The organism is Bacillus sp. CR71, from assembly GCF_003429245.1.
In the GTDB taxonomy this organism is placed as follows: Bacteria; Bacillota; Bacilli; order Bacillales; family Bacillaceae_G; genus Bacillus_A; species Bacillus_A thuringiensis_S.
Genome location: NZ_CP031748.1, coordinates 4,448,988 through 4,505,727, shown reverse-complemented (window position 1 = coordinate 4,505,727; position 56,740 = coordinate 4,448,988). Strand labels below are relative to the sequence as shown.

Here is a 56,740-nt window from a genome sequence, read left to right as displayed (position 1 = left end):
CTATACAACTAAAAAATACTGTAATTTAAAGGAGATAAATTATCATGGAAAAAATCTTTAAAGTAACTAGCGACTCAGGAATTCATGCTCGTCCAGCAACTCTACTTGTAAACACTGCAAGCAAATTCGGTTCTGACATTAACTTAGAGTATAACGGAAAGAATGTTAACTTAAAATCAATCATGGGCGTAATGTCTTTAGGTATTCAACAAAACGCAGAAATTAAAATCACTGCAAATGGTGATGATGCAGCTCAAGCACTAGCAGCTATCGAAGAAACTATGAAAAACGAAGGATTAGGAGAATAATGACTCTTAACATTCAAGGGATCGCTGCATCAAGTGGGATTGCTATTGCAAAGGCTTTCAGACTTGAAAATCCTGAATTTAACATCGAAAAGAAATCAATTACAAACGAAGCTGCAGAAATTGCACGCTTAGACGCTGCGCTTGAGAAAGCAAAAACTGAATTAGAAGCTATTAAAGACCACGCATTTGCTGAGCTAGGTGCTGACAAAGCTGCGATCTTTGAAGCACATTTATTAGTGTTAAATGATCCAGAACTAGTAAACCCAGTAAAAGATAAAGTGAATAGCGAAAAAGTAAATGCTGAATTTGCAATGGATGAAGTTGCATCAATGTTTATTTCTATGTTTGAAAACATGGATAACGAATATATGAAAGAACGTGCTGCAGACATTCGTGACGTAACAAAACGCGTTCTTGCACATTTACTAGGAATTAACTTCTCAAATCCTGGTACAATTTCTGAAGAGGTAATCATCATTGCTGAAGATTTAACACCATCTGATACAGCTCAGTTAAACCGTAAGTATGCAAAAGGTTTCACTACTGATATCGGTGGACGTACATCTCACTCTGCAATTATGGCTCGTTCTATGGAAATTCCAGCTGTTGTTGGTACAAAAGTTGTTATGGAGAAAATCCAAAACGGCGATATCGTTATCATTGACGGTTTAGATGGAGAAGTAATTGTAAACCCATCAGAAGAAACTCTTCGTTCGTTTGAAGAAAAGAAAGCGAAATTTGAAGAGCAAAAAAATGAATGGGCAAAATTAAAAGACCAAGCTACTGTAACAAGTGATGGACATCACGTTGAGCTTGTTGCAAATATCGGAACACCAAATGATGTACAAGGTATTATCGATAATGGTGGAGAAGGCGTTGGTTTATACCGTACAGAATTCTTATACATGGGCCGTGACAATCTTCCAACAGAAGAAGAGCAGTTCGAAGCGTATAAAGCAGTTCTTGAAGGTGTAAAAGAAGGTCAACCGGTCGTTGTTCGTACACTTGACATCGGTGGAGATAAAGAGCTTCCATACTTACATTTACCAAAAGAAATGAACCCATTCTTAGGATACCGTGCAATTCGCTTATGTCTTGATGAGCAAGATGTGTTCCGTACACAACTTCGTGCATTACTTCGTGCTAGCGTATACGGCAACTTAAAAATTATGTTCCCAATGATTGCAACTCTTGATGAGTTCCGTCAAGCGAAAGCGATTTTATTAGAAGAGAAAGCGAAACTTGTAGAAGCGGGTACAACTGTTTCTGATTCTATTGAAGTTGGTATGATGGTTGAAATCCCAGCTTCAGCAGTATTAGCAGATCAATTCGCGAAAGAAGTTGATTTCTTCTCTATCGGAACGAATGATTTAATCCAATACACAATGGCTGCAGACCGTATGAACGAACAAGTATCATACTTATACCAACCATATAACCCATCTATTTTACGTCTTGTAAAAATGGTTATCGATGCTGCTCATAAAGAAGGCAAATGGGCTGGCATGTGTGGTGAGATGGCGGGAGATTCACTTGCTATCCCATTATTATTAGGATTAGGTTTAGATGAGTTCAGTATGAGTGCAACATCTATTCTTCCTGCAAGAACACAACTAAGCAAGTTGTCAAAAGCAGAAATGGAAACATTAGCAGAAAAAGCATTAATGATGTCAACTGCTGAAGAAGTTGTTGAACTAGTTAAAAGCATATAATTAATAAAAAAACCTGAGTCGATTTGAAATCGGTCTCAGGTTTTTTCTATGAGAAAAGTAAATCTTGTTTTCTTACTATAGAGGATAAGACACAGAACTAGATAGCGATAGCAACGATATCAGTTGGGCATACACGTAAAATACCATTAAAAGTATTACGTTGACGGTTCTTATCATCTTTGTTGTCGTCTTTATTATCTTTATCATTATTGTTACGAGCTAAAGCGGAGAAAAGAGCAACACCGTTAGCGAAACCTTCAAAAATTACATCGTTGAAAGATCCGATACCTTTAATGCTTAAAAGAGAAAGCTCTGTTCCAACTGAAATGCTAGCAAGTACGTTACATACAGCTGGTTGTTGTGGTTTTACCTCTCTCTCTTTCTCGCGATGGTCACGATGGTCGCACTCTCTTTCACGATGATGACAGTCTCTAAAGTTATCACAGCATCCAAATGATCCAAACATAATCCTCATCACCCCCTTCACACTTATAATCTATGTAAGTTCGGTAGTTAGTGACTGGACAGAGAGTGGAATTTTTTCTAGGGGATTTTCTCATTTTAAATGACTAGCTGGGTGTTTAGTATGGAATGATGTTTAAAATAGGGGTAATATAACAAAAAAATGTAAAAACCACCAAAATAAACGAAATGGGTAGCCTTTACACTTTTTTACTTTTATATAAAACGACGATATATACAGGAAGAGCTAGGAGTAGTGGTACGATGGATCGTGCAGTATGTTTTTCTGATTCTAATTGAAATGCTTCTTCTTTTGGGAATTGTAAAATGGAGATGTTTGCGGCATCACCAATAAAATATAGAAGCAGTACAGTTACTATGTAACATAAAAGTGCGATCAAGCTTCCGTATGAACTCAATGAAAATCCCTCTCTTGTTATCTATTTGTTATCATTGTATCACAATTGTAATAAAAACACACGGGTATATTTCAATACCTTAACAAAATTCGACACAAAACGTCACGTTTATTTATGATAAAGGAATAGAATATACTTTTCTATAAGTATAAATGTCGAATGATTTGTAGTAATATTACAAAAGTATGACAGGAAATAAAAAACGAAGGTAATGTAGTTACCTTCGTTTTTTATTATTTTGCCCACTCACTCACTTGCTCTACGCTCATACGTGGTGCAGGGTGACCTTTTAAAGTTGATTCACCAATTGTAATAAGCATAATTGGAACGTAACGAGATGAAACGTTAAATTCGTCTGTCAGTGCTTGTGGATTGAAGCCACCAATAGCACAAGTATCCCAACCAGTTGCTTTAGCTGCAAGCATAAGTTGCATTGCTGCTAAAGATGCATTTGAAAAGGCAGCATCTCTCGGGAATTGTTCACGAGCATATGCAGATTCAATATTTTTAGCTAAGCGTTCTTTTGCTTCTTCTTTCATAAATCCTTGTTCTACAATTGGACCATATACTGGCTCAACATTTTTATAAGCTTCTAAATCACCTAAAATAGCGACTACTGCAGAAGCATCAAGAATTTGTTGTTGGTTATAAGCTATTGGGTGTAATCGTTTTTGTACATCTTCACCTTGAAAAACAAGGAATTTCCAGTGTTGTAAGTTCCAAGCGGAAGGTGCTTGTGCTGCGGCTTTTAAAATCTCATGCAATTCTGTAGATGAGATTTCTTTATTTGGGTTGAATGCACGTGTAGATGTGCGTTCATATAAAACGTTAAAAAAGTTGTCGTTTGTCATTATATATCCTCCAAATTGTATATAAAATTATCAAGAAAACGCAATGTATATTACTTACATTTTGTAAGTTGTCGAATTTAAGAATATAATATCTTTATTTTAATTGTCAAGTTTTAAGAAATAAGCTAGGGCATTCATACAAACGATATAATTCCTATAATCATACACTAAAAAAGGAATTTATAGAGTGAAAAGGGAAGATAACATTCTCAATTAGCTTGTTAATATGTATCTCTCGCAAATTAAAGTTTATTAGAGAACAGTCTTTTAAAAATGTTTGTGAGGAATTCAGTAGAACAAGATATATGAAGTGAGTGAAGACTAGTGATGAACATACTACATTTTTTATTAGAGAATACGGTTTTCCAAAATGTGTTACAAGATTTGCAGTTAAATGTCCTTTATATAGAAAATGGATGTAAGCATCAACAAACGATAGAAAATATCCATCCAAAATGTATGTTTATAGCAAATAATTTTGAAGAGGGCGAACTATTATTTCAAAGAACGAAACCGCACATTATAATTATGTATGTAACAGATTATTCTCAAATCAAATATATAAAGAATATGTATACCCCGCAAAGTACATTCATTGTCATTTGGGATCAACAAATAACAAAAGAATTTACAGATGTACTTGCATTAGGAATACGTAATATTGTAATAGCCCCTGTAACTCCACAAGCAGTATTAGAAGAAGTGAATAAGAGTTTGTATCAACTTTCTTTAGTAAGGCAAGTTAGTTTGCAACAGGAACTGCTTCAAACGATGTTTGATTTTCAAAATGATTTATTATTTATAGTAGAAGATGATGAAATTGTTGATTGTAATACAAATTTTTTAACTTTTTTCGGATATGAAAATTTGTTTGCCTATCGTGAGCAACATTTAGTATTTGCTGAACATTTTATTAGAGAAAATGGATACTACTCGACGACGCATGATATAACATGGCTAGACGATACTTTATCAAGTGGTAGAAGAATTAAGATGTCAAATTATGAAGGGGAAGTATCTACTTTTCTATTACGTGCGACACCATTGCCAGAAGATTTATCAAGATTTATTGTAAAATGTACGGAAATTACAGAATTAGATGAAATCTATCAAGAACAAGAAAGACTTGCTATGGTAGATTCATTGACAGAGATTTATAATCGTTTAAAGTTTCAACAAATACTAGAGGTAGAGTGGGAAAAGGTAATACGTAGTGATGAGAAAATAGCAATCATTTTATTTGATATAGATAATTTTAAAACAGTTAATGACACATATGGTCATGATTTTGGTGATTTGGCATTAATACAACTTGCAGAGCTTATGAAATCTAAAGTGGAGCAGCAACACGTATTTGCAAGATGGGGAGGAGAAGAATTCATTATATTAGTGACAAATACAGTAGAAAAGGAAGCATTTCAAGTTGCGGAGTCATTACGATTCTTCATTGAAACAAAGCAATTCACTGGAATTTCGAAGCTAACAGCTAGCTTTGGAGTTGCGTTATATGAACAAGGAACTACAAGAGAAGAATTAATGCAACGAGCGGACATTGCTTTATATGAAGCGAAAAAAAATGGAAAGAATCAAGTATGTGTGTACAGAAAAGAAAAAATGTAATTTTTCGCAACAAATTGTTGCGATTTTTTTTTATTGTTTGATAATAGAATAGGGGGACAATTTTTAGCGAAGGAATTATGGAGGATCGACATGATAAAAAAAGTAATGATAATGGCTTCACTGTCTGCTATAGTTGGCGGCGGAGTATACTATTTTCTTGTTAGCCCCAATATAAAGGAAAACACAGTATTAACAACTAAGGTGAATCCTACTATTGAACCAGAAGTGCAAGGGAATATAGAAGAAAAAGAAGAGCAACAAATTGATTATGCTAGCATATCTCAAAAATTAGATCAATATTTAGTCGGAAAGCAATTTAATGGAACAGTTTTGGTAACAGATAAAGAGCATGTTATATTGAATAAAGGATATGGCTATGCTGATGTTCAAAATAAAATTGAAAATACGCCTCAAACAAAATATCGTATCGGTTCTATTACGAAAACAGTTGTTGCCACATCTATTTTACAGCTGCAAGAACAAGGGAAATTGAATATTCAAGATAATGTAAATAAATATATTCCTTCATTTCCGGAGAATAAAAATATTACGCTATATCATTTATTAACACATACCTCTGGTTTACCTGAACACGCAAAAGGCAATGTTAATGCTGCTTCCCGTTTACAGTTAATTAATTGGATCGGACGTCAAAATTTAGAATTTCCTGCAGGAACAGGTTGGAGATATACAGATTATAATTATATGGTGCTTGCTTATATAATAGAACATATATCGAAAAAACCTTTAGGAGATTACATAAAAGAAAACATATTTGTAAAAGCAGATATGCATGAATCCGGTATGGGAAATATGGTACCTGGCGATAAAAATTTTACAAAGGGTTATGTGAAAAAAGATCAAGAGCTTGTACCAGCGCAGAAGTTAGGCATGGATTGGCTATATGGTTGTGGTGAGATGTATACGACAGTTGGAGATATGAAGAAGTTAGACGAAGCAATTATAAATGGAAAACTTCTTTCTGAACAAAGTATACAAGCAATGTTTTCACCTTCAGCAGAACGGAAATATGCATTTAGTTTTTATATATATGCAGATTATTTTCATAATCATGGTGTATTATCTGGTTGGAACACTTTTAATAATTTTAATAAAGAAAAAGGAACTTTTGTTATGTTATTTTCAAATGTGAAAAATAGTATGGATGATGACTTTAATAAAGAGTTCCGAAAGATGGTAAATGATTTATTAGAACAAAGGGGATGAGAAAATGGAACATAAAACTTTATCAATAGGTTTCATTGGTATTGGCGTAATGGGAAAAAGTATGGTTTATCACTTAATGCAAGATGGTCATAAAGTATATGTATATAATAGAACGAAAGCAAAAACAGATTCTTTAGTGCAAGATGGTGCACATTGGTGTGATACGCCAAAAGAGTTAGTGAAGCAAGTTGATATTGTAATGACAATGGTTGGATATCCACATGATGTAGAAGAAGTGTATTTTGGTATAGAAGGAATTATAGAACATGCAAAAGAAGGTACGATAGCAATTGACTTTACGACATCTACACCTACTTTAGCAAAACGCATTAATGAAGTTGCAAAAAGCAAAAATATATATACGTTAGATGCACCTGTCTCAGGAGGAGATGTTGGTGCGAAAGAAGCAAAACTCGCAATTATGGTAGGTGGAGAGAAAGAAATATATGATAGATGCTTACCTTTACTTGAAAAGTTAGGAACAAACATTCAATTACAAGGACCAGCTGGGAGTGGACAACATACAAAAATGTGCAATCAAATTGCGATTGCTTCCAATATGATTGGAGTATGTGAGGCTGTTGCTTACGCGAAGAAGGCTGGACTGAATCCAGATAAAGTGTTAGAGAGCATTTCAACAGGGGCAGCAGGTAGCTGGTCATTAAGTAATTTAGCTCCTCGAATGTTAAAAGGAGACTTTGAGCCGGGATTTTATGTAAAGCATTTTATGAAAGATATTAAAATTGCTTTAGAGGAAGCAGAAAAATTACAATTATCAGCCCCGGGCTTAAGTATGGCGAAAGAATTGTATGAAGAGTTAATTAAGGATGGAGAAGAAAATAGTGGAACACAAGTATTATATAAAAAATATATAAGGGGGTAAACGAGGTGGACCTTCAAAAGTTTGATGAGATGATTGATACTGTACAGCGAGCTACTTGTATAAAAATTAATGAAAAACAAAAAGAAGCTTTTAAACAAAAGTATGATTTTGAACCAGAATTTGAATATGGAAGAGATGAGAAGGGGCATTATGTAATTCGAACCTCAAAAAAGATGTTAGAAGAAATGGAGTTTTATTTGGCATTGAAATATGATCGTGATGGAGTGGATCTTTATATGCAAGCTGAGATTGACGGTATATTTCATGTATCTGTTAGCTATGGTGAAGATGCCCTACATCTACAAGAATTGTTTCAATTTCTAGAAGAAAATAAATAAAAGTCCTCATTTGAGGACTTTTATTTATTTAGTCATCTTTAATTTTTATAATTATAAGTTAGAAGCGCGGCGGCATCGTTCAACCGGGAATGGGATAATTTGTGCGATGTGATTAGGACCCAATTGTTTTGTACGAGCATGGCGTATTATATAAAAAGCACACAGAATTGAAACAGGAATAGCGCCGAATAAACCAAACAATAAAGCGCTTACACAAGATGCGACAAATCCTAAAACACCAATTTCTAACTCTTCCATAATAGCTCCTAAAATAACTGGAAATGCTCCACATGTAACCCCAAGTATAAGTGCGATAAGTAAGCTCATGATTATCCCCCTCTGTTTGCGATATTATTTTCCTTCTTAATTAATTGTAGTATATCATATACAAAACAGAATTTTCAGAAAAAATTCAATAAATATTCAAAAAATGTTCAAAAAATATACTTGAAAAATCAAGGTGTTAAATTTGTGATGAAGTGGTACTTTTGAGTAAATAAAAAATCAGGCTTATTTCAAAAATGAAATAAGCCTGTTCCATAGGAGGATGTATATATGTAGAGTGAATAAAAGTTTGGAAAAGGGGGTCCAAGTCCTTTTATTCAACTAACTACCTTAATAGATTGGAACCCAGCCTTCAGTTGTCACAAAAATACGAATAGCTACAACTTGACGATCATCTTGCAAGGTAAAATAATGTCTTGCATTTTCAGGAACAGATATGAGATCGCCTGGCTCAAGTTCAACATCAAAGAATTTCCCATCTTTGCCTTCAATAGCGAAAATGCCATGACCACTGACGATAAAGCGAACTTCGTCATCTGTATGATGATGTTCTTTTTGGAAATTAATTAATAATTCGTCAAGGTTAGGTGTGCTATTTGAAAGTGAAATTACATCATGTGCTTTATAACCTCGACTTGCTGAAACATCAGCGATTTCTTTTGAAAAAACAGCTAATATTTCAGCTTTGTTTTCATCTGTTAACGAATAATTTTCATTTAAATGAGTAGGAAGTTTAGAAATGTTCCATTTCTCATATAAAACGCCTTCCTCTTGTAGAAATTTAGATACTTCCACTTCATTTTCAATGCGAGTATTTACTTCATGAATACGAATTTGCGCCATTAGAAACGCCTCCTTGAATTGATAATAGTTTTATATGAAATTGGAATAAAAACTCATAAGCTTCTAATCTTTTCTTTGCATCAAAGCTATCTCGGCCCCATACGGTAATACCGTGGTTACGGATTAATACTGCTCCTGAATCACCTTTTATATGCTTTCGGAAGTTTTCTCCAAGCGTTGGGATATGGGCATGGTTTTCGATAATAGGAATGTGAATTGTTGCACCTTCTTCCCAAATATCGAGAGCTTTAATAATTTCTTGATTTTGAAGGGTGACTGCATCATTATATAAATTTGTGATGACATTGTTATCAGTTGTATGAACATGAAGTACGCACCCGGCATTTGTATTGTTATAAATATGTGTATGCAATACTGTTTCTGCTGAAGGGCGTAATTCAGTCTCTAAAACAGGAACTCCTACATGATCTACTAATAGAAAATCATCTGGAGTGGTTTTTGTTTTATCTTTACCGCTTGCTGTAATGAGAAAAGTAAGTGGCTCATGACTAACTTTTATAGAAATATTACCACTTGTTGCTGGGAACCAATTTCGAGTTGTTAATTCTTTTTTTATCTCGCTTAAGTCATACCATTGACGAAAAAGTTGTTTCATGATTTCACCTCCAACAAATGTTTTAATTCATTTTGAATATCATGGAATGTTTCAAACGGTGTATAAGCAATATAATTCTCTGCACACTTTGTAATAAGGAAGTCACGAGCAAATACTTTATCTGCTTGTTTCGCAGCTTGTAAATCAGTAATTGAATCTCCAATCACAATATGGAAGTCATTCGTATCACTCAATTTACGGATGAGAGATGATTTACATAATCCGCAATGATTTTGACAATGATGATCACAAGGATGAGGCCAATTCACCGTAATGTATTCATTTGAAAAATCTGTTTCATTACAGTAAATTTGCTCTTTTGGAATGAGTCCTTGTAAGAGTGGATAGACGAAGAAATCCATTCCACCTGATATAACGTAAAAAGAAATGTTATTTTCATTTACAAATTGTATAAATTCATGAAAACCATTACGAAGTTCAGCAGTTTCTATTAAAAATTGAATAATTTCATCGTGCAGATGAGTAGGTATTAATCGAAATAATTGAGAAACACCTTCTTGAATAGATAGCTCTTGTGATAAAATTCTATTCTTTACTTCTTCAGCTTCTGGTGGTGCGAATTTTTCCATAATGGACATAATGTTATCATTATTTGTAATCGTGCCATCGAAATCACAAAATACTTGAATACTCATAATTTCACCTCATGAGAGGGATTTCCCCATATTTGTAGTGCACTATGCAAATTTATGTCATCTACTTCATGGAGTGGTTTATTTTGCAAAGTAGCCTCAATTGCAGTACGGAATGCTTTACCACCGCCTTGCGCTCCATTTGGATGTCCATGTATCCCGCCGCCAGCATTAATAACAACATCTTTACCGAAATCTCGTACAATAAAGGGAACGAAACCAGGGTGAATACCAGCAGATGGAACAGAAAAGCTCTTCTTGAAAAATGCATCGTCTTCAGTTAAATATTTTGAGATAGCAAGAGCTTCCTCTTTTTCTAGCGCAACACTTCCGTATGGAGATGGGAATAATGAAAAGTCAGCCCCAGCATAGCGTAGTAGCTTTCCGAGTAATAATGGAGATGAAATTCCATATAACTTAGATGCTGAATAAGCACCACTTACAGCAGGGTGTGCCATAATAGGAACTGGGATTTCATCATCTTCTGCAAGTGATTGCAGTACATCTAGTCCGTAAGCAAATACGTTAAATAATAGAATATCAGCTCCAGCTTGCACTGCACGTTTCGCACTTTCTTTTAAATCAAAAGTTCGTCCTGTTAAATTTACGGCATATAACGTTTTATGTCCGTATGTTTCATATACGGATTGTAAAACTTCTTTTCCAGATACAATGCGTTTCGTAAGTGGTGTTAATGCATTTTCAAATAATATTTCATCATCTTTTACTATATCTACACCACCAATTGCTTGATCGCGTAATTGCGTTTTTAAATACCCAATATTTCGTCCAATCATTCCTTTAAAAATACTCATTAAAAGGGGACGATCATGCACTTGTAAAAGATTTCGAATACCATCTATCCCGAATTTTGGCCCAGGAAAATGTTTTTTTAACTCGTCTGAAAAAGTTAAGTCAATTAATTTTACTTCGCCATCAAGGGATAGCTTTCCAAATGTAGTCGTTAAAATTGCTGGTAAATCTGGACTGAAGTTTAATAACGGATATTCGATTTTAATAATTCCGCGTTTTACTTTTTTACGTAAATACGAATTTGTATGTTGATGTTCAGCTAATTCCACAATATGAATGACGTTGCCTTTATGTTGCTTTAATTGTTCTTGCAATAATTGTGGCAAATGAGTCCAAGAGCCAATTGTTAAACCAAGTGCAATTTGCTCAGCCTTTTTTTCTAAGTTATGTGAATCATCATGGATTAAATACGTCGCTATAATTCCGCTCATTGTTATAACCTCCTAGTTAAATAAAAAAACCTCTCAGCTAAGGAGAGGTTTTTTTACAACCAGCTCCTTATCTGTCAGCGTAATGCTGCGAGAATTAGCACCGTGTCTACAATTGTAGATCGGTTGCCGGGTTTCATCGGGCTCGTCCCTCCACCTGCTCTTGATAAGAAGTATTTAGAAATGTTTAAATTTTTAAGATAACTGAATTTTGTCAGATATTTTTCATGTTGTCAATTACTTTTTGAAAAAATTTAATTTATCAATTCGATTAATGGCTTCCCGTAATCTATCTTCTGTATGCAAGAGACCAACACGGATATACCCTTCGCCATGTTCACCAAATCCAACACCAGGAGCAACTGCAACATGTGCTTTTTCTAGTAAAATATCAGCAAATTGCTCAGAGGTATATCCTTTTGGAACAGGAAGCCATGCAAAGAATGACCCTGTTGGAATGTCTACATTCCAACCAATTGATTGACAAGCCGAAATAAGAGCGTTTCGTCGAGATTCGTAACTATTTACAAGGTCTATTACGCAAGACTGTGAACTTAATAGTGCTTCGCGGGCAGCATCTTGAACTGCACCAAAAATACTAACATACATATGATCTTGTAATAAGTTAATGGTTTCAATGACACTTTCATTCCCTACTGCAAAAGCAATACGCCATCCAGCCATATTGAAAGTTTTCGATAGAGTGTAAATTTCAATACCTGTATTTTTAGCACCGTCTGCTTGCAAGAAACTAACAGGTTTTTGACCATCGAATCCAATCGCACCGTAAGCAAAATCATGAACCACTAGTATATTATGTTTATTAGCAAAATGAATAGTTGCATCAAAAAAATCTTTTGATGCAGTAGCACCTGTAGGATTATTTGGATAGTTTAAAAACATTAATTTTGCACGCTCGGCAATAGAGTTATTAATTTTTGTGTAATCTGGTAAAAAGTTATTTTCTGCAATAAGCGGCATTGTTTCAAATTGTGCTTTTGCTAAAGCAACTCCTGATAAATAATCTGGATAGCCTGGATCTGGAACGAGAATCGAATCACCAGGGTTTGTAAAACAAACTGGTAATTCTACTAATCCAGCCTTTCCACCAAACAATATAGCAACTTCAGTTTTCGGATTTACTACTACATCATATTCACGTTGATAGAATGTTGCCACGGCTTCTTTTAAACTTTCATGTCCGCGAAATGGCGGATATTTATGATGAATGGTCTTTTCGGCAGCATCTTGTAAAGCTTTTACGATATGCTGCGGTGTTGGTTGATCTGGATTACCTTGACCTAGATTAATAACATCGTGACCAGCTGCAACGACTTTGTTAACTTTTGCAACAAGTGAAGCGAAAAATTGTGTTGGCAATGATGTTACTATCTCAGAAGGTTGAAATAATTTCATACTTTCCACCTCTTTTGAAAGTTGTTACAATTCTAGTGACAAATGATATAATCTTTCCAGTATTTTGTAAAGAGAAAAATAAGAATGGGGCTGAAAAAATGAAAGTCGCATGTATTCAAATGGATATTGTTTTTGGAGATGTAGAAAAAAATATTGAGAATGCTAAAAATAAAATAAGCGAAGCTATGAAGGAAAGGCCAGATGTTATCGTCTTACCAGAGTTATGGACAACAGGATATGATTTAACGAGACTTTCTGAAATTGCAGATAGGGATGGAGTGGAAACGAAAGAAAAGTTAATAGAATGGGCGAAGCAATATGATGTACATATTGTTGGTGGGTCCATAGCAAAGCAAACGGAGCAAGGCGTTACAAATACGATGTATGTTGTAAATAATGAAGGACAGCTAGTCAACGAATATAGTAAAGTACACTTATTTCAGCTTATGGATGAACATAAATATTTAATAGCTGGTAATAGTACGGGCGAATTTAAGCTAGATGATGTTGAATGTGCTGGAACAATTTGTTATGATATTCGTTTTCCAGAGTGGATGCGTGTCCATACTGCTAAAGGGGCAAAAGTATTATTTGTTGTAGCAGAATGGCCATTAGTTCGTTTAGCACATTGGCGTTTGCTATTGCAAGCAAGAGCGGTTGAAAATCAGTGTTATGTTGTTGCGTGTAATAGAGCAGGAAAGGATCCAAATAATGTATTTGCGGGTCATTCTTTAATTGTGGACCCTTGGGGTGAAGTTGTAGTAGAGGCGAATGAAGAGGAATCAATTTTATTTGGAGAGCTTGAATTCGAGAAAATTAAAGAAGTACGTAAAGGAATTCCAGTTTTTGCGGATCGCCGTCCAGAATTATACAAATAAAATGTTGACAAGTGATTTTTATTCTTGGTATAGTCTTCAACATAAAGTTAAAAATTCAAAAAATTATACAACTCTTATCAAGAGCAGGTGGAGGGATTTGGCCCGATGAAGCCCAGCAACCGACCGTAATACCATTGTGAAATGGGGCGTTTATTACGCCAAAAGGCACGGTGCTAATTCCAGCAGAAAGTAAAACTTTCTGGCAGATAAGAGGGGAGAAGATAAACTTCAAACCTCTTTCTTAGTGGAAAGAGGTTTTTCTATGTTAGAAAAGCCTCTGAATTTAAAAAGGGGGAGAAGACGATGGGATATTATTCATTAACAGAAATAACAGCTGTACAATATGCGAAAGATCATGGCTATTTTGAAGCGAAGGCAAATGTCGTTTGTCATGAAATTGGAGACGGAAACTTAAATTACGTGTTCAAATTAGATGATGGAGAGAAATCAATTATAATAAAACAAGCACTGCCCTATGCGAAAGTAGTTGGTGAAAGCTGGCCATTGTCTATAAAAAGAGCAACGATTGAAAGTAAGGCCTTACAAATTTTTGCGCAGTATGTACCGGATTATGTGCCAGCAGTGTACAGTCATGATGAAGAGTTAGCGATAACGATAATAGAAGACTTATCAAGACTAACAATTACAAGAAAAGGATTAATAGGCGGAGAAGAATATCCGCTTTTATCCCAGCATATCGGCCGTTTTCTAGCACATGTTTTATTTTACACTTCAGATTTTGGTTTACAATCAGAAGAGAAGAGGGTACTAGAAGGTACCTTTGTAAATCCGGATCTTTGTAAAATTACAGAGGATTTAGTGTTTACAGATCCGTTTGGACATTATGATACAAATGATTATGAGCCAGATTTACAGCTCGTGGTTGATGAACTTTGGAGTGATAAAACTTTAAAACTAAAAGTAGCACAATATAAATATAAGTTCTTAACAAGAAAAGAAACTCTTATTCATGGTGATTTACATACTGGTAGTATTTTTTCGTCACCTTCTGAAACGAAAGTGATTGATCCAGAATTTGCGACCTATGGCCCATTTGGATTTGACATAGGTCAATTTATTGCAAATCTATTATTAAATGCTTTATCTAGAGAAGAAGAAAAAAGAAGTGTACTATTTTTCCATATAGAAAAGACGTGGAGTTATTTTGTAGAGACTTTTACAAAGTTATGGATTGGAGAAGGTGTAGAAGCATATACGAAAGAAAAACAATGGTTACCAATTATTTTGCAAAATATCTTTACTGATGCTGTTGGATTTGCAGGATGTGAACTGATTCGTAGAACAATTGGTTTAGCTCATGTAGCAGATTTAGATGAAATAGAAAATAAAGAAACAAGAATTCAAGCTAAGAAACAAGCGCTATCCTTAGGTAAAGAACTAATAAAATATGAATCTAAAAGTGCGGATATTCAACTGTTTCGAACATTATTTCAACAGACAGTTTCAGGGGGCGTAAAAGCGTGAGTACAATTGTTACTGTTCCGAGATCTGTAAGTTGGAAAGGTGATGCAATTGCGGTATTAAATCAAACGAAATTGCCGCATAGCACAGAATATAAAACATTGACGACTATTGAAGAGGTTTGGAAAAGCATCGTAATGTTAGAAGTACGAGGAGCGCCTGCAATTGGAATTGTAGCTGCATTTGGCTTGGCGCTTGCATCAAAAAAATATAACACTGTACATATTGAAGAATTTCAAAAGAAGTTTAATAGAGATTGTAATTATTTGGGGACGTCACGCCCGACAGCGGTCAATTTATTTTGGGCAATTGATCGTATGAGAGAATCTATTCGAGGGATTACTACAATAAAAGGAGCACAAAAAACATTAGAAGAAGAAGCGCTTCGCATTCAGCAGGAAGATGAAGAGGTGTGCCGAAATATTGGGGAATATGCGTTAACATGTTTTAAAGATGGCGATAATATTTTAACAATCTGTAACGCTGGAAGTATCGCAACTGCCAGATATGGAACTGCATTAGCTCCCTTTTATATTGGAAAAGAGAAAGGTGTGCGTTTACATGCATATGCGTGTGAAACGAGACCAGTTTTACAAGGTGGTCGCTTAACGACGTGGGAATTGAAGCAAGCAAATATTAATGTGACCCTTATTACAGATAATACTGCAGCTCATGCTATTCAAACGAAAGAAATAGATGCAATTATTGTAGGGGCGGATCGAATTGTCGCAAATGGAGATACGGCAAATAAAATAGGGACAATGAATTTAGCTATTTTAGCAAAGTACTTTGATATCCCATTTTATGTTGCTGCGCCACTGTCAACATTTGATGTTACGAAAGAAACTGGCGCCGAAATAATTATTGAAGAAAGAGATGAAACAGAAGTTACGAAAATCTTTGGAAAACAAGTAGCACCAATCGGAACGAATGTTTATAACCCTGCATTTGACGTAACACCGAACGAATTAATTACAGGAATTATTACTGAGAAAGGTATTATAAGCGGGGATTATAAACGAGAAATTGCATCATTATTTGAAAAACAGGCTAATACATAATAGCTTGTTTTTTTATGCCTAAATGCATTGTTTTCTCTTACTTATATAATGAAAGGAGGGGAAGAGGATGGAAGAGTGGATCAAGATGATAGGTAATGTAGGGTTTCCAATTGTTGTAACATTATATTTACTCCACCGTATTGAAAGTAAATTAGAGGGGGTAATTGTTGCAATTGAGAAGCTCCCGCGGCAATTACTAAAGTACGAAGATCCTCGCGATAAAAAATAAAGTTTGCTCTTCTTGAGCAAACTTTATTTTTTATTGAGCAGTATAGCCACCATCGATAACGACAGCTTGACCAGTTATACCTTTCGCTTTTTCACTCGCTAAAAACATAGCATAATCAGCGATTTCTTGTACTTGTAGCAAACGCTTCTGTGGTACAAGTGGATAAATGACATCTTCTAAAACATTTTCAAGTGGTACATTTCGTGTAGTAGCTAAGTCTTGTAGTTGATTACGTACAAGAGGGGTATCGACATAACCAGGGCAAAGGGCATTAACAGTAATACCATGCGTAGCACCTTCTAAAGCGGCAACTTTTGTTAATCCAATTACGCCATGTTTTGCACTATTATAGGCAGCTTTTCCAGCAAACCCGACCAGGCCGTTAATAGAAGCGACATTAATAATACGACCATATTTTTGTTGTTTCATAATCGGAAAGGCATGCTTAATTGCGATAAACGGAGCAATTTGCATAATTTGAATTAGCAGCTCGAACTTTTCAGTTGGAAAGTCTTCAATGGGTGAAACGTGTTGCATTCCTGCGTTGTTAATTAATATATCTAATGAACCGAAATGATCAACTGTTTGAGAAATTGCTGCTGTAATTTCCTCTTCAGATGTAACGTCACATTTTAAACCGATAGCTTGAAAACCTTCATTTTGTAATTGTTCAGCAGCTTCTTTCGCACGTTCTTCAAGACGATCAGTAATCACAACTTTTGCACCTTCTTTTGCAAAAGTACTTCCCACTTCATATCCAATACCACTCGCAGCACCTGTTAAAAAGACAACTCGATTTGTAACCATGATGAAAAACATCCCTTCATAATAAAGTTTTCATAGTGCTCTATTTAGAGAGGTTATAATGAAATTCCTGCAAACATTTGGAAAAAATATCGTTAGCTATCTTGTTTTGCAAAATAGTCTTTGCTATACTATTTTGTAAAGCAAGATACTTACGCTTATCTATCTTGTAAAACAAGATAGTAGGAGGATTTGAATTATGTCGACAAGTCAAATGCTGAAAGGGATCTTAGAAGGATGCTTACTTGCTATTATTTCTGAAGGCGAAATATACGGTTATGAAATGAGTGAGAAGCTAGCAAAGTATGGTTTTACAATGGCGAGTGAGGGAAGTATTTATCCGTTATTAATACGAATGCAAAAAGAAGGATTAATAACAAGCGTAATGAAGGAATCTCCATCTGGTCCAAAGAGAAAATATTACACATTAACAGAAAAAGGCGAGGAAGCACTTGATGAATTTATGGATCGCTGGGAAGCGATGCAAAGTAGTGTAGAACGTTTACTTGAAGGGAAGGGAAGGAGAAAATAATGTTATCAAGTGAAGCACAAAAGTTTTTGTTAGATATGAGATTATTTTTGACGGCAAAGAGTGTGAAAGAAAGTGATATTGAAAACTTTTTAGAAGACGCAGAACTTCATTTAATAGAAGGTGAGAGTGAGGGGAAGAGTGTGGAAGATATTTTCGGAAGCTCACCGAAAGAATATGCAAATGAACTTGTAAAAGTGATGGAAAGAGATAGACAGGAAACGTGGAAGCAAATTGGTTTTACAGTAATGAATATCGTATCTTTTTGGATTATTGCTTCTATCTTAATAGTGAGTAATGGAATGTTACAGATTTCACTTATTCAGTGTATCGGTTACAGTTTTTCATTGATTATAGTTGTTATGGGTCCTAATTTTCTACTTCGCAAAATGACCTTCGTCACAAGCTTTACAAAAACATGGTTTTCTATGTGGTCTTTAGTTATGATTGCTCCATTGTTTTTATTAGGAGCTGTTACGATATTAGATGTGATATATCCTACAAAAATTCTCACATTCACCGAAGTCCAAAGTTATATATTAGCTGGTGGGATTTTTATCATCACAGTAGCTATAAATATATATTTTGAAGGGTGGTTTAAAAACTTATATTTAATCATTCCGCTTTCTATTATGTTAATGTTTAAAACATTTACATCTGAAGATCTTATGCCAATGTTATTTCAAATTATATGTTTATACGGAAGTTTGTTTATTTTAATTTTCCTTGAAATTATGATGAAGACGAATAGAAGAGAAATGGTTAAATAAAGGGGGATTATCATGAAGATTTCTAAAGAAGGTGAAAAGTTTTTAATCGATACGAAAGTATATTTAATAACAAATGGGATTAAAGAAGAAGATGTGGACGCTTTTCTTGCAGATGCAGAACTTCATTTAATAGAAGGCGAGAAAGAGGGAAAGACAGTAAGTGACATATTTGGTGACTCACCAAAAGAGTATGCGGAAGAATTAGCGAAAGAGATGGAGAAGGATAAAAGCGGGAGTATAAAAAGTATTTTAGGGATGATTATTGGTATTGGTGGATATTGGTTACTTACTAATATATTATTTGAAAATCCTAATCATAAATTTACGTTAACGAATGTACAATTGATTGGATACCCAATTGTTTTAATGATTACTATTGTAAGTATAATATTTGCTTTTAAAATGTCATCATTTAAGAGTAAAATAAAAGAATTTAGCATTATTTATGTAGCAGCTTTGTTACCAATTTTATTACTAGTATTATTAATGTTTATGAATAAGTGGTATGGGACACCTGTATTGCAATTAACTACTATACAAAGTTATATACTAGTTGGAATTGTCTTATTAGTATTGTTAATTGGGGAAGCGTACATACTTGGATGGATTGGAATGTTAGTTGTTATCATACCACTATTAATTATGTTTGTATTTAAAGAATTAGGAAAGCAAAACCCATATTGGGGAATACTAGAGCCTTTACTTCTGTACGGAAGTTTATATGTATTAATGAGATGGTCTTTAAAAAATGAAGAGCAAAAAACTGTAAACTAGTTTGTTACTAATATTGAGCGAACGGAATATTTTATTGAGAGGAGAACAAATATGCAAAGTATATTTCTAGGTATATTGTCTATTGTATTTTTAGGTTTAACGATTTTCGGGCTATATACTACCTTTTCGAAAAAGGTACATGATGACTATTTCGATACTTTACTAGATTACACATCAGGATATATTCTGTTTTTCGGTTTAATAGGAAAGCGGCTGCTCTGGATATGCAAAAAATTATTTCCAAAGAAATATTATATAGGGATTTTTAGAGGGATTACATTTACATTTAGTTGTCTATTTTTATTTCTAGCAGCCGGGATTTGGTTTGTTGATTGGAACAAGTTGTTTTAAACAGTAACATGAGGGTTACTGTTTTTTTCTTTGTAGTAAAGAGCTTTGTAAAGAGAGCGCTTTTTGTTCTGTTGTTAATAAGGAATGAATATGAACGTTTTCTGGACGAGGGACTATCGGATACATAAGATTTGTTGGAGAAGGGTGATGCTCCGAGCCGGTTGGAGAATGAGGATCTGCATGAGTAAGTTTTCCATGAATACGTCTTGTAAATAAAATATGACCGATTTCGTGAGCGAGCGTATATATATTTTTCATAGGGGCAGCCGAATTTGTTAAAACGATATAGCCAGTAAGTTGCTGTTGTTTTGCTAAAGAATAAGCGCAGGCAATTACTGCTGTTTCTTTGAAATAATCACTGCCAATATAACAAATATAAAGGTCGCATTCAGGAGCTTCATTTACACATGTTTGGAAAAAGGATGCCAACTTTTCTTGACTTTGAATGGGATTTTTATAACTGATTTCACGGTCAAAAAAACGGAAAAGTTCATTTAATACAATTACTTCTTGAATTTGAAATGTAATGGGGTGCCAAATTGATTCTGCAACAGCTAAATCTTTTGCGATGCGGTCATCAGAAATATCGGCGCCGGGAGTAATGCAAATACATATATTGACGTATGGATCCATAAGGAACACCTCAAATGAAAAAAGTTCTTCCTATAATATATGTGGGAAAAAGATGTCATGTATGGATAAACGCCTTCTTTATTGAATATATAGATGACAAGTCGAAAAAATTTCATAGTTCTATAACATGGTATGGTCGTCTTTTTGATATAGTAAAGGAAAGGGGGAGAATATATGTATACATTAAAAATCGTTTCAGACAGAGAAGCACTTTATCAATTTGCGAGTTATGTAAGAGTTGTACAAGGGGTTGAAGATGTATATGTAGAGGTGGGAGAACCTTTATATGAACATCCTTTAATGAAGTTTTATGTACATATTAAGCTGAAAGAAACATATGAGCAGCATAAAGCGTTACAGGAAATAGCAAGATTAGTAGAATTGGGTCGTTTTACATATGTCCATTATCGTAATGATGAAATTGAGGAAGCTTTTGAAGCTGTAAAATATGAAAGTTTTAAGAAATAAAGATGAAAAAACGGAGGCGAAAGCTTCCTTTTTTTCTTTAAAATTACATGAACAAAAAGAGAGAAATTTTGTTATGATAAGGGAGGTTAGGGAAAGGGGAATTTACATATGGGGTATATTGAAGAGTTACGAAAAGTCGTTGGTACAAGACCGCTTATTCTCGTAGGATCAGCAATCATTATATTAAATGATAAACAAGAAGTATTGCTTCAATATCGTTCAGATACATATGATTGGGGTGTACCTGGCGGGGCGATGGAACTGGGTGAAACGACAGAAGAAACGGCACGTAGAGAGTTATTTGAGGAAACGGGGTTAACTGCAAAAATAATGCAATTTCTTGGTGTTCTATCAGGAAAAGAAGTATATTTCCGTTATCCGAATGGCGATGAAATTTTCAATGTCATTCATCTGTATCAGGCACATCATGTGAGCGGGGAATTAAAGCTCGATCATGAAGGGTTGAAACTTCAATATTTTCCAGTAGATAAGTTGCCAAAATTGAATGAAACGACAGAGAAAATTTTGCAAAAGTTTTTATATGCACTGACAGAATAGAAGGTTAATTCCTTCTATTTTTATTATATGAAATATTTTGATTTTTTAGTATGTTTATAGTATGATAGTTATAGATATACATCTTATGGAATTTCACCTAAAAACTTACTAGGGTACATAAGAGAGGGGCAAGTACAAAATGCATAATGTTGTTATTACAGCTGCAGTTCGTTCGCCAATTGGAACTTTTGGAGGAGCGCTAAAAAATGTAACGCCAGTAGAATTAGCTGTTCCTGTACTTCAGGAAGCTGTAAAACGAGGCGGGGTAGAACCAAATGAAGTTGATGAAGTAATTTTAGGTCATTGTATTCAAAGAACTGATGAAGCAAATACGGCGAGAACAGCTGCATTAGCGGCAGGATTTCCTGACACAGTTACGGGATATACAATCCAACGTCAATGTTCTTCAGGTATGCAAGCAATTATGTCAGCTGCAATGCAAATCCAATTAGGTGTAAGTGATGTTGTTGTTGCAGGTGGAGTAGAAGCGATGAGTTCGAGCCCTTATGCATTGAAACAGCACCGCTGGGGACAACGTCTACAGCACGGAGAAATTCGTGATACGGTGTGGGAAGTGTTAGAAGATCCGATTCACCATATTATGATGGGTGAAACAGCGGAAAATTTAGTTGAACAATATGAAATTACAAGAGAGGAACAAGATGAAGTTGCTCTTCGCAGTCATACATTGGCACTGAAGGCAATCGAGTCTGGACACTTTGACGATCAAATTGTTCCTATTACAATAAAAGAACGTAGAAAAGAAGTAGTATTTTCGAAGGATGAGCATCCACGTGCAGATATTACAGCGGAAAAATTAGCAGGGTTAAAACCAGCATTCCGTAAAGATGGGTCTGTAACTGCAGGTAATGCATCTGGCCTGAATGACGGAAGTGCAGTTCTAGTATTAATGAGCGAAGAAAAAGCAAAAGAAAAAGGCTTACAACCGTTAGCTAGAATTGTTGGATATTCAGTAGCTGGAGTAGACCCGAAAATTATGGGTATTGGACCAGCACCAGCAATCCGAAAAGGATTAGAGAAAGTAGATTGGTCATTAGAAGATGCAGATTTACTGGAAATTAATGAAGCTTTCGCGGCTCAATATTTAGCTGTAGAGAAAGAGTTAGGCTTAGACCGTGAAAAAGTGAACGTAAACGGTAGTGGCGTAGGACTTGGGCATCCAATTGGTTGTACAGGGGCTCGTATTACAGTAAGTTTAATTCACGAATTAAAAAGACGTGGTTTAGAAAAAGGAATTGCCTCTTTATGCGTTGGTGGCGGTATCGGGGTTGCCTTATTTATAGAAGCACTATAAAAAAGAAGCAGCTATTGCTGCTTCTTTTTTTATGACTCAAATAGATGATGGAATAATCGATCGCGATTTTCAAAGAAAAGTTTCGTCGTTTGATAATGCTCGGTTTCTTCTAATGTGGATTCGTGAATCCCCTCTTGTGTTAAAGAGTATATAGTAGATTCAGGGTAAGCCATTAAAATAGGAGAATGCGTCGCAATAACAAATTGTGAACCTTGTTCAGCTAGTTCGTGCATTCGAATGAGCATGGAAAGTTGTCTCATCGGTGATAGAGCTGCCTCAGGCTCATCTAAAATGTATAAACCTTGTCCTGAAAAACGATTCATAAATAAGGAAAAGAATGATTCACCGTGTGATTGTTCGTGTAGTGAGACACCACCATATGAATCAATAACTGGATTTCCGCGTGCTTCTGGATCAGCATCCATTTCATCAATATAAGAAGCGACGTTATAAAATGATTCAGCGCGAAGAAAGAAACCGTCGCTTGGTGTATTGAAACTTTTTGAAATTCGAAGGTATTCATGTAAAGATGAATGTGAATCGTTTGTGCTAAAGCGGAAATTCTTCGTTCCACCTTCTGCATTAAAACCTAACGCAATTGCAATTCCTTCAAGTAATGTTGATTTACCCGTTCCGTTTTCTCCAATAATGAATGTTACATTTGGATGGAAAGCTAGTGATTGTAATGTTCGGATAGCGGGTAAGCAGTAAGGATATGCGGAAAAACTAGGGATATTTTCTTTTTTTAATGTGACATTTTGTAAAAAGGGTACGTCAATCAATATATAAACCTCAATTCATAACGGATTTTGAATCTAAAAAGGTAGCAAATACAAGTGTTAATGACACCTGAATCCCTTCCTTATTTTCTGAATATTTTATGTGGATTATATCATTTAAACTATCATATTCCAATGTGAAAATAAATATTGCATGAAGTTCCATTCTCTCGTTATGATAGATGGTATTCTATTGAAAATGTGAGAAGGAGTTAAAGTATGCCGTTTACATTTGCACATCCAGCAGCAGTTCTCCCTTTTACGAAAAAGTATTCTAAACATATTTCAGTAACGGCTCTTATATTAGGTAGTATGTCGCCTGACTTTGAATATTTCTTACACTTTAGACCGTATGGTGTAATTGGGCATACGTGGCTGGGGTTCTTATATTTAAATTTACCACTTGTCTTCTTATTAGCATACATATATCATTACATTTTAAAAAAGTCTTTTATAACACATTTACCTAAGCCATTTGCTGGCTACTATACATATGCAGTAGACAAGGGGTGGGGTCTTCATACATGGAAGGATCTTTTTGTATTTTGTTATTCAGCATTATTCGGTATGTTAACGCATGTTGTTTGGGATGCATTCACTCATAAGACAGGCTATTTTGTTATGAAAATACCATTATTGCAAAGAGAATGGTACGGTATCTCTGTTTATAAATATATGCAACATGGAAGTACATGTATTGGTTTTCTATTATTAGCATACGTTTTATGGAAGCATAGAAATGAAATGGGTAAAGACTTTATTTTAGCTTCGGAAAAAAGAAAGTATTGGATTTCAGTAATTGTTGTGGCAACTATTATATTTATCGTGTATGTGTTCCTAGATCCCTATTTTCATATTTTCCAAATTGGAGGTATAATAGTATCTGGACTGACAAGTTCATTTTGTGGACTTTTCATTGTTTCTATAGTTTACAAAGCAAGGGATTAATTTTATATTCATGAATGATAGCGTTAGGAGAAATGAAATGATGAAAGCATGGAAAAGTATTTTTGTTTTATGTAGTTTTCTTCTTATGTTAAGTGGTTGCTTCCATCAAGAAGAAAAGAAAGCTGAACCGAAGAAGAAAGAATCTATTCCTGAAACAAAAGAATATGGTGGGCGTGAGCTGAAAAAAGTAGGACAAAAAGTGAAAGAAACAGGCTGGGGTACTTTCATGTTAGAGCAGATGCATTCTGTGAATCAAACATTTGAAGTAGCGCCAATGAAAATTCACGTACAAGATGTGAAAGTAATCTCTTTATCACAGATGAGTGAAAAGGCAAAAAATACATTGAAAGTATACACGGCACTAACTCCTGAAGAAGTAAAACGTAGATTAGGGGATAAAGTAAGCCAAGAAGATGCAGAATTATATGCATCGCTAAGTGGAACAGAGATTAGTAATACAATTCGTTACGTTGAGATTACATATAAAGTGGAGAATAGCGGAAATAAAAATATGCAATTTTTCTCTATGAATGATGTTATAATTAATGGTAAGCAACATTTTAAAGTAGCGACTCAAAACTTTTTATATGACGAAGATACGTTAGTTGGTACAAAAAATGTATCAAGAGAAGACTATAAGCCTGGTGAAACAAGAGATGGGATTATTGGTTTAATACTTGACGATGGAAAAGACAAGGTAAAGGATATTCAGTTTATAACTGATGATTTACTTGCAGGAGATTCAGAAACACAAGATGTTGTAAAAGAGCCACAAACGTTTAATATCTCACTTTCGGAGTAATGTGTTTTTAAAATAATGTAAGACAAAACAGTCAGCACTCAAAAGATTATGCTGACTGTTTTTTTATTTCTTTTATGTATGAATCTACATTTTGAAAAGGTACCTTAATTTTAAACGCATCTTTTTGTTTATTAAATTGCTTTTCATTATAGGGACCGAAACGTTTATTGTGCTTTACGTCAATAATCCAATAATGTTCACTTTTTTTATTTGCAATTGCTGCGTCAGGGTTATTTGGATCTGATTTTTCCTCAGTTTGTTTTGCAATAATGTATTTATCATCCCAAGCAATGTCTGTAATTTTTGCAGGGATGTATTGTGTGGCATATACAGCATCTTGCGAGGGGAAAAGTTCAAATGCATTTCCAGAAGTACGTATGAGCTCGTATTCATCGTTAACCGTATAAGTTAAGTGACTTGTGTTTCCTGTACAACCAGTTAATAGGAAGGCGACGAATAGGATTATCCATTTTTTCAATATGGGAACCTCCTTTATAATGCTATTGTAACAAATTGTACAAGAAAAGTAAGAGAAACGCTAGTTTACAATGTTTTTTAGAAGTGGTACGATGAGACGGGTAAAGAAGGATATGAAGGAGTCGACATAAAATGAAGTTAAAGATGCATCGTCCAGCGCTTGTAATGAATCGCATAGGTGCTTCCCTAATTGACATGTTTTTAATCTCGGTTATGTATGGTGCAGTAGTAGCTATTATGACCGGAAACTATAGTGCTATGTTTAAGCGCTTTAATATAAGTTTAGGTGATTTTAGATATGATTTCGCAGTAGTTTTCATATTAATGGCGATATATTTTATTGTGTTACCCTTTATTTGGAACGGTGTTACACTTGGCAAAAAGGTAACGAGAATAAAATTAATTTCATTGAAGAGTGAAAAGCTAACGTTGCAAACATTAATTATAAGATTTTTTGTATTGTTATTGCCGAACGTATTGCTATTAGGAATTCCATTAATATGTAACGTATATATGATGTTGTTCCGCAAAGACAATTGCGGTTTTCAGGACTTAATTACAAAGACGAAAGTAATAAGTCTTGTATAATGAAAAAAGACCTTTTTATCCATAAAATAAGAAGGTCTTTTTTTGTTATACTACAATTTATGTAATAATATCATTTTGGGTTTTAATAGATTGAAAATTAAGAAAATGTTATAATGATTAAAATAATATCTTTATATAATAAGGGGGAAATTGAAATGACTGGAGGTAGTGTAATCTTTTGGGGGATTTTAATTTTCATCGGTTTAGTTTTCGATCAGCGTAATAGTAGGAAAAAAGAAGGAGTAAAAAAGTAATCGCTTACAAACGAATGAGCAATTTTTCTTGCTTGCAGATTAATCTTATAAAGGAGTATACTGAATGACGGTAAGACTTATAGAAGGGGTAATGAAAATGAAGCTTGCAGGAAAAGTTGCTATCGTAACTGGCGGTGGCATCGGTATTGGACGTAATACAGCTCTTTTGTTGGCTAAACAAGGCGCAAAAGTTATTGTGACGGACATTGATCAAGAGAGTGGACAAGCAACAGTGGAGGAAATTATGAATCTAGGCGGAGAGGCACTTTTTGTATCCTATGATATGGGAAAGCAAGGAGATTGGCAACGCGTTATTAGCATTACTTTGAATGCATTCAGTCGCATTGATATGCTTTTTCAAAATGGTGGTTTATATAAAATAGATTCTATTTTTTCTCGCCAACAAGAGAACGATTCCAATGTACTTTGTATTAATGACGTTTGGATAGAGATAAAACAATTAACGTCATCTTTTATGAAACAGCAAGAAGAAGTGGTGCTTAGTGATTTACCGATTTTCGGTATTATTAGCACGAAAGGACAATCATTTCATACAGTAGAAGCCCTAGTATAATAATGAAAACCGCCCTCAATATATGTGGACGGTTTTTTTGTATGTTATATAGAAGGAAATTTCTTTAGCGAATACGTTGTTCTGTTTGGCTGTCAAAGAAATGCGCTTTATTTAAATCAAATGCCAATTTAATTTGATCTCCAGGTGAGAATATATGTCGTGCATCAACACGTGCTGCAAAATCTTGATTTCCAAGTTTCATATATAAAATAGATTCAGCACCTAACAATTCAGCAACTTCAATTTTTGTTGTGAAAGTAGTAGATTGTGAAGCTTCTAAAAATAGTAGTTCATCATGAATGTCCTCCGGGCGAATACCTAAAACAATTTCCTTATTTACATAGCCTTGTTCACGTAGCATCTTCATTTTTCCTTCAGATACTTTGATTTTTATGGTATTGTCTATAACGAAATCGGTTTCAGTCAATTTACCACGAAAGAAGTTCATCGCTGGTGACCCGATAAATCCACCCACGAAAATGTTTTCTGGTGTTTCATATACTTCTTTTGGAGTTCCAATTTGTTGAATCTTTCCATCCTTCATAACGACAAGACGTGAAGCCATAGTCATTGCTTCTGTTTGGTCATGTGTTACATAAATTGTTGTTGTTCCAAGGCGATGATGTAGCTTAGAAATTTCTGAGCGCATTGCAACACGGAGTTTAGCATCTAAGTTTGATAATGGTTCATCCATTAAGAAAACTTTTGCATCTCGAACGATTGCTCTACCTAACGCAACACGTTGGCGTTGTCCACCTGATAATGCTTTCGGTTTTCTATCTAAATATTGTTCAAGCCCTAAAATTTTTGCTGCATCTTTCACACGACGATCGATTTCATCTTTTGGTATTTTTCGAAGTTTTAATCCAAATGCCATATTATCATATACACTCATATGTGGATAAAGAGCGTAGTTTTGGAAGACCATTGCGATATCTCGATCTTTTGGAGGAACATCATTCATTAGTTTACCATCAATTGAAAACTCGCCTTTTGAAATATCTTCGAGTCCAGCTACCATTCGTAATGTTGTAGATTTTCCGCATCCAGAAGGACCGACAAATACGATAAATTCTTTATCTTGAATGTGTAAATTAAAATCGGTTACAGCTGTTACGTTATTATCATATATCTTATAAATATTTTCTAATTTAAGTTCTGCCATGGTATTTCCCCCTAGAAATAATTATGCAAACGTTTTCTTTGAGTTCATTATAAACGAATAGATTCAAAAAATAAATAAAAAAATAAAACGTTTTCATTTATTGAAGAGTTATTAGTAATTTTCGTATGTTTTCTTAGAAAAAGAACAATAAAAATTGTAAGCGCTATTTTAAATTGAGATAGAATCTGTTATCATTCATTAATGAAAACGTTTGCGCCTTAAAAAAGAGAAAAATGAATTATGAATGAAATGGGGTAGCATAATGGAAAAACAATGGTGGAAAGAAAGCGTAGTATATCAAATTTATCCTCGTAGCTTTATGGATAGTAACGGTGATGGTATAGGAGATCTTCAAGGGATTATTTCAAAGCTAGATTATTTAAAAGAGTTAGGGATTGATGTGATTTGGTTATCACCAGTCTATGAATCTCCAAATGATGATAATGGTTATGATATAAGTGATTATTGTAAGATTATGAACGAGTTCGGAACAATGGAAGATTGGGATGAGCTATTACATGAAATGCATGAACGTAATATGAAATTGATGATGGATTTAGTTGTTAATCATACATCTGATGAACATAAGTGGTTTATTGAATCACGTAAATCAAAAGATAATAAATATAGAGATTACTATATATGGCGTCCTGGAAAAGAAGGGAAAGAACCGAACAACTGGGGAGCTGCTTTTAGTGGGTCTGCATGGAAGTACGATGAAATGACGGATGAATATTATTTACATCTGTTTTCTAAAAAACAGCCGGATTTAAACTGGGATAATGAAAAGGTAAGACAAGATGTTTATGAGATGATGAAGTTTTGGTTAGAAAAAGGAATTGATGGATTCCGCATGGATGTGATCAATTTTATTTCTAAAGAAGAAGGATTACCAACTGTTGAAACAGATGAAGATGGCTATGTTTCAGGTCATAAACATTTTATGAACGGTCCAAACATTCATAAATATTTGCATGAAATGAATGAGGAAGTATTATCGCATTATGATATTATGACGGTTGGTGAGATGCCAGGTGTAACGACAGAAGAAGCCAAATTGTATACTGGAGAAGAACGAAAAGAGTTGCAAATGGTATTCCAATTTGAACATATGGATTTAGATTCAGGAGAAGGTGGAAAGTGGGATGTAAAACCATGCTCACTTCTTACTTTAAAAGAGAATTTGACAAAGTGGCAAAAAGCATTAGAGCATACCGGATGGAATAGCCTTTATTGGAATAACCATGATCAGCCTCGCGTTGTATCTCGTTTTGGTAACGATGGAATGTATCGCATTGAATCAGCAAAAATGTTAGCGACAGTTCTTCATATGATGAAGGGAACGCCATATATTTATCAAGGTGAAGAAATCGGAATGACGAACGTTCGATTCCAATCAATTGATGAATATCGAGATATTGAAACGTTAAATATGTATAAAGAAAAAGTGATAGACCATGGTGAAGATATAGAAAAAGTAATGGAGTCTATTTATATAAAGGGTCGTGATAATGCTAGAACTCCGATGCAGTGGGATGATCAGAATCACGCTGGATTTACAACAGGTGAACCTTGGATTACTGTAAATCCTAACTATAAAGAGATTAATGTGAAACAAGCAATCCAAGATGAAGGTTCAATTTTTTATTACTATAAGAAATTAATTGAGCTACGCAAAAATAATGAAATAGTTGTATATGGATCATATGATTTAATATTAGAGAATAATCCTTCTGTTTTTGCTTATGTAAGAACATATGGAGACCAAAAACTACTTGTTATTGCAAACTTTACTGCGGATGAAAGTGTATTTGAAATGCCTGAGGATATTAGTTATAGTGAATCAGAATTATTTATACACAATTACGATGTAGAAATCGGATCGATAGATAACATTACATTACGTCCGTATGAAGCGATAGTATTCAAATTGAAATAAGAAAAATCCTTATGCCACCTTGGCATAAGGATTTTTTGGATTACCATTTTAATATGGAGAATCCATATGGAGGAAGTGTAACTTGTAATACACTTGCTTCCGCTGAAAATTCTTCATTTGTATAAATGTTAATTATTTTCTTACCAGTAACATGAAGAGGGAGTGAAACTGTAACTTCACTATTAGTAGGGTTTAAAACGAAAAAGATAGTTTCATCCTCATATGTTTTCGTATAAGAAATATAATTATGTTCATCATTTGCTTCGATGAATTGAAAAGTACCATGTCCTCCAAAAGCTTCATGTTGTTTTCGTAATGAAATCAATGTTTGTATATGTGTAAATAATGCATGATCTTGTTCTTTAGTATCCCAAATCATACATTTACGGCAATCGGGGTCCATACCACCATCCATGCCGATTTCATCTCCGTAATAAATGCATGGAGAACCGATGAAAGAAAGATGGAATACATAGAGCAATTTCAACTTATTTTTATCTCCGTTGCATGTTGTTAAAATTCTTGGAGTATCATGGCTATCTAATAAATGAAAGGCTGCTTCATTTACATTCATAGAGTAGGAATGTAGAGATTCTGTAATTTGCTTCATGAACTCACTTGCTTTAATGGAATCGTTAGCAAAGTAAGAAAGTAGAGCGTTTGTAACAGGGTAGCTCATGACAGCATCAAATTGATCGCCTTGTAGCCATGGAAGGGCATCGTGCCAAATTTCTCCCAAAATATATACTTCAGGATTTAATGTCTTTATTTCAGTTCGGAATTCTCTCCAAAAATTGTGATCGACTTCATTTGCGACATCAAGGCGCCAGCCATCTATATTAAATTCTCGTACCCAATAACGTCCTACTTCAAGTAAGTATTCTTTTACATCTGGATGAGCTGTATTTAATTTAGGCATATACGGTGTAAAGGCGAAAGTATCATAATTTGGAAGTGGCTCGGTTATAATTGGGAATTCATGAATGTGGAACCACTCTTTATATGCGGACTTCTCACCGTTCTCTAGTACGTCTTGAAATTTCTCGAAAAAGTATCCACTATGATTAAACACAGCATCGAGCATTACTTTTATACCGTGCTTATGACATTCTTCAACGAGCTCTTTGAAAGTTTCTTTCGTCCCAAATTGTGGATCAATTTCCATATAGTCAATTGTGTCATATTTATGGTTTGAATGAGCTTTGAAAATAGGTGTGAAATATATTCCGGAAATGCCAAGCTTAACAAGGTAATCAAGGTTTTGAATAACACCAGAAAAATCTCCGCCGAAAAAATTAGTTGGAGTTGGATTCGCACTTCCCCAAGGAAGGGTGTTTTCTGGATTCAGCGTACTATCGCCATTAGCGAATCGCTCAGGGAAAATCTGATACCAAATGGTGTCTTTAATCCAAGATGGTGCTTTGAATACATCATCTGCATGAATAAATGGAAAACAGAAAAAGTTACCAACATCATCATTTGGAATGTTAGAAAAGAATCCTCGCTCTGTATAAATAAGAGTGTCTGTTTCAGATTTTAATTCAAACCCATAACGTAAGCGCTTAAATTTGGGTTCGATTGAAATGGACCAATAATCAAATAATGCAGTAGAACCCGTTTTTTTCATGGGTGTACTTGATGATATCCATTTCCCGTCTTTCCATTCGTAAGGATCACCGTAAATAAGATCGGCGCTTTGAATATCATCTCTCTTAGTACGTACTCGGATGTGAATTGTTTGTTCATCATAAGCGTATGCATAATTATCTTTCGGCCTATGATAAATGGCTTCTTTAAACATATAGAAAATCCCCCTTCAATATCTCTATACATAGTATTCCCTTAAGTGTAATAATAAAGCCTATATTGCAAACGATTGCCTTTCTCGTAGCTTTAATATTGCTTATAAGAGTAGTATTCATTTCATATAAAGTCAATGTATAAAGAGTATAATGACATAATTTTTAAATTAATATTTGCAAAATGAATAAAAGAATGTATAATGATAGACAAATAGCGCAAACGTTTTCATAGACCTTGGGATATTGTTTGCGCTTCAATTAAACTATTAAATGCAAACGTTTTCAGTTACTGAGGTACATAGACAATTTAGGGAGGTTTTTGGGATGAAGAAAGCATTATCATTATTAACGGTTTCAGCATTATCTATTGGTATGTTATCTGCATGTGGACCGAAAGATTCAGGGAAAAAAGAGGAAAGTAAAGCGAAAAAAGACTATGACCTTCTTGTTTGGGAAGATGAGAAAAAAGGTGTGGGTCTAGAGCCAGCGGTGAAAAGTTTTGAAAAGAAATATAATGTGAAAGTAAAAGTTGAAGAGGTTCAGATGACGAAACAAATAGAAAAACTTCGTCTCGACGGTCCAGCTGGCACAGGGCCAGATGTTGTAACATTGCCACATGATCATATTGGTAATGCGGTAACAGAAGGGCTACTTTCAGAAGTGAAAGTAGATGATACAGTAAAAAGTAAATTTACAGATTTATCAATAGAAGCACAAACATATAACGGAAAAATATACGGTTTACCAAAAGCGATTGAAACACCAATCTTTATTTATAATAAAAAAATGATGCAAAAAGCACCCGAAACGATGGATGAACTGTTTAACTTCTCAAAAGACTTTACGAAAGATGGAAAATACGGATTTTTAGCATTAGGAGATAACTTCTACTTTGCTAATGCATTTATGGCAGGTATGGGTGGTTATGTATTTGGTGAAAAAGATGGAAAGCCAAATGCAAATGATATTGGATTAAATAATAGCGGTGCGGTACAAGGTGCTGAATATATTCAAAAATGGTACAAAGAAAAGTTATTCCCGAAAGGTATTATCGGTGAATCTGGTGGTTCAGCTGCAGATGGATTGTTTAATGAAGGAAAAGCAGCATCTATTATGAATGGTCCATGGGCATTCCAAGCGATGGAAAAGGCTGGAATAGATTATGGTGTTGCTCCAATGCCGAAATTACCAAATGGTCAACCGATGAAAACGTTCGTTGGTGTAAAAGGATGGCATGTAACAAGCTTCTCTAAACAAAATGATTTAGCTACAAAATTTACTGAGTGGGTTACAAATGAAGAAAATGCTAAAATTCGCTTTGAGAAAACGAAAGAAATTCCACCAGTAAAATCAGTAATGGAAGATCCAATCATTAAAGAAAATGAGGCTGCAAAAGCGGTTGCGACGCAATCGGAAAATGGAATTCCAATGCCGAATATTCCAGAAATGCAGGAAGTTTGGAAACCAGCTGGGGATGCGCTTCAATTAGTTGTATCAGATAAAGAAGCACCAAAATCCGCACTTGATAGTGCAGTGAAACAAATTAAAGGTAATATTGAGGCAAATCATAGTAAGAAAAAATAAGGTGAAATTCGTGCCTCTAATATGAGGGGCACGAATTCTCTCCCTTCCATGTGGGAAGAAAAAAGGGGGAAGGAACATGCAAACATCTATGGAACCTGCAAAGGGGTTAAACCATTCAAAGCATAGGAAAATGGCAACCGTGTTATCAATCATTCCGGGCATGGGCCAAATATATAATAAACAATTTGTAAAAGGTCTTATTTTTCTAGTATTAACAGGTTCATTTATTGTAGCCTTTGCTGATTTATTAAATATGGGATTATGGGGCATTGTAACGCTCGGTACAGAAGTTCCACGTGACCATTCTGTCTTTCTATTAGTAGAAGGGATCTTGGCACTTATCGTTATCGCGTTTGGGCTCGGCATATATGCATTTAACTTATATGATGCATATCAAAATGGAAAGAAACGTGATATAGGAACACCGTTAAATTCTGTAAAAGAGCAATACCGTAATTTGTTAGATCAAGGCTTTCCTTATTTAATGGTTTCACCAGGTTTTCTACTACTTATCTTTGTTGTCGTATTTCCAATCATCTTCGTAATTTTAATTGGATTTACAAACTATGATTTATATCATTCTCCTCCAGCTAAATTAGTAGATTGGGTGGGTTTTAAAAACTTTATTGATATTTTCACATTACCGATGTGGAGAGATACATTTTTAAGTGTATTTTCTTGGACTGTCATTTGGACATTCGTTGCAACAACATTACAAGTTGCACTTGGTATTTTTTTAGCGATTATCGTAAATCAGCCTGGTATTAAAGGTAAGGCAATTATTCGAACAATCTTTATTTTACCGTGGGCTGTTCCAGCATTCGTATCTATTCTTGTATTTGCTGGTATGTTTAATGAAACATTTGGAGCAATTAATAACCAAGTATTAGCTTTATTCGGGATTGAAAAGATTGCTTGGATGACAGACCCGTTTTGGTCAAAGATTGCTTTAATTATGATTCAAACATGGCTTGGTTTCCCGTTCGTCTTTGCAATGACAACAGGTATATTGCAATCGATTCCAGGAGAATTATATGAAGCGGCTACAGTAGATGGAGCAACTGCTTGGCAACAGTTCCGCAAAATTACATTGCCACTTGTGTTATATGCAACAGCGCCAATATTAATTACGCAATATACGTTTAACTTTAATAATTTTAGTATTATTTATCTATTTAATAACGGAGGACCTGCTGTGTCTGGACAAAATGCAGGTGGAACGGATATTTTAATTTCATGGATCTATAAGTTAACGATGACTTCGGCTCAGTACGGAAAAGCAGCAGCTCTTACAATGATTTTATCGTTAATTGTTATTACAGTTGCGTTATGGCAATTTAAGAGAACAAAATCATTCCAAGAAGAGGATATGATGTAAATGAATATTAAACGACAAAAGATGCTACGTCTTTCATTAAGTTATTTAGTTATCTTCATAATGTGTGCGATTATTTTCTATCCATTACTATGGATAATTGGCTCATCGTTTAATCCAGGGGATAGTTTATCTGGGTCAAGTATTATTCCGAAAAATGCCACATTAGATCATTATCGCAAGCTACTTGATCTCGATTCAAGTAATTACTTACTTTGGTATAAAAATACTTTGAAAGTTAGCGTAATGACGATGATTTTCTCTGTACTAGCCATTAGTTTTACTGCTTATGCATTTTCGAGATATCGTTTTGTTGGAAGAAAGAATGGTTTATTAACATTTTTAATTTTGCAAATGATCCCGAATTTTGCAGCGTTAATCGCACTATATATATTAGCTCAGTTAACAGGATTACTTGATACACATCTTGCATTAATTTTAATTTATGTGGGCGGAGCAATTCCGATGAATACATGGATTATGAAAGGGTATTTTGATACGATTCCGAAAGAGTTGGATGAATCAGCACGAATGGATGGAGCAGGGCATTTCCGTATTTTCTGGCAAATCATTATGCCACTTGCAAAGCCAATCGTAGCGGTTGTAGCGTTATTTACTTTCATTGGTCCATTTACAGATTTCATTTTAGCGAGTATTATTTTGCGAACACCAGAAAATTATACTTTGGCAGTTGGATTATATGAAATGGTTGCGAAGAAATTCGGTAATGAATTTACAACGTTTGCAGCGGGTTCTGTGTTAATTGCGATCCCGATTTCAATTTTATTCCTATCACTACAAAAATATTTTGTTTCCGGTTTAACAGCTGGAGGTACGAAAGGATGAAAAATGGGACATTACGTCCCATTTTTCTTTTCATCTCCCTATAAATAACTTTATAGGGAGATGAAAAGAGATTTGACATCACATGTGAAAAGATGTCAAATAAATAGTATATTATAGTATAGGAAAAAATAGCTATATCCCTTACAATACATGAAGAGGGAGAATAGGATTAGTTTTGCAAGATATAAGAAATAAAAGTTTATGACTTGCAATGAGTGCGAGATAAAATATATGAAAAATGGCAGAGAAATGAGAGGAGGGGGATTTTTATGACAGTTACAATTAAAGATGTGGCGAAGCAAGCGAATGTTGCACCATCAACAGTTTCTCGTGTAATTGCTGATAATCCAAGTATAAGTGAAAAGACAAAGCGCCGTGTTAGGAAAGTAATGAGTGAATTAGGGTATCATCCTAATTTAAATGCGAGAAATCTTGCGAACCAAACGACGAAAACACTTGGTCTTGTTATGCCAAGTTCTGCAAGTAAAGCTTTTCAAAATCCATTTTTCCCAGAAGTTATAAGAGGGATTAGTTCATTTGCACACGTAGAAGGTTATGCGCTTTACATGTCGACAGGTGAAACGGAAGAAGAAATTTTTAATGGTGTTGTAAAGATGGTACAGGGACGCCAAATTGGTGGCATTATTCTTTTATATTCAAGAGAGAATGATCGGATTATTCAATATTTACATGAACAAAATTTCCCGTTTGTTTTAATAGGAAAACCATATGATCGAAAAGATGAAATTACATATGTAGATAATGACAATTATACAGCTGCAAGAGAAGTGGCAGAATATTTAATTTCATTAGGGCATAAGCAAATCGCGTTCATTGGTGGTGGTTCAGATTTACTTGTAACGAGAGATCGTTTAGCTGGTATGAGTGATGCCTTGAAATTAGCAGACATTGTATTACCAAAAGAATATATTTTACATTTTGATTTTTCGAGGGAAAGTGGTCAACAAGCGGTTGAGGAATTAATGGGACTGCAGCAACCGCCGACGGCAATTATGGCAACGGATGACTTAATTGGACTTGGTGTGTTAAGTGCTCTTTCTAAAAAAGGATTCGTTGTACCGAAGGATGTTTCTATTGTAAGCTTTAATAATGCTTTATTATCAGAAATTGCGAGCCCTCCACTTTCGACAGTTGATGTGAATATTTATCAGCTGGGATATGAGGGAGCAAAAGCTTTAGTTGATAAAGTAGAGAATGCAGAATCCACTGCAAAGTGTATCATTATTCCTCATAAATTACTAAAACGTCAAACTTGTGATCATTATGCATAAAAAAGCTAAGAGTTTAACTCTTAGCTTTTTTCTTTAGAAAGGCTTCTAATCGGTCGCAGCCTTCTTTTAAAGTTTCAATACTATACGCATAGGACAAGCGAAGGTAGCCTTCACCGTATTCAGAGAATGCTGTTCCAGGAACTACAGCTAGTCCAGCTTCTTTGACAAGATCAAGTGCAAAATCAAATGATGAAGATGTCAAATGACCAACATATGGGAATAAGTAAAATGCACCTATTGGCTTTTCAACTGTTAATCCCATTTGAGTGAGTCTATTATATACGTAATCACGGCGTTTTTTATATTGGTGGCGCATCATTTTGGGTGCGTCTTTAGCTGCTGTTAATGCTTCAATTGCAGCGTATTGAGCGATTGAAGTAGCACACGTTACATTGTATTGATGAACTTTTAATATGTGTCCAGCTAAATAGCTTGGTGCAAATAAAAGTCCAACACGCCAGCCAGTCATAGAATGTGATTTAGATAAACCGTTAATGACAATTGTCTTTTCACGCATTTCTGGGAAATGAGCGATAGATGTGTGCTTTTGTTCATATACCAGCTCGCTATAAATTTCATCTGAAAGGACGAAAATATTTTTGTCTTTTAAAACATCTACAATATCTTTTAGTTCTTCTGTTGATAAAGTTACACCGGTCGGGTTAGAAGGATACGGTAGTACGATACATCTTGTTTTTTCTGTAATAGCATTTTTAAGCGCTTCAGCTGTTAAACGGAATCCAGTTTTACGAACATCTACAAAAATAGGTGTTGCACCGCATAATCGAATAATAGGTTCGTAACCTGGATAAATAGGAGCAGGTAAAATTACTTCTGTTCCTGGCTCTAAAATCGTTCGAAATGTAACATCAATTGCTTCGCTAGCACCGATTGTAACGATGGTTTCGTTTTCAGGTGAGTAATGTAAATCGTAGTTATCTTTTACGAAGTTACAAGCTGCCTTGCGTAATTCTAGTAAACCAGCGTTATGTGTATAGCTTGTATAGTTTTCTGTAATAGCCCGTTTTGCAGCTTCTTTTACGAGAGAAGGTGTAGGGAAATCGGGTTGTCCGATTGTTAAAGAAATCAAATTATCATAGTTTTGAATCATGTTAGAGAATTGACGGATTCCAGAAATTTGGATGTCCTTCACTCTAGGGTTAATGAATTGTTCCATTGTATCTCCCTTTCTTCCGTTTGAAAATTAAGTTCATTTTATCATATTTTCTATGATCGCGCTTTGTATATGTAATTTAGAAAGAGAGAGAAAAGAGAAAAAAGCCGCTATAAGCGACTTTTTAATATCCGTATTCCCAATCTATCTCATCTTCATTCCAGAGTACAGAGGATACCTTGCCAAGGTGAACAACTGATTCGTTTACAGCACATGTGCAATTTTCATCTCCTGCTTTATGCTGTAATTCTTCATATACTGATTTTTCAACATTTTCTAGAACAACCAAATTTTCTTCTTTTAAAACAAGCGTAGTACCCGCCATATTTATCTTCCTCCTACTAAAGTAATGATCACTTATTTGTAAACATAGATAGTATGGATTATATGCTGTATTTTGCTATAGTTGTCCGTCTAAAAAAGTATTTTTATATTTTCTTTGTAATCCGTATTCATTGTATACTGCACGAAGGAAATTTGGTACAGGGTTTACAATCATTTCGAAAATCTGTAACAATTATGATGAGTTGTTAACAAAGAATTAACAAATATGTTAAGAAAAATCAAAATTTTAAAACAAATACACCTATAAAATGATATAATCATATCAAAATACATATAGGGGATGAGAGGTTATGGAGCTTATCCGTGATTTATTGATTCAAATTGCCATCATAATTTTGCCACTATTTTTATATGAAGCGATTCGTTTAAATCGCTATCAAGAAATGCCTCCGAAGCCAAATCGTTACTTTATTATGTTTTTATCTAGCGTTACGCTCGTTCTCTCCATGACATACTCTATTTGTTTTGGCAATGTGTGTGGGTATAACTTTCACCCCATTCCAATTGTCAGTGGTTTTTTATATGGTGGGATTGTTGGTTTAATCCCAGCGGTTATTTTTGTTGCATATGAATGGTTACTAAAGGGAATGAGCTTTCTTCCAGTTTTAGAAGTAATATTTTTATTGATAGTTCCGCTGTTTTTATCAAAGAAATGGTCTCTTTTTTCAAGGGATAAGAAATTAATTTTAGCATTTATGATTTCATCATTTTATGTGCTTGTTTCTTTAGTATTAGGCATGATTAATGTTCTTTTGGAAACAGGATTTACACCGTATATTTCGCAAATATATAGCGGATTTATATTTGCCTCGCTTATCATGGTCATGACAATGGTATTTCAGGTGTATTTAACTGAATATTTAAACGAAAATGCATTGCTACGTACAGAGATGCAAAAATCAGAAAAGCTTAATATTGTAAGTGAGTTAGCAGCAAGTGTGGCACATGAAGTTCGAAATCCACTTACTGTTGTTCGTGGATTTATCCAATTGTTAGAAAGTACGGAAGATGTGAAGAATAAGGATTATATGCGCCTCGTATTAGCTGAATTGGATCGGGCGGAACAAATTATTTCAGATTACTTGAATTTAGCAAGGCCGCAAATTGAGAAAAAAGAACACATTTGTTTATCAGCCCAATTAATAGAAATGACCACTCTCATGTCGTCATTTGCAGCGATGCAAGGTGTATATTTACAAGTTGAAATTTCAGAAAGTCTTTATACGATTGGTGATAAGACAAAGTTGAAGCAAGCTATTATGAATGTTGTTAAAAATGGTATTGAAGCAATTCAAGGAAATAAAGGATATTTAAAAGTAACAGCCATTCAAAAAGACGAAACAATCATAATAAGAGTTAAAGATAGTGGTGTTGGTATGACGAAAGAACAGTTAGCAAGGCTGGGGCAACCATATTATTCTTTAAAAGAAAAAGGGACAGGATTAGGGCTTATGGTAACATTTAGTATTTTACAAGCGCATAATGGTACATTGGAATATAAGAGTGAAAGTGGAAAAGGCACTGAAGCAATTATTATATTACCAGCTGTACAAAATAAGGAATAAAAGTTACCGATGGAAGGTAACTTTTTATTTTATATTGCTTATTCATTTGTTTTTTCTTGTTTTGCTCGGCTAAATAAACTTTTAAATGTTTGAAAGAAACTTTGCTCTTTTGAGGCAGCAACCATTCTTTTTGTTTCTTGAATTTCTCGAATAACTTGCATAAGCTGTGCATCACGATTACTGTCCTTGTTATAAATTTGACTAACAAGTTTATTCATTTTTTCTTCCTGTTTGGATTCTCGTTTATACATATGATTCATTAATAAGTCCATCTTTTCTTTTTGTAATGCATCTGTTTGAGCGGCGTGCTCGACTAACTCTTGAAGCATTTTTTCTTGAGAGCCTTCTTTTACATAAACTTGTTGCATCAATTCATCTAGTTTCTCATCCTTTAAACGATTTTGTGTAATTAGAGTAGAATTTTGATGAATAATTGCTTCATTTAATTGAGCTAGCATTTCAAGTTTCAACATGAATTCCTCAAAGTTACGTCCATCTTCCTTTTCTTTCGGTTGTATCTCTTGCTTATCTTGTATAACTGGTACAGGTGGGGCCTCTTTTTCTTTTAAAATAATCGGTATCGTTTCTGAAATATCTTCTTGTAATGTAGCAGCTCTTTCATGTATAGATTTCAATAGTTTTAAATCATCAAGTTTATAAATACGAGCATCAGCTGTTTTAGAAATCATATAGCCATGTTCCTCTAACAGTTGACTATATTTGCGGACTATATGTTTTGGGATGCCTGTTTTATTCGTGACATCTTTCGTTTTATAGGTAGCTTCCATGATATTTCCTCCCCAAAAAGTATCGTATATATCATTTCAATCTTTTATGAGGACTTCCTTTGAAAAAGAATGTCGGAAGGCTATTAGTTTTCTACAGCATTAGTGAAAAAATGAAAGTTTTTGGCGGAATGGCAAGGAATAACTAAAATAATGTCTGAAAACATATACAGGAGAAGTTTGTTATAATAACGGAGGAAAAAAGAAACTGGTAGAAACATGGAGGTATACATGAAGCAATTAAAAGGTATTATCATTGCAATTATCGCAATTCTGTCTATTTTAGTAGCAGTTTATGAAGTACTTGTGCCAGAGGAAACAAGTGTAAAGAAAACGAATACGTATGATCAAGTGTTAGAATTTCCGAAAGAACGTTATCCAGAGACAGGAAAACATATTACGGATGCTATAAAAGAAGGGCATTCAGAAGTTTGTACAATCGATCGTGGTGGTGCTGCAGATAGAAGGAAATTGTCGTTAGCACCATATCCTTCAAAAAAAGGGTATGATCGTGATGAATGGCCAATGGCGATGTGCAAGGAAGGCGGAAAAGGAGCACATATTGAATATATAAGTCCGGCGGATAACCGCGGAGCAGGCTCTTGGGTAGGGAATAAGTTAGATAAATATCCAGATGGTACGCGTGTGAAATTTGAAGTGAAGTAGTAGTTGTACATTTCATAATGAAGGAGAACGGGAACTATGGAGTTAACAATTTCTTATTCGCAATTAATGTTGATGAACTATGACGGTGAGCAGCCTTATGTAGACTGGACGGATGAAGATTTTGAAAGAGGTTATGCTGAGGCAGAGGGAACTGTTATTTTTGAAGCACTTTCTGATTATACTTGTGAAGTGAAAGTGACCCCAGGGAAACATATTGAAAAAGAAGAAGTGATTAGAACGATTACGGTTCCTTTTACAGTTGAAAATGAAAGTATCGTTATAACGAGTATTCTTTCAAATAAATTTCAAATACCTATTCCAAATGGTGAGTATACAGTGGTCTTACAAGCAATTCCTCTTGAAGAGCCAACGGATGATGAATTATATAAAATACAATACGAATTCTTTTTTGAAAGTAAAGAATAAAAAATGGGTTATCCTCAATAAGGATAACCCATTTTCGTTATGCGTTTGTTTTTAGCAGGGAGCGAGCATCTTTTGCTGCTTGCACCATGTGCTCTAAAGCTGGAATAACTTCTTCTGTTCTTCTCGTTTTTAAACCACAATCAGGATTAATCCAGAAATATTTAGGATCGCATACTTCTAAAGATTGTTCTACGATTTTATACATTTCATCTTTACTCGGTACACGTGGGCTATGAATATCATATACACCTAGACCGATGCCTTTTTCATATGTTGTATGTTTTAATGTATCAATAAATTCACCGTGACTTCTTGATGTTTCGATAGAAATCACATCTGCATCTAATGCGCGAATCGCATCAACAATATCTTCGAAGTTACTGTAACACATATGAGTATGAATTTGTGTTTCATTTGCTACAGAAGAAGTTGCTAAAAGGAAGGATTGAACTGCCCATGTAATATAAGCGTCCCAATCTTTTTCTTTTAGTGGCATTCCTTCACGAAGTGCTGGCTCATCGACTTGGATTACTCGAATTCCGGAAGATTCAAGTAGTTCAATTTCGTGACGAAGAGCTAATGCAATTTGATACGAAACTTCTTTTCTTGGAATGTCATTTCGAACGAACGACCAATTTAAAATTGTAACAGGTCCAGTTAACATTCCTTTTACAACTTTCTCTGTTAAGCTTTGTGCATAAACAGTTTCCTTAATAGTCATTCCGTTAATAAAGGCTACATCACCATAAATAACAGGTGGTTTTACGCAGCGGGAACCGTATGATTGTACCCAACCGTTTTTAGTGAATGAGAAACCAGCAAGACGCTCACCGAAATATTCGACCATGTCAGTTCTTTCAAACTCACCATGTACAAGGACATCAAGACCAATTTCTTCTTGGTAACGAATCCATTTTTCTGTCTCTTTTTCAATAAATTTTTCATATTGTTCATTTGAAATAACACCGTTACGCCATTCTTTTCGCGTTTGACGAACTTCAGTTGTTTGCGGGAAGCTACCGATAGTTGTTGTTGGTAACAATGGTAACTCTAGGGCAACTTGTTGTAATTCGTATCGCTTTTCAAATGGAAGAGGACGTGAAAAATCTTCTTCTTTTAGTGCTGTTCGTGCTGCTTTGACATCTTCACGGTTACGTACAGCAGATGAACGAATTGTATGATGTACATTTCGATATGTTTCCAGCTCATTACTAATACTTTCTGTACCTTTAGTGAGAGCAGAATGAATAAGAACTAACTCTTCTAATTTTTGATTTGCAAATGCTAACGCATCAAATAGCTCAGTCGATAAGTGAGTTTCTTCTGTTTTATCGATTGGTGTATGCAATAAGCTACAAGAAGGCTGAACAATGAAGTCTTTCGTTTGGACTTGTTTTTGTAGCGTTGTAAATAACGTAAGAACTTCATCAAGGTCAGCTCTCCAAATGTTACGGCCATCTATACAACCGACAGCTAAAGTTTTATCAGCTGGGAATCCATATTTTGAAATAGCATGTAGATTACCTTCTTTACCATGAACGAAATCTAATCCAATACCGGATACAGGGAATGTAATAATTTCTTCATAGTTTTCTTCTACACTATCAAAATATGTTTGTAAAAGAAGGTTCGCATTTGGAACTTCTTTACGAATAGCTTCATAAATTTCTTTTGCTTGTTGAACTTCTTCTTTCGTTAAAGAAGCGAAAATCGGTTCATCAACTTGAATGACTTGTGCACCAGCTGCATGTAGTTCTGAAAGCAGTTGTACGTATGGTGCAACTAATTGTTTTAAAATCGTAGCGAATTGTTCTTGTGTATAACCTTTAGCTAATTTTAAGAAAGTATATGGTCCTAAAATAACAGGTTTTCCATCTACTCCTAATTCTTGTTTTGCCTCTTCGTATAAGCGAAGTGGACGATTATCTTTTAAAGAGATTTGTAATCCCTCTTCATATTCAGGAACGATATAATGATAGTTTGTGTTAAACCATTTTGTCATTTCAGAAGCTACGTGATCTTTAGAGCCACGCGCCATTGCGAAATATACATCAAGGTAAGATGTAAACTCAGAAAAACGTGATGGGATAAATCCTAGCATATAAGCAGTATCCAAAACGTGATCATAATATGTAAAGTCGCCAATTGGAATGAGTTCAATCCCTTTTTCTTGCTGTACTTTTACGTGTTGAAGGCGAATTTCTTTCATTGTTGTTAAAAATTGTTCTTCATCGATTTTATTGGACCAAAAAGCTTCCAATGTTTTTTTCCACTCTCGTTGTAGTCCGATACGTGGATAACCTAAGTTACTTGTTTGAATTGCCATTTTAAATTCCTCCCTAATTGAAAGTAAGCATTTCCGTTTACTAGGAAATACCTATAACAAAAAGTACAAAGACATAGAAAATAAGCCTTCCTTTTTGTTTTAACACCTCATCATCATCCGTGAATCTATCAGTGTTGTTAAAACAGGCAGGTCTCCTGACTTATGCTTCATATAATTTCTTTCACCTTCCCGTTTTCACAGTGGCACTAAAAAGAAATCTCAGCATTTACAGTGGCGGGACCGTGTTGGAGTTTCACCAAGCTTCCCTTTTAAACACGAAACGAAACTTTCGTGTACCTATTTTCCTTTTGAAAGGAATTTAACAAGCGATATGATATTGAAACAAATTCTAACACAATTTTTGGAATTTTGTCTACTGTTTTAAAATAAGAAAATTCCAAAGTTTTTATTTCTTATTATTCTGACTTTTACATTCTGAAGTAACTAATAATATTACATTATAAAAAGAGAAATTGAGCTATGAAAGAAGTAGGGATGTCTTCTTTCATAGCTCAATTTTCATCTATAGCAACTTCTGAAAGCCGGCCTGCTATAGCATCTTTAAGGAGGGTGTTTAGCCATTGTAGTTCAACTGTAATATGCTCAATTACACTTTGTAAAATATATAGTTGTGCACGTGGAACTTTTCCTTTATTACAATCATATATCGTTTGCATAGTATATAAATATTGAAGAGTATCGTTTTTCTTTTTTTCTAAAATAGAAACTAATTCGTGATCATTGCTAAAGTGAGCGAAAGATAAGGCTGAATAAATAGGTTTATATATTTGGTTTTTTGCTTCGAATTGTTTTAATAGTAAAGTGTGGAATAGTTTTTTGCCTTCTTCTGTTATATGAAAAATCGTTTTGTCAGGTCGATTTGTGTCTCTAATTACATTTGTAATATGAATTGCGCCTTGCTTTTCTAATTGCTCGAAGGCGTAATAAAGTGATCCTTTAGCATATTTAATGTAACAATCCATTTGTCGTTCTTTCATAATATGCTGCACTTCATATGGATGTTTATCTCCTTCGAGTAGCAAGCCGAGAATGACTAATTTCATGCTCATGCTGTCTCAACTCCTGTATATAAAAACTTTATCCGGCATTAACGGGCAGTAAGACACCCATCCAAAAATTCAGCGGAACCAAAGAAGTTAGGTGGGGGGCGGGCTGTCCGTAAAAGCCCGATTGGTTCAATTAATAATCAGTGGGGGATGAACAAAACCGCCACTGATTAAAGATTAACTTTATACATATTATAAACGGCATATCCTTTTTCATAAAGGGATATGCCGCTTCTTTTTTATATTAACTGACTTGCTTTTGTTTTTCTTTCTTTTTAGGGCCTGTAAAGAGGCGTTCATTTCCCATAAGTAAAATACAAATAATACTTAGTACAGCCGGAATAAGTGCCCAGAAGAATGTGTTCGCAATAGATGTAGCGAGAGCTTCTTTAATACCCGCTAATATTTCAGCAGGAATTTTTGCGGTAGCGCCTGGCGATAATAAGAAACTTGTGTCTCCACCTTTTGGAGCTAATTTTGCTAGTTCAGGGGGGAACACAGAGTTTAGTTTATCTGTAAAAATATGATTTTGAATTGTACCGAAAATCGTTACACCAAGAGTCATACCGAGTGATCGGAAGAATGAGTTTGTTGATGTTGCCGAACCACGGTCTCGCATTTCTAATTTGTGAATAGAAGACATACTTAATACTGAGAATGAGAAGCCAACACCAAGCCCAGCGAGAATCATAAATAGTGTTACGAGTAAACGAGGTGTATCCATTGTTAAAGTACTTAATAAATAAATACCAAGAACGAAGAAGACGCCAGATACCATCATAATGTTACGATAGCTTGTTCGAGAAGCTAATTGTCCTCCTGTTTGACTTCCAATTACAGAACCAACCATCATTGGTGTTAAAATTAATCCGGCATTAGAGGCGGAACCTCCAAGAACGCCTTGAATGAAGATTGGAATATAAACTGTACAGATAATAAAAGCGGCACCATAGAAAAAGGCAACTCCTTGACTAGCTGCGAATAAAGGTTTTTTAAATAGATGGAACGAAATAATAGGCTCGGTTGCTTTTCGTTCTACAAAGAAGAAAATAATAAGCGTAATAACTACTGTTGTAAATAAGCCAATAATTACAGTGGAATTCCAGGCATATTCCTTACCACCAAGTTCTAATGCGAACATTAAGCAAACGATACTTATGACAAGTGTAATAGCACCAGCCCAATCAATTTTTTGTTTTCTAAATTCTAGAGACTCACTGTAGTATTTAGTAATGAAGAAAAAGGAGATAAGTCCTAATGGAATATTGATATAGAAGACCCAATGCCAACTTATATAGTCTGTAATATAAGCGCCTAATAAAGGACCGAATACACTAGAGGTCCCGAAAACAGCACCGAATAGTCCTGTCATCTTCCCACGTTTTTCTGGTGGGAAGATATCGTACATAATTGTGAAGGCGATAGGCATAAGGGCACCACCACCGATACCTTGAATAGCTCTATAAATACTTAATTGCTCAATACTTGAAGCTGTTCCGCAGAGCGCAGAACCGAATAAGAAAAGAATGAGGCCACCAATATAAAAACGTTTCCGCCCGTACATATCAGAAAGTTTCCCGAAGATAGGCATCCCTGCCATTGTTGCTACCATATAAGCTGATGTGACCCAAACAAACTTATCAAATCCTCCTAAGTCTCCAACAATTGTTGCCATTGCGGTTGCAACGATTGTATTGTCCATTGCGGCCATTAATATACCAAGCAGTAAACCAGCAACAACAAATTTTGTCTTGTTGGCGTCTTTTTTTAATGGTTGAGTTTCCAAATATAACCCTCCTTTAGAAATAAGTAAACTATATTAAGTTTTGAGTGCAGTGGATAAAAAATTTAAATGTATAGGTGATTTTAATTTCTTTTCCATAAGTGCACTGATATGCCATAAAGAATATTATAGTCAAATTTGACTATAAGGCAAACTTTTTCTTCCGTCAAAATATTCTTTCGTATGAGTAGAGAACGAGTGAGCCATATTGAATATTGCCATAAAGTAAATTGTAAAAAAATTTCATTAAGAACACCTTCTGTTAATAGATGAAAAATGGTTTTTTCTTCATATTGTCGAATAGGATAAAAGGAAGAGAAATATTAAACATTGCTTATAGTAAGCTTTAGTAATTTGGGGAATTCATTGTGTGTATGATACATCTGAAATGAGGTGAATATATATTATGAAAATATGGGGACGAATTTCGGATACAGGAAAGTATTCAATACCGCTACAACCAGTATTGTGGATTGACGGATCGAAAAAGGAAAATGAATTTCCTCAAGTAGCCGTTACATTAAAAATTGGTAGTATGTATACAGAACAATTTTCGTATGAATTGACCTACGATGTAAACGACATACTTATTATGAGAATTGAAGTGGAAAATAAAGGGGTAGAAATGATTTCGAGAGTTGTTGTAAGTCATATGATTCGAGATTACTTTGCTTATATTCCTAATTCTTTAAAAGTTGATAAGGGGATAAGTGAGTTTTTATTCCAGCTTGTAAGGTGGCGAATTGATGATTTGTTACCGAATGAAAAGGTGGAACTACGTTGTAAAATAAAAGCTAATAAAGATAAAGCTCTTAAACAAGCATTCTTTCAGGCTACATATACATTTCAAGATAAAGAGATATCATATGGTCCACTGCAAACAAATGAAGTTGTTGTGCGTCAATAATAAAAAGGAACCTGTACAAAAGGTTCCTTTTTTTAGTGAAGGTTGTGTTTTTTGAGTATTTTCTTTTGCTCCATTCCTTTTTTTCCTACATAGTTATTTTTGTAGCCAAAGTATAGAATAAATAAAAATGAAACAACATTAACAATAGCGTCAATTTGATCGTTTGTAATAAAGTGTATGCCGAAAGAGGTAAATAATAATTTTAATGATAATAGAAAACCAGCTAGTAACCGCATAGCATCTGATAGATTCTCTTTTTGTAGCATATAGATTACTCCTTTCTATAAAAGTTATATATTATATATATGAAATAGAGTAGAAAAGGTATACAAGCTTAAGCAGAAATGTACATTGGATATGTACATTTTTTATTTGGTAGAAAAACATTATTGATATAGAAACATATATTGGTATAAAAGGGGGAGAAGTATGAAACATAAAGGGAAAATTAGTGGATTATTACTTGGAAATACAGTGGCAGTTACAGAATGGATTGCACTTCAGGATGTAATTGCAAAACTGGATTCACGATCATTTTATACCGTCTTTATTATTTATATATTGCAAATGATACTAAGTTATTATTTTGGACATTGGTACGATAAAAGAGCGAACAAGCGTATGAATGAAGAAGTAGGAGGAATGGCAAGCAACGATTTTGTTGTTGATTTTTTTGGGAAAGTAGCCGCTTTATCTGAAAGAGCTTCCCGTAATATTACAGTTTACATTCTTTCTGTAAAAGAATGGGAAGGATTAAAAGACACGTTGCAAGAAAAAAAATTGGGAGTGTTAGTACAAAAATTAGAGAGTACCATTGTAAAGTCAATTCGGAAGGGAGATGTTGTTACAAAGTGGGATGAAAATAAGTATGTTATTGTAGCAATTGATAATGGTCATGAAACATCAACAATAACAAACAGATTAATGAAAAATATTGAAAGTGAAATAGAAGGTGATTTACTCAGTGTCACTCTTTTATTTGGAGCAGCTAGCTATCCAGTAGAAGGAAAAACGTTTGAAGAACTGTTGAGAAAGTCGCAAAATCAATTGTACCAGTATAGAAATTTGCAAGAAAATGAGTGAAGCTTTGATTTGAAGATATTTGATAGGAAGAAGTTTTATTTGTAACATTTTTTTGACTTTTATTACAAAAAAACGCTGCGTTTGTAATAAAAGTCTTTAAAAATATATGAAATAAGCATATAATTATGATGGTAGTGTCAATGCAATTTGCACAATGTGTTTTATTTTAAAAGTGTAGAGGAAAGCAAGCTCTACACTTTTCCTTTTTAGGAAATGAAAAGAATATTTGTAAGTTGTTGCGAGATATCGATTGTACTGTGTAAAATGAACAAAGAGATTATTTGATAGAAAGCTGGAAAGGGAATGATAGACGTGAGAGCGGAACGATCACCTTTTATCAGGTGAACTATTATAGTCTTATTAAGACTGAGGTGAAATTCTGTGGCCATTAAGGTAATACATAGTGTGAACAGATTTTAAAGAACACGAAGTACTATACTTAAAGATGGATATGGAACTGCTAAATACTTCAAAAAGAATAATGTAATATTAAGTAATAATTTGTACAAACAATATTAATGATCTTCGTAAAAAAGATGCGAGTGTATAGAACAATTACATATTTTATAACTTTTTTATATTACACGATGGTCGTTTATAAGTAGGAGGAAGAGATGTTGAAATATAGTAAATTAGCAATTATAACTGCATTATCAATGACTTTATTAGCCGGTTGTTTTGGACCGAAACCAGAAGAAGAATTATATGTAGCGTTTGAAAACGCTGCTAAACAAGAAAAAACAATGTTTGAAGATGCAAAAAAACTTGAGACTTTAGAGAAAGAAGGACAAGAATTATATAACCAGATTGTGCAAGAAGGAAAAGATAATAATCAAACTGTTAAAGAAAAACTGAATCAAGCAGCAAAGAATACAACTGAACGAGAAAAAGTACTTACAAAAGAAAAAGAGGCCTTAAATAAAGCGCAAGAAGAAGTGAAGTCAGCTGATAAGTATGTGAAGAAAATTGAAGATAATAAGTTGAAAGATCAAGCTGATAAAGTGAAAAGCATGTATGAGAAACGACACGATTCATTTAATAAAATGTATGACAGCTATAATAAATCTTTAAAACAAGAAAAAGAGTTATATACAATGTTACAAGATAAAGGTACTAAATTAAAAGATATTAGTGAAAAAGTAAAAGTAGTAAATCAATCTTATAAGGATATTGAGTCAGAAAAAGATAAATTTAATGAATTCACAAAGTCTTATAATACAGAAAAAGTAGCTTTTTATAAACAAGCAAATATTAAAATTAAAGAAGAGAAAAAATAAAACAGTTTGGCCTACACTTGGCCAAACTGTTTTATTTTTTTGTATAAGTACGACTATACCATGGAACCGGTTCACTTAATTTTTTTTCTTGTTTCAATGCTTCAGGCCCAATATAATCTTGAAGTGTTTTTTTTGCTACTGTTAAAGATAAGGTTGTTTTCGGATTTCGATAGGAGGATTCAAGATGACCAAGATGCGGTAGAATTCGAAAATCTTCTTTCGTAGGAGGGATGTGGAAAAAATAATCGCCTAAACGTATAAGGACATCAGATTGTTGTTGGCTAAAACGTGGGTTTCTAGAAAAATGTAATCCTTCTTTAATTGCTTTTTTTTCAGCAATCAAACGCTCTAAAGCTGTCTTTTTTAACCAGTATAAATATTTAGGATTAGTAGCTGCTTTAGCATGACGATTCACAACGAAAATAGATTGAGCTAGTCGATTAATAGAATGTTGGTTTTGTAATTGAGATTGTGGTTGTGAAGGTTTCATATTGAATCTCCTTTCAATTTTTCATTATTATAGCATAAATAAAATAGGTTTTTATTATATGCAAAAAGTGATTGTATATATTTTCAATATTAAAGCAATATTGTTACAAAAAACAACTATTTTGTATAATAGTAATAGAATATGTTTTTGAAATTTGATAATGAAAGAGTGAGAAGTTTGAAAGAAATATTAAAACAACAGTATGCCATTATAGATATTGGATCTAATACAATGCGTTTAGTTATTTATGAAAAGCAAAATGGAGGTTTTTATAAAGAGATTGAAAATACGAAAGTGGTTGCTAGGTTAAGGAATTACTTAATTGATGGTGTGTTGAATGAAGAGGGAATAGAAGTATTATTACAGACATTATTTCAATTTCAAGAAAGTACAAGGTTCCATCAGTTGCATCATGTACTTTGTGTTGCAACAGCAACAATTAGACAGTCTGAGAATCAAGAGGAAATTAAAAAGCTTATTGAAGGACAAACGGACTTTACTCTTAGAGTATTATCAGAATATGAGGAAGCGCGTTACGGATACTTGGCGGTTATGAATTCTACATCGTTTTCAGAAGGAATAACGGTAGATATTGGTGGGGGAAGTACGGAAGTTACATACTTTAGAAATAGAGAGATTTTAGAGTACCATAGTTTTCCTTTTGGGGCACTTTCTTTAAAGCAACAATTTATTAAAGGTGATATTCCTACTAAAGATGAGTTAGAGGGAATGCAACAGTATTTAGAATTTCAATTTCAAACGTTACCATGGTTCATCAATAAGAAATTGCCTCTTATTGCAATTGGTGGTAGTGCGAGGAACTTAGTAAAAATCCATCAAAATTTAATATGTTATCCTATAGCAGGATTACATTTATACAAGATGAAAGAAGAAGATATTGAAAATGTAAAAGATGAGTTGGAAAAATTGTCGTTCATAGAACTTCAGAAATTGGAAGGATTGGCAAAAGATCGAGCGGATACGATTATTCCAGCGGTTGAAGTATTTCATACACTTGTTAATGTTATAGAGGCACCGGCATTTGTATTAAGTAGAAAAGGATTAAGAGAAGGTGTTTTCTATGAAGAGTTGACAAAAGATTTGGGGATTTCATATTATCCGAACGTAGTTGAAGAAAGTTTGCATTTACTATCACATGAATACGAAATGGACATGGAATTTGTTATTCAACTTATTAAACATGGAAGACTAATTTGCAAACAACTTGAGGAAATAGGGCTTATTTCTATGTCAGTAAAAGACTGGGAAGTATTCCATCAAGCAGCGAAAGTATTTAATATAGGCAAATATATAGACGAAGAAGCGAGCCGTTTACATACGTTTTATTTATTGGCGAATAAGACAATTGATGGCATGATGCATAAAGATAGAGTGAGGTTAGCGCTTATTGCATCTTATAAATCAAAAATGCTATTTAAACAACATTTATCTCCATTTGAAGGTTGGTTTGATAAAAGTGAACAAAAAAAAATCCGTCTATTAGGAGCTGTTTTACAATTTTCAGCTGCTTTAAATGCAAGGCAACGATCGCTTGTTGAAACCATATCTATAACAGAAAGCAAAGAGGCATTAACGTTTAAAGTTTTATGTGAACAGTCTGCATTAGCAGAAAAAGTGCAAGCTGAAAAACAAAAAAAACAGTTAGAAAGAGTATTAAAAACGAATATTAACTTGTTATTTGAACTAAAACATTAGGTCGTACGGATGTCTTTACGAAAAATTTACACTTTGTAATATTGTAATTTGATAAAATAAAATTAACTAAATTATAGTAAAAAAGTTTCAAGGGGAAGTGTGAAGAGAATGGAATTATCGAAGGGGAATGCAGTAAATTTAAATGATACAGCTTATTACAATAATCGAGAGTTAAGCTGGCTAGCATTTAATGAACGTGTACTACAAGAAGCGCAAGATGGAAAAAATCCACTTTTGGAAAGATTGAAATTTATTAGTATTTTTAGTTCGAATTTAGATGAATTCTTTATGGTACGTGTAGCGGGATTAAAGGATCAAGTGAGTGCTGGATTTAATCAGCCAGAAAATAAAGCTGGCTTAACACCAAAAAAGCAACTAAATAAAATTGCGATAAAAGCCCATGAACTAATGACAGTACAATATGATACATTTAAAAATTATGTATTGCCAGCGCTTGAGTTAGAGGGAATTGAACGTTTAACATTCCATGATTTGACGAAAGAGCAGCGAGAATTTATAGAAGAGTATTTTGATGAGCAAATTTTTCCGGTGTTAACCCCTGTAGCTATTGATGCATATCGCCCATTTCCAATGTTATTAAATAAAAGTTTGAATTTAGCTACTCTTTTATATGATGAGAAGCAAGCGGAGGAAGAGAATCGGACGAAGCTAGGAATTGTACAAGTTCCTTCATTACTTGAGCGCTTCATATTTTTACCGAGCGAAGGGCAAAAGCATAAATTTATTTTATTAGAAGACGTAATTAGTAGCTTTACTCATAAATTATTTACGGGATATACAGTATCATCTGTTACTCGTTTCCGTATTACACGCAATGCAGATTTAACGATTCATGAAGAAGGTGCGAGAGATTTATTAAAGGTAATTGAAAAAGAATTAAAAAAACGTAAGTGGGGGGGGGCTGTACGTTTAGAAGTTGGGAAAGAACACATTGATGAAAGAGTATTAGCGTTATTATATGAGGTTCTGGAAGTAAAAGATGAAGATGTATATATAATGGATGGGCCATTAGATTTAACATGTTTGTTTTCTTTATATAAAAAACTAGCTCCTTTATATGAACATCTTGTATATCCGGCTCTTATTCCGCAACCGCCTCAAGATTTAGGTGATGAAGAAGATGTATTTGAAAAAGCAATTGAGCATGATATTTTATTACATCATCCTTTTGAATCATTTCAGCCGGTAGTTGATTTTGTCCGTGATGCGGCAGACGATCCAAATGTACTTGCGATTAAACAAACGTTATATCGAGTAAGTGGTGATTCACCAATTATTCAGGCGTTAAAGATAGCGGCTGAAAAGGGAAAACAAGTGACGGTATTAGTTGAATTAAAGGCAAGATTTGATGAAGAAAACAATGTTCATTGGGCTAAAGAATTGGAACAGGCAGGCTGTCATGTTATTTACGGTGTAAGTCACTTGAAAACACATAGTAAAATTACGTTAGTTGTAAGAAGAAAAAACGGAAAAATCGAAAGGTTCGTACATCTTGGAACTGGAAACTATAATGATGCAACAGCGAAGTTATATACTGATTTTGGATATATTACATCAAGAAAAGACTTTGGGGTTGATGCAACCAATTTCTTTAATTATTTAAGTGGTTATACAACAAAGCCACATTTTCATCATTTATCTGTTGCTCCATTTGATATAAGAGAACAATTTATGGATTTAATAGATGAAGAAATCCGTTATCATAGGCAATATGGAAATGGATATATTATCGCTAAGATGAATTCATTAACAGATAAACCATTAATTAAAAAAATGTACGAAGCATCACAAGCTGGAGTAAAGGTAGAGCTCATTGTTCGAGGAACATGTTGCCTACGACCTGGTATTCCAAATGTAAGTGAAAATATTCGTGTAGTTAGTGTTGTTGGAAGATATTTAGAACATAGCCGTATTTATTATTTCCATCATAATGGGGAGGAGAAAATATATTTATCTTCAGCTGATTGGATGACGCGAAATATGGAGAAGCGAGTGGAAATATCTTTCCCGATATTAGATATTGAAATGAAGGCACGAATTAAGGCGATTTTACAGCTTACATTAGCTGATAATGTGAAAACACGTGAACAAAATAAAGATGGTGATTACTATTATGTTATTAATGGTAGTACAGAAGAAATTGATAGCCAAGTGAAGTTGTTTAAGATGGCGTATCAAAATACAGATGCTGAATAATGAAAAAAGTAAAAACCTCTTATGTCTATAAGAGGTTTTTACTTTTTTCTACTCATATGCTCCCAAAATGGGAGGATGAGTAGAAACAATAGTTTTATTATAAGCGTGTAATAAGGTGGCTCGTTGAGAGAATAACATTTGAAATAATCGTTATTTTAACTTAGTAATAGTATGGTTGTTGACATGGTCCACCGTAACAAGGATAAGGTGCTGGCGGCGGGAAAGGTGGTGGATAAGGTGGGTAAAATGGTCGAGGGCCGAAAGCTAATGCTCCGCCGAGTAATCCACCAGCAATTCCAGCTAGAAAGGGAACGCCAAAAAACGGGAAGAAGCGTGAGTCGCCTACTGGACCAATAGGTGCTGAACGGACTAGGATTGGTTGATAATATGGATACATGAACATACCTCCTTTATTGGACTCACTTTCATCATATGGTAAATGAAACGTGGATGAGCGCGTACAAGAAAGGATATGCAAGAAAATAGGCGAATTATTACGAATGTTGGAGTGTAAAAAGTGTAATTTCAGGTTTTGACATAAAACGGAATGGAACACGCGTTCTTCCTAGGCCTCGATTAACATAGAGAGTTAAATCTTGAATTGTATAGAAGCCTTCAATATAGTCTTTGGCGAGTGATGGTGTAATAATAGCTCCTAAAAAAGGAATTTGTACTTGTCCGCCGTGGCTATGACCAGAAAGTTGCAAGTTGATTGGATATCTGGAAACTTGGGGCGCGATATCTGGTTCGTGAACAAGAACAATGTTATAAGTATTTTGTCGTGCATGCTCTAATGTTTTCTCTATTTTGGGTTTGCCTAGTAGTATATCATCGAGACCGAAAATAGAAATCTCACTATTATCCATTAGACGAATTCTTTTTTCATTATTTAGCAATAGTTCAAATCCAGATTCACGCATGATGTGCTCATAGTATTCAGTTCCATATCCACCGTGATCATGGTTACCATAAATAGCGAATTTACCGAAGGGGGCTTGTATATTTTTTAAAATGGATGCAACGAAAGGAGTGTCAGTATACGTTTGGTAATTATCAATGAGATCTCCAGTAAAAAGGACAATATCTGGATTTACAGCATTAATTTTAGAAACAACTTGAGATAAATGTTGAAGCGAGAAATAGTATCCAAGATGTAAATCGCTGAATTGAAGAATTTTCATACCATGAAAACTTTTTGGGATGAGTTGTGATTTTAATGTGTGCTGTGTAAAAGAAATGAAATGGGGTTCTATATATTTAGCATAGTAGTATCCAATGCCACTGGTTATAAATGAATAGAGACAAGTGCGCATACCAATTTTTAAAAAATTTCTTCTTGTAATGTGCTTCATAAAAATATGAGTATACCTCAATGTTTTTATTCCATTTATAGGCTACTCGAATCTCCTTTCAGTTTATTTAAAATATACTTTACATAATAAAAATTTAGTATAGATTACGAAAAAAAATGAATGAAAAGAAAATTCTTTACATTAAAATATCAGAAAAGTTTAAAAATATAAAGATTTCTATTAAATAAAGTGATAAAATGAATGTGTATTCATTTTTTGGAGGGGATGTATGTGAAAGAGAAGGTAGTTATTATAACAGGTGGATCGAGTGGAATGGGAAAAGGAATGGCGACTCGTTTTGCAAAAGAAGGGGCACGAGTTGTTATTACAGGACGTACAAAGGAAAAACTAGAGGAAACAAAGTTGGAAATTGAACAATTTCCGGGGCAAGTATTACCTGTACAAATGGA

At 34.3% G+C, this 56,740-nt stretch carries 61 protein-coding genes and 3 riboswitches (1 of these 64 running past the window's edge); of the genes, 36 read left to right on the top strand and 25 right to left on the bottom strand.

Annotated elements, in window-relative coordinates:
• Positions 1 to 44: 44 nt before the first annotated feature.
• Both ptsH and ptsP read left to right on the top strand, forming a co-directional pair.
• Positions 45 to 308 (top strand): phosphocarrier protein HPr, encoded by a 264-nt coding sequence (gene ptsH / locus DOS87_RS22480; protein WP_000411080.1) that lies wholly within the window; start codon positions 45 to 47, stop codon positions 306 to 308.
• Positions 308 to 2,020, top strand: a complete 1,713-nt coding sequence (gene ptsP / locus DOS87_RS22475) for a phosphoenolpyruvate--protein phosphotransferase (RefSeq protein ID WP_000174212.1) — start codon at positions 308 to 310, stop codon at positions 2,018 to 2,020. The genes ptsH and ptsP overlap by 1 nt, the downstream gene beginning before the upstream one ends.
• A gap of 97 nt (positions 2,021 to 2,117) precedes the next feature.
• Here ptsP and DOS87_RS22470 read toward each other — a convergent pair whose 3' ends face one another.
• The 3 genes from DOS87_RS22470 to DOS87_RS22460 all read right to left on the bottom strand — a co-directional run bounded on the left by DOS87_RS22470 (position 2,118) and on the right by DOS87_RS22460 (position 3,752).
• On the bottom strand, positions 2,118 to 2,486 hold the full coding sequence (locus DOS87_RS22470; RefSeq protein WP_000468031.1) for a DUF3915 domain-containing protein: 369 nt from the start codon (positions 2,484 to 2,486) through the stop codon (positions 2,118 to 2,120).
• A gap of 196 nt (positions 2,487 to 2,682) precedes the next feature.
• Entirely contained in the window at positions 2,683 to 2,901 is a 219-nt protein-coding gene (locus DOS87_RS22465; RefSeq protein ID WP_000100494.1) for a hypothetical protein, read from the bottom strand.
• A gap of 233 nt (positions 2,902 to 3,134) precedes the next feature.
• Complete coding sequence (locus DOS87_RS22460) at positions 3,135 to 3,752, bottom strand: nitroreductase family protein (protein ID WP_000180387.1); 618 nt, start codon at positions 3,750 to 3,752, stop codon at positions 3,135 to 3,137.
• Between the two features lie 327 nt (positions 3,753 to 4,079).
• On the opposite strand from DOS87_RS22460, the gene DOS87_RS22455 reads away from it, so the two are divergent.
• The 4 genes from DOS87_RS22455 (at position 4,080) to DOS87_RS22440 (ending at position 7,820) form a co-directional block, all read left to right on the top strand.
• The gene (locus tag DOS87_RS22455; protein WP_001023182.1) at positions 4,080 to 5,372 is read left to right on the top strand and encodes a GGDEF domain-containing protein; all 1,293 of its coding nucleotides are present in this window, start codon (positions 4,080 to 4,082) and stop codon (positions 5,370 to 5,372) included.
• A 90-nt stretch (positions 5,373 to 5,462) separates the two neighbouring features.
• Complete coding sequence (locus DOS87_RS22450; protein WP_000592890.1) at positions 5,463 to 6,599, top strand: serine hydrolase; 1,137 nt, start codon at positions 5,463 to 5,465, stop codon at positions 6,597 to 6,599.
• Between the two features lie 4 nt (positions 6,600 to 6,603).
• Positions 6,604 to 7,482, top strand: coding sequence for an NAD(P)-dependent oxidoreductase (locus DOS87_RS22445; protein WP_098578249.1), 879 nt, complete (start codon positions 6,604 to 6,606; stop codon positions 7,480 to 7,482).
• Positions 7,483 to 7,487: 5 nt separating this feature from the next.
• The gene (locus tag DOS87_RS22440) at positions 7,488 to 7,820 is read left to right on the top strand and encodes a DUF3909 family protein (RefSeq protein ID WP_000365611.1); all 333 of its coding nucleotides are present in this window, start codon (positions 7,488 to 7,490) and stop codon (positions 7,818 to 7,820) included.
• Positions 7,821 to 7,871: 51 nt separating this feature from the next.
• Here DOS87_RS22440 and DOS87_RS22435 read toward each other — a convergent pair whose 3' ends face one another.
• The 6 genes from DOS87_RS22435 to DOS87_RS22410 all read right to left on the bottom strand — a co-directional run bounded on the left by DOS87_RS22435 (position 7,872) and on the right by DOS87_RS22410 (position 12,874).
• Positions 7,872 to 8,147 (bottom strand): hypothetical protein, encoded by a 276-nt coding sequence (locus DOS87_RS22435; protein ID WP_000054662.1) that lies wholly within the window; start codon positions 8,145 to 8,147, stop codon positions 7,872 to 7,874.
• Between the two features lie 288 nt (positions 8,148 to 8,435).
• Entirely contained in the window at positions 8,436 to 8,948 is a 513-nt protein-coding gene (locus DOS87_RS22430) for a 1,2-dihydroxy-3-keto-5-methylthiopentene dioxygenase (protein ID WP_000057322.1), read from the bottom strand.
• Positions 8,926 to 9,564 carry a methylthioribulose 1-phosphate dehydratase gene (locus tag DOS87_RS22425; protein ID WP_086402858.1) on the bottom strand — a complete coding sequence of 213 codons (639 nt, stop codon included), beginning with the start codon at positions 9,562 to 9,564 and terminating at the stop codon, positions 8,926 to 8,928. The genes DOS87_RS22430 and DOS87_RS22425 overlap by 23 nt, the downstream gene beginning before the upstream one ends.
• Positions 9,561 to 10,220, bottom strand: coding sequence for a 2-hydroxy-3-keto-5-methylthiopentenyl-1-phosphate phosphatase (gene mtnX / locus DOS87_RS22420; protein WP_000027488.1), 660 nt, complete (start codon positions 10,218 to 10,220; stop codon positions 9,561 to 9,563). The genes DOS87_RS22425 and mtnX overlap by 4 nt, the downstream gene beginning before the upstream one ends.
• On the bottom strand, positions 10,217 to 11,461 hold the full coding sequence (gene mtnW, locus DOS87_RS22415) for a 2,3-diketo-5-methylthiopentyl-1-phosphate enolase (protein ID WP_086402859.1): 1,245 nt from the start codon (positions 11,459 to 11,461) through the stop codon (positions 10,217 to 10,219). The genes mtnX and mtnW overlap by 4 nt, the downstream gene beginning before the upstream one ends.
• A 64-nt stretch (positions 11,462 to 11,525) precedes the next feature.
• Positions 11,526 to 11,631: riboswitch (SAM riboswitch) on the bottom strand.
• A gap of 64 nt (positions 11,632 to 11,695) precedes the next feature.
• Positions 11,696 to 12,874 (bottom strand): pyridoxal phosphate-dependent aminotransferase, encoded by a 1,179-nt coding sequence (locus DOS87_RS22410; protein ID WP_097981605.1) that lies wholly within the window; start codon positions 12,872 to 12,874, stop codon positions 11,696 to 11,698.
• Positions 12,875 to 12,888: 14 nt separating this feature from the next.
• Between DOS87_RS22410 and DOS87_RS22405 the strand changes: the two genes are divergently transcribed.
• The 4 genes from DOS87_RS22405 (at position 12,889) to DOS87_RS22390 (ending at position 16,524) form a co-directional block, all read left to right on the top strand.
• Positions 12,889 to 13,752, top strand: coding sequence for a carbon-nitrogen family hydrolase (locus DOS87_RS22405; RefSeq protein ID WP_016080413.1), 864 nt, complete (start codon positions 12,889 to 12,891; stop codon positions 13,750 to 13,752).
• A gap of 71 nt (positions 13,753 to 13,823) precedes the next feature.
• A riboswitch (SAM riboswitch) is annotated at positions 13,824 to 13,965 on the top strand.
• A gap of 90 nt (positions 13,966 to 14,055) precedes the next feature.
• Positions 14,056 to 15,237, top strand: coding sequence for an S-methyl-5-thioribose kinase (gene mtnK, locus DOS87_RS22400; protein ID WP_098578248.1), 1,182 nt, complete (start codon positions 14,056 to 14,058; stop codon positions 15,235 to 15,237).
• The gene (gene mtnA / locus DOS87_RS22395; RefSeq protein ID WP_000104617.1) at positions 15,234 to 16,295 is read left to right on the top strand and encodes an S-methyl-5-thioribose-1-phosphate isomerase; all 1,062 of its coding nucleotides are present in this window, start codon (positions 15,234 to 15,236) and stop codon (positions 16,293 to 16,295) included. Before mtnK ends, mtnA begins: the two co-directional genes overlap by 4 nt.
• A gap of 67 nt (positions 16,296 to 16,362) precedes the next feature.
• Positions 16,363 to 16,524, top strand: a complete 162-nt coding sequence (locus DOS87_RS22390; RefSeq protein WP_000393336.1) for a YvrJ family protein — start codon at positions 16,363 to 16,365, stop codon at positions 16,522 to 16,524.
• Positions 16,525 to 16,554: 30 nt separating this feature from the next.
• Here the strand turns inward: DOS87_RS22390 and DOS87_RS22385 are convergent, their stop codons facing one another.
• Positions 16,555 to 17,331 (bottom strand): 3-hydroxybutyrate dehydrogenase, encoded by a 777-nt coding sequence (locus tag DOS87_RS22385; protein ID WP_000258453.1) that lies wholly within the window; start codon positions 17,329 to 17,331, stop codon positions 16,555 to 16,557.
• Between the two features lie 196 nt (positions 17,332 to 17,527).
• Here DOS87_RS22385 and DOS87_RS22380 point away from each other — a divergent pair, with 196 nt between their 5' ends.
• From DOS87_RS22380 to DOS87_RS22365, 4 genes are read left to right on the top strand one after another with little or no spacing between them, the layout of a single operon-like run.
• The gene (locus DOS87_RS22380; RefSeq protein WP_000107977.1) at positions 17,528 to 17,860 is read left to right on the top strand and encodes a PadR family transcriptional regulator; all 333 of its coding nucleotides are present in this window, start codon (positions 17,528 to 17,530) and stop codon (positions 17,858 to 17,860) included.
• On the top strand, positions 17,860 to 18,627 hold the full coding sequence (locus tag DOS87_RS22375) for a DUF1129 domain-containing protein (protein WP_098578500.1): 768 nt from the start codon (positions 17,860 to 17,862) through the stop codon (positions 18,625 to 18,627). The genes DOS87_RS22380 and DOS87_RS22375 overlap by 1 nt, the downstream gene beginning before the upstream one ends.
• A 12-nt stretch (positions 18,628 to 18,639) precedes the next feature.
• A complete protein-coding gene (locus tag DOS87_RS22370) occupies positions 18,640 to 19,401 on the top strand; it encodes a DUF1129 domain-containing protein (RefSeq protein ID WP_098853200.1) in 762 nt (253 codons plus the stop codon).
• A gap of 51 nt (positions 19,402 to 19,452) precedes the next feature.
• Positions 19,453 to 19,752: a DNA-binding protein gene (locus DOS87_RS22365; RefSeq protein ID WP_098578502.1), complete on the top strand. Its 300-nt coding sequence runs from the start codon at positions 19,453 to 19,455 to the stop codon at positions 19,750 to 19,752.
• A gap of 15 nt (positions 19,753 to 19,767) precedes the next feature.
• Here DOS87_RS22365 and DOS87_RS22360 read toward each other — a convergent pair whose 3' ends face one another.
• Entirely contained in the window at positions 19,768 to 20,385 is a 618-nt protein-coding gene (locus DOS87_RS22360) for an ImmA/IrrE family metallo-endopeptidase (RefSeq protein WP_000371603.1), read from the bottom strand.
• Between the two features lie 174 nt (positions 20,386 to 20,559).
• On the opposite strand from DOS87_RS22360, the gene DOS87_RS22355 reads away from it, so the two are divergent.
• The 3 genes from DOS87_RS22355 (at position 20,560) to DOS87_RS22345 (ending at position 22,726) form a co-directional block, all read left to right on the top strand.
• Positions 20,560 to 20,853: a DUF3928 family protein gene (locus tag DOS87_RS22355; protein WP_000288330.1), complete on the top strand. Its 294-nt coding sequence runs from the start codon at positions 20,560 to 20,562 to the stop codon at positions 20,851 to 20,853.
• Between the two features lie 108 nt (positions 20,854 to 20,961).
• Positions 20,962 to 21,411 (top strand): NUDIX hydrolase, encoded by a 450-nt coding sequence (locus tag DOS87_RS22350; protein WP_002005651.1) that lies wholly within the window; start codon positions 20,962 to 20,964, stop codon positions 21,409 to 21,411.
• A 139-nt stretch (positions 21,412 to 21,550) separates the two neighbouring features.
• Entirely contained in the window at positions 21,551 to 22,726 is a 1,176-nt protein-coding gene (locus tag DOS87_RS22345) for an acetyl-CoA C-acetyltransferase (RefSeq protein WP_098578503.1), read from the top strand.
• A gap of 29 nt (positions 22,727 to 22,755) precedes the next feature.
• Here the strand turns inward: DOS87_RS22345 and DOS87_RS22340 are convergent, their stop codons facing one another.
• Entirely contained in the window at positions 22,756 to 23,508 is a 753-nt protein-coding gene (locus DOS87_RS22340) for an AAA family ATPase (protein ID WP_016077285.1), read from the bottom strand.
• A 216-nt stretch (positions 23,509 to 23,724) separates the two neighbouring features.
• Here DOS87_RS22340 and DOS87_RS22335 point away from each other — a divergent pair, with 216 nt between their 5' ends.
• A complete protein-coding gene (locus DOS87_RS22335; RefSeq protein ID WP_016077286.1) occupies positions 23,725 to 24,453 on the top strand; it encodes a DUF4184 family protein in 729 nt (242 codons plus the stop codon).
• 37 nt (positions 24,454 to 24,490) lie between these two features.
• The gene (locus DOS87_RS22330) at positions 24,491 to 25,255 is read left to right on the top strand and encodes a hypothetical protein (protein ID WP_000973902.1); all 765 of its coding nucleotides are present in this window, start codon (positions 24,491 to 24,493) and stop codon (positions 25,253 to 25,255) included.
• 46 nt (positions 25,256 to 25,301) lie between these two features.
• Here DOS87_RS22330 and DOS87_RS22325 read toward each other — a convergent pair whose 3' ends face one another.
• Positions 25,302 to 25,733 carry a DUF3997 domain-containing protein gene (locus tag DOS87_RS22325; RefSeq protein WP_000758794.1) on the bottom strand — a complete coding sequence of 144 codons (432 nt, stop codon included), beginning with the start codon at positions 25,731 to 25,733 and terminating at the stop codon, positions 25,302 to 25,304.
• A 131-nt stretch (positions 25,734 to 25,864) separates the two neighbouring features.
• Here DOS87_RS22325 and DOS87_RS22320 point away from each other — a divergent pair, with 131 nt between their 5' ends.
• The 3 genes from DOS87_RS22320 (at position 25,865) to DOS87_RS22310 (ending at position 27,148) form a co-directional block, all read left to right on the top strand.
• The gene (locus DOS87_RS22320; RefSeq protein WP_000769078.1) at positions 25,865 to 26,320 is read left to right on the top strand and encodes an RDD family protein; all 456 of its coding nucleotides are present in this window, start codon (positions 25,865 to 25,867) and stop codon (positions 26,318 to 26,320) included.
• A 155-nt stretch (positions 26,321 to 26,475) separates the two neighbouring features.
• Entirely contained in the window at positions 26,476 to 26,574 is a 99-nt protein-coding gene (locus tag DOS87_RS22315; RefSeq protein WP_000145659.1) for a hypothetical protein, read from the top strand.
• Between the two features lie 64 nt (positions 26,575 to 26,638).
• Positions 26,639 to 27,148, top strand: coding sequence for an SDR family NAD(P)-dependent oxidoreductase (locus DOS87_RS22310; RefSeq protein WP_000218411.1), 510 nt, complete (start codon positions 26,639 to 26,641; stop codon positions 27,146 to 27,148).
• Between the two features lie 64 nt (positions 27,149 to 27,212).
• Here the strand turns inward: DOS87_RS22310 and DOS87_RS22305 are convergent, their stop codons facing one another.
• Complete coding sequence (locus tag DOS87_RS22305; RefSeq protein WP_000818934.1) at positions 27,213 to 28,313, bottom strand: ABC transporter ATP-binding protein; 1,101 nt, start codon at positions 28,311 to 28,313, stop codon at positions 27,213 to 27,215.
• A 262-nt stretch (positions 28,314 to 28,575) separates the two neighbouring features.
• Between DOS87_RS22305 and malL the strand changes: the two genes are divergently transcribed.
• A complete protein-coding gene (gene malL / locus DOS87_RS22300) occupies positions 28,576 to 30,252 on the top strand; it encodes an oligo-1,6-glucosidase (RefSeq protein ID WP_000415169.1) in 1,677 nt (558 codons plus the stop codon).
• A gap of 40 nt (positions 30,253 to 30,292) precedes the next feature.
• Here the strand turns inward: malL and DOS87_RS22295 are convergent, their stop codons facing one another.
• The gene (locus tag DOS87_RS22295) at positions 30,293 to 32,053 is read right to left on the bottom strand and encodes an alpha-glycosidase (RefSeq protein ID WP_000471785.1); all 1,761 of its coding nucleotides are present in this window, start codon (positions 32,051 to 32,053) and stop codon (positions 30,293 to 30,295) included.
• A 325-nt stretch (positions 32,054 to 32,378) separates the two neighbouring features.
• Here DOS87_RS22295 and DOS87_RS22290 point away from each other — a divergent pair, with 325 nt between their 5' ends.
• The 4 genes from DOS87_RS22290 to malR all read left to right on the top strand — a co-directional run bounded on the left by DOS87_RS22290 (position 32,379) and on the right by malR (position 37,151).
• Positions 32,379 to 33,638 (top strand): extracellular solute-binding protein, encoded by a 1,260-nt coding sequence (locus tag DOS87_RS22290; protein WP_000709931.1) that lies wholly within the window; start codon positions 32,379 to 32,381, stop codon positions 33,636 to 33,638.
• Between the two features lie 76 nt (positions 33,639 to 33,714).
• On the top strand, positions 33,715 to 35,016 hold the full coding sequence (malC, locus tag DOS87_RS22285) for a maltosaccharide ABC transporter permease MalC (protein ID WP_001194983.1): 1,302 nt from the start codon (positions 33,715 to 33,717) through the stop codon (positions 35,014 to 35,016).
• Positions 35,017 to 35,859: a sugar ABC transporter permease gene (gene malD, locus DOS87_RS22280; RefSeq protein WP_208730126.1), complete on the top strand. Its 843-nt coding sequence runs from the start codon at positions 35,017 to 35,019 to the stop codon at positions 35,857 to 35,859.
• Positions 35,860 to 36,128: 269 nt separating this feature from the next.
• Positions 36,129 to 37,151 (top strand): maltose operon transcriptional repressor MalR, encoded by a 1,023-nt coding sequence (malR, locus tag DOS87_RS22275; protein ID WP_000219054.1) that lies wholly within the window; start codon positions 36,129 to 36,131, stop codon positions 37,149 to 37,151.
• A 13-nt stretch (positions 37,152 to 37,164) separates the two neighbouring features.
• Here malR and DOS87_RS22270 read toward each other — a convergent pair whose 3' ends face one another.
• Positions 37,165 to 38,328: an aminotransferase A gene (locus tag DOS87_RS22270; RefSeq protein WP_000434585.1), complete on the bottom strand. Its 1,164-nt coding sequence runs from the start codon at positions 38,326 to 38,328 to the stop codon at positions 37,165 to 37,167.
• A 121-nt stretch (positions 38,329 to 38,449) separates the two neighbouring features.
• A complete protein-coding gene (locus DOS87_RS22265; protein ID WP_000929277.1) occupies positions 38,450 to 38,650 on the bottom strand; it encodes a hypothetical protein in 201 nt (66 codons plus the stop codon).
• A 310-nt stretch (positions 38,651 to 38,960) separates the two neighbouring features.
• Here DOS87_RS22265 and kinB point away from each other — a divergent pair, with 310 nt between their 5' ends.
• A complete protein-coding gene (gene kinB / locus DOS87_RS22260; protein WP_000420369.1) occupies positions 38,961 to 40,235 on the top strand; it encodes a sporulation sensor histidine kinase KinB in 1,275 nt (424 codons plus the stop codon).
• A 38-nt stretch (positions 40,236 to 40,273) separates the two neighbouring features.
• Here kinB and DOS87_RS22255 read toward each other — a convergent pair whose 3' ends face one another.
• Positions 40,274 to 41,023, bottom strand: coding sequence for a DUF3967 domain-containing protein (locus tag DOS87_RS22255; RefSeq protein ID WP_000388468.1), 750 nt, complete (start codon positions 41,021 to 41,023; stop codon positions 40,274 to 40,276).
• A gap of 228 nt (positions 41,024 to 41,251) precedes the next feature.
• On the opposite strand from DOS87_RS22255, the gene nucA reads away from it, so the two are divergent.
• Entirely contained in the window at positions 41,252 to 41,686 is a 435-nt protein-coding gene (gene nucA / locus DOS87_RS22250; RefSeq protein ID WP_098578621.1) for a DNA-entry nuclease, read from the top strand.
• Positions 41,687 to 41,722: 36 nt separating this feature from the next.
• Positions 41,723 to 42,112, top strand: coding sequence for a competence protein ComJ (locus tag DOS87_RS22245; protein ID WP_000424022.1), 390 nt, complete (start codon positions 41,723 to 41,725; stop codon positions 42,110 to 42,112).
• Positions 42,113 to 42,149: 37 nt separating this feature from the next.
• On the opposite strand, the gene metE is transcribed toward DOS87_RS22245, so the two are convergent.
• The 3 genes from metE to DOS87_RS22230 all read right to left on the bottom strand — a co-directional run bounded on the left by metE (position 42,150) and on the right by DOS87_RS22230 (position 47,291).
• Positions 42,150 to 44,438, bottom strand: a complete 2,289-nt coding sequence (gene metE / locus DOS87_RS22240) for a 5-methyltetrahydropteroyltriglutamate--homocysteine S-methyltransferase (RefSeq protein WP_001007602.1) — start codon at positions 44,436 to 44,438, stop codon at positions 42,150 to 42,152.
• 127 nt (positions 44,439 to 44,565) lie between these two features.
• Positions 44,566 to 44,754, bottom strand: a riboswitch (cobalamin riboswitch).
• Positions 44,755 to 44,950: 196 nt separating this feature from the next.
• Positions 44,951 to 45,508 carry a PadR family transcriptional regulator gene (locus DOS87_RS22235; protein WP_097890965.1) on the bottom strand — a complete coding sequence of 186 codons (558 nt, stop codon included), beginning with the start codon at positions 45,506 to 45,508 and terminating at the stop codon, positions 44,951 to 44,953.
• A gap of 241 nt (positions 45,509 to 45,749) precedes the next feature.
• Positions 45,750 to 47,291 (bottom strand): MDR family MFS transporter, encoded by a 1,542-nt coding sequence (locus tag DOS87_RS22230; RefSeq protein ID WP_000449901.1) that lies wholly within the window; start codon positions 47,289 to 47,291, stop codon positions 45,750 to 45,752.
• 403 nt (positions 47,292 to 47,694) lie between these two features.
• Here DOS87_RS22230 and DOS87_RS22225 point away from each other — a divergent pair, with 403 nt between their 5' ends.
• Complete coding sequence (locus DOS87_RS22225) at positions 47,695 to 48,195, top strand: hypothetical protein (protein ID WP_000708116.1); 501 nt, start codon at positions 47,695 to 47,697, stop codon at positions 48,193 to 48,195.
• Between the two features lie 32 nt (positions 48,196 to 48,227).
• Here the strand turns inward: DOS87_RS22225 and DOS87_RS22220 are convergent, their stop codons facing one another.
• The gene (locus tag DOS87_RS22220; protein WP_000939448.1) at positions 48,228 to 48,461 is read right to left on the bottom strand and encodes an SPP1 phage holin family protein; all 234 of its coding nucleotides are present in this window, start codon (positions 48,459 to 48,461) and stop codon (positions 48,228 to 48,230) included.
• Between the two features lie 163 nt (positions 48,462 to 48,624).
• Here DOS87_RS22220 and DOS87_RS22215 point away from each other — a divergent pair, with 163 nt between their 5' ends.
• Together DOS87_RS22215 and DOS87_RS22210 are read left to right on the top strand one after the other, a co-directional pair.
• Positions 48,625 to 49,278, top strand: coding sequence for a diguanylate cyclase domain-containing protein (locus tag DOS87_RS22215; RefSeq protein WP_000680815.1), 654 nt, complete (start codon positions 48,625 to 48,627; stop codon positions 49,276 to 49,278).
• A gap of 614 nt (positions 49,279 to 49,892) precedes the next feature.
• A complete protein-coding gene (locus DOS87_RS22210) occupies positions 49,893 to 50,555 on the top strand; it encodes a YkyA family protein (protein ID WP_000922470.1) in 663 nt (220 codons plus the stop codon).
• Positions 50,556 to 50,586: 31 nt separating this feature from the next.
• Here DOS87_RS22210 and DOS87_RS22205 read toward each other — a convergent pair whose 3' ends face one another.
• Positions 50,587 to 51,045 (bottom strand): YkyB family protein, encoded by a 459-nt coding sequence (locus DOS87_RS22205; RefSeq protein ID WP_000804864.1) that lies wholly within the window; start codon positions 51,043 to 51,045, stop codon positions 50,587 to 50,589.
• Positions 51,046 to 51,186: 141 nt separating this feature from the next.
• Between DOS87_RS22205 and DOS87_RS22200 the strand changes: the two genes are divergently transcribed.
• Together DOS87_RS22200 and DOS87_RS22195 are read left to right on the top strand one after the other, a co-directional pair.
• Positions 51,187 to 52,761 carry a Ppx/GppA family phosphatase gene (locus tag DOS87_RS22200; protein WP_052658738.1) on the top strand — a complete coding sequence of 525 codons (1,575 nt, stop codon included), beginning with the start codon at positions 51,187 to 51,189 and terminating at the stop codon, positions 52,759 to 52,761.
• Between the two features lie 108 nt (positions 52,762 to 52,869).
• Positions 52,870 to 54,978, top strand: coding sequence for a polyphosphate kinase (locus DOS87_RS22195; protein WP_000423553.1), 2,109 nt, complete (start codon positions 52,870 to 52,872; stop codon positions 54,976 to 54,978).
• A 160-nt stretch (positions 54,979 to 55,138) separates the two neighbouring features.
• On the opposite strand, the gene DOS87_RS22190 is transcribed toward DOS87_RS22195, so the two are convergent.
• Together DOS87_RS22190 and DOS87_RS22185 are read right to left on the bottom strand one after the other, a co-directional pair.
• Positions 55,139 to 55,375 (bottom strand): hypothetical protein, encoded by a 237-nt coding sequence (locus tag DOS87_RS22190; protein ID WP_000283734.1) that lies wholly within the window; start codon positions 55,373 to 55,375, stop codon positions 55,139 to 55,141.
• Between the two features lie 97 nt (positions 55,376 to 55,472).
• On the bottom strand, positions 55,473 to 56,330 hold the full coding sequence (locus DOS87_RS22185) for a metallophosphoesterase (RefSeq protein ID WP_002082238.1): 858 nt from the start codon (positions 56,328 to 56,330) through the stop codon (positions 55,473 to 55,475).
• A 231-nt stretch (positions 56,331 to 56,561) separates the two neighbouring features.
• Between DOS87_RS22185 and fadH the strand changes: the two genes are divergently transcribed.
• Positions 56,562 to 56,740: the beginning of a 2,4-dienoyl-CoA reductase gene (gene fadH / locus DOS87_RS22180; protein WP_000660913.1), read on the top strand. Its footprint extends 586 nt past the window's final position; the window shows 179 of its 765 coding nt (coding positions 1-179); it begins with the start codon at positions 56,562 to 56,564; its stop codon lies beyond the right edge, outside the window.

Bases quoted from the DNA above. Each gene is read 5' to 3' on its own strand.
- DOS87_RS22375 (WP_098578500.1), top strand. From the start codon at position 17,860: ATGTTATCAAGTGAAGCACAAAAGTTTTTGTTAGATATGAGATTATTT.
- malL (WP_000415169.1), top strand. From the start codon at position 28,576: ATGGAAAAACAATGGTGGAAAGAAAGCGTAGTATATCAAATTTATCCT.
- DOS87_RS22330 (WP_000973902.1), top strand. From the start codon at position 24,491: ATGATGAAAGCATGGAAAAGTATTTTTGTTTTATGTAGTTTTCTTCTT.
- DOS87_RS22460 (WP_000180387.1), bottom strand. From the start codon at position 3,752: ATGACAAACGACAACTTTTTTAACGTTTTATATGAACGCACATCTACA.
- ptsH (WP_000411080.1), top strand. From the start codon at position 45: ATGGAAAAAATCTTTAAAGTAACTAGCGACTCAGGAATTCATGCTCGT.
- DOS87_RS22455 (WP_001023182.1), top strand. From the start codon at position 4,080: ATGAACATACTACATTTTTTATTAGAGAATACGGTTTTCCAAAATGTG.
- DOS87_RS22450 (WP_000592890.1), top strand. From the start codon at position 5,463: ATGATAAAAAAAGTAATGATAATGGCTTCACTGTCTGCTATAGTTGGC.
- mtnX (WP_000027488.1), bottom strand. From the start codon at position 10,220: ATGAGTATTCAAGTATTTTGTGATTTCGATGGCACGATTACAAATAAT.
- DOS87_RS22425 (WP_086402858.1), bottom strand. From the start codon at position 9,564: ATGAAACAACTTTTTCGTCAATGGTATGACTTAAGCGAGATAAAAAAA.
- DOS87_RS22365 (WP_098578502.1), top strand. From the start codon at position 19,453: ATGCAAAGTATATTTCTAGGTATATTGTCTATTGTATTTTTAGGTTTA.
- ptsP (WP_000174212.1), top strand. From the start codon at position 308: ATGACTCTTAACATTCAAGGGATCGCTGCATCAAGTGGGATTGCTATT.
- DOS87_RS22435 (WP_000054662.1), bottom strand. From the start codon at position 8,147: ATGAGCTTACTTATCGCACTTATACTTGGGGTTACATGTGGAGCATTT.
- DOS87_RS22205 (WP_000804864.1), bottom strand. From the start codon at position 51,045: ATGAAACCTTCACAACCACAATCTCAATTACAAAACCAACATTCTATT.
- DOS87_RS22235 (WP_097890965.1), bottom strand. From the start codon at position 45,508: ATGAGCATGAAATTAGTCATTCTCGGCTTGCTACTCGAAGGAGATAAA.
- malR (WP_000219054.1), top strand. From the start codon at position 36,129: ATGACAGTTACAATTAAAGATGTGGCGAAGCAAGCGAATGTTGCACCA.
- DOS87_RS22270 (WP_000434585.1), bottom strand. From the start codon at position 38,328: ATGGAACAATTCATTAACCCTAGAGTGAAGGACATCCAAATTTCTGGA.
- DOS87_RS22380 (WP_000107977.1), top strand. From the start codon at position 17,528: ATGTCGACAAGTCAAATGCTGAAAGGGATCTTAGAAGGATGCTTACTT.
- DOS87_RS22305 (WP_000818934.1), bottom strand. From the start codon at position 28,313: ATGGCAGAACTTAAATTAGAAAATATTTATAAGATATATGATAATAAC.
- mtnW (WP_086402859.1), bottom strand. From the start codon at position 11,461: ATGAGCGGAATTATAGCGACGTATTTAATCCATGATGATTCACATAAC.
- DOS87_RS22225 (WP_000708116.1), top strand. From the start codon at position 47,695: ATGAAAATATGGGGACGAATTTCGGATACAGGAAAGTATTCAATACCG.
- DOS87_RS22210 (WP_000922470.1), top strand. From the start codon at position 49,893: ATGTTGAAATATAGTAAATTAGCAATTATAACTGCATTATCAATGACT.
- DOS87_RS22385 (WP_000258453.1), bottom strand. From the start codon at position 17,331: ATGGTTACAAATCGAGTTGTCTTTTTAACAGGTGCTGCGAGTGGTATT.
- DOS87_RS22335 (WP_016077286.1), top strand. From the start codon at position 23,725: ATGCCGTTTACATTTGCACATCCAGCAGCAGTTCTCCCTTTTACGAAA.
- DOS87_RS22355 (WP_000288330.1), top strand. From the start codon at position 20,560: ATGTATACATTAAAAATCGTTTCAGACAGAGAAGCACTTTATCAATTT.
- DOS87_RS22445 (WP_098578249.1), top strand. From the start codon at position 6,604: ATGGAACATAAAACTTTATCAATAGGTTTCATTGGTATTGGCGTAATG.
- DOS87_RS22290 (WP_000709931.1), top strand. From the start codon at position 32,379: ATGAAGAAAGCATTATCATTATTAACGGTTTCAGCATTATCTATTGGT.
- DOS87_RS22295 (WP_000471785.1), bottom strand. From the start codon at position 32,053: ATGTTTAAAGAAGCCATTTATCATAGGCCGAAAGATAATTATGCATAC.
- DOS87_RS22320 (WP_000769078.1), top strand. From the start codon at position 25,865: ATGAAGTTAAAGATGCATCGTCCAGCGCTTGTAATGAATCGCATAGGT.
- DOS87_RS22245 (WP_000424022.1), top strand. From the start codon at position 41,723: ATGGAGTTAACAATTTCTTATTCGCAATTAATGTTGATGAACTATGAC.
- DOS87_RS22200 (WP_052658738.1), top strand. From the start codon at position 51,187: ATGTTTTTGAAATTTGATAATGAAAGAGTGAGAAGTTTGAAAGAAATA.
- DOS87_RS22360 (WP_000371603.1), bottom strand. From the start codon at position 20,385: ATGGATCCATACGTCAATATATGTATTTGCATTACTCCCGGCGCCGAT.
- DOS87_RS22190 (WP_000283734.1), bottom strand. From the start codon at position 55,375: ATGTATCCATATTATCAACCAATCCTAGTCCGTTCAGCACCTATTGGT.
- DOS87_RS22410 (WP_097981605.1), bottom strand. From the start codon at position 12,874: ATGAAATTATTTCAACCTTCTGAGATAGTAACATCATTGCCAACACAA.
- nucA (WP_098578621.1), top strand. From the start codon at position 41,252: ATGAAGCAATTAAAAGGTATTATCATTGCAATTATCGCAATTCTGTCT.
- DOS87_RS22470 (WP_000468031.1), bottom strand. From the start codon at position 2,486: ATGTTTGGATCATTTGGATGCTGTGATAACTTTAGAGACTGTCATCAT.
- malC (WP_001194983.1), top strand. From the start codon at position 33,715: ATGCAAACATCTATGGAACCTGCAAAGGGGTTAAACCATTCAAAGCAT.
- DOS87_RS22265 (WP_000929277.1), bottom strand. From the start codon at position 38,650: ATGGCGGGTACTACGCTTGTTTTAAAAGAAGAAAATTTGGTTGTTCTA.
- malD (WP_208730126.1), top strand. From the start codon at position 35,017: ATGAATATTAAACGACAAAAGATGCTACGTCTTTCATTAAGTTATTTA.
- DOS87_RS22390 (WP_000393336.1), top strand. From the start codon at position 16,363: ATGGAAGAGTGGATCAAGATGATAGGTAATGTAGGGTTTCCAATTGTT.
- mtnK (WP_098578248.1), top strand. From the start codon at position 14,056: ATGGGATATTATTCATTAACAGAAATAACAGCTGTACAATATGCGAAA.
- DOS87_RS22195 (WP_000423553.1), top strand. From the start codon at position 52,870: ATGGAATTATCGAAGGGGAATGCAGTAAATTTAAATGATACAGCTTAT.
- DOS87_RS22315 (WP_000145659.1), top strand. From the start codon at position 26,476: ATGACTGGAGGTAGTGTAATCTTTTGGGGGATTTTAATTTTCATCGGT.
- DOS87_RS22255 (WP_000388468.1), bottom strand. From the start codon at position 41,023: ATGGAAGCTACCTATAAAACGAAAGATGTCACGAATAAAACAGGCATC.
- DOS87_RS22430 (WP_000057322.1), bottom strand. From the start codon at position 8,948: ATGGCGCAAATTCGTATTCATGAAGTAAATACTCGCATTGAAAATGAA.
- DOS87_RS22310 (WP_000218411.1), top strand. From the start codon at position 26,639: ATGACGGTAAGACTTATAGAAGGGGTAATGAAAATGAAGCTTGCAGGA.
- kinB (WP_000420369.1), top strand. From the start codon at position 38,961: ATGGAGCTTATCCGTGATTTATTGATTCAAATTGCCATCATAATTTTG.
- DOS87_RS22350 (WP_002005651.1), top strand. From the start codon at position 20,962: ATGGGGTATATTGAAGAGTTACGAAAAGTCGTTGGTACAAGACCGCTT.
- DOS87_RS22345 (WP_098578503.1), top strand. From the start codon at position 21,551: ATGCATAATGTTGTTATTACAGCTGCAGTTCGTTCGCCAATTGGAACT.
- DOS87_RS22370 (WP_098853200.1), top strand. From the start codon at position 18,640: ATGAAGATTTCTAAAGAAGGTGAAAAGTTTTTAATCGATACGAAAGTA.
- metE (WP_001007602.1), bottom strand. From the start codon at position 44,438: ATGGCAATTCAAACAAGTAACTTAGGTTATCCACGTATCGGACTACAA.
- DOS87_RS22185 (WP_002082238.1), bottom strand. From the start codon at position 56,330: ATGAAGCACATTACAAGAAGAAATTTTTTAAAAATTGGTATGCGCACT.
- DOS87_RS22220 (WP_000939448.1), bottom strand. From the start codon at position 48,461: ATGCTACAAAAAGAGAATCTATCAGATGCTATGCGGTTACTAGCTGGT.
- DOS87_RS22215 (WP_000680815.1), top strand. From the start codon at position 48,625: ATGAAACATAAAGGGAAAATTAGTGGATTATTACTTGGAAATACAGTG.